Below are 56,529 nucleotides of genomic sequence, written 5' to 3'. Positions count from 1 at the left end.
ACCGAGGATCTCCTTGACGCCGTGCAGGATCCGGATTTTCTGTTCTGACCGCTCGTCGTCGAGAGGCCGTACGGCCGGGTAGCCGTTCAGCCGGTAGCTCCGTGACCCGCAGTTGACCAACGTGATGCTGAGGACCCGGAGCCCCATCGCGGCGTCCCCCTCGCCCACCTGGAACCGGACACCCTCGGGCGGGCACGTCACCGGGGTCGCCGACGGGGTCGCCAACCCGGACGGGAAGGGCATCGGGTCGGGGAAGGCGGACGGGTCTGTCGGCCGGGCGCAGCCGACGAGCAGCGCCGCACAGGCCAGCGGAACGATGACGAGGTGGCCCCGGATCGTGATCACCCGAACCATTCTGGCCGTCCCTGACAACTCGTGCCTTTGACCAGTGAGACCTGCCGGTGGGAACCGATGATGCTCCGCGTGCGCCTGATCGCCTGGATCGTCAACTCGACCCTAGGGAGGGGCAATGCGCAGCCTGGTCAGGTTGGTCACGATGGTGACGGCAGCGGGCCTGGTGGCTGCGTGCGCCCGCCCGGCGGACCCTGTTCCGGCGGCATCCACGCCGGCGCACCTGGCAGCGCCGACGGCACCGGCCGGCTGGCGTTGGGAGTCGTTCGGCGGCGTCCAGGTCGGCGTGCCCGGTGACTGGGGATGGGACAACCAGGCGCTCCGCTTGGACGCGTGGTGCATCAAACCCGGCAACCATCCGCCCGCGGTCTCCCGGCCCGGCGCTCCGACCCCGGCCATCGCTTGTGGCACTGATCGCAAAGGTCCGCCGGGCGAGTTCCTGATCGCGAACACCGGCTGGACGGTCGGCTTCAACCGTACGGATGAAGCCGACGGCACCGACCACGAGGGCGACCGCACGACAGTGCGACGGGACGGTGTCGAGGTGATCATCCAGGCGCCGAAGGAGTGGCGGGACCGGATCGCCGCCACCGTGCATCGGGTCAGTGTCGACCACGCCGGCTGCCCGACCAGCCACCGGATCAGTACCGGACCGGACCTGCGCCCCACCCCGCCGGGAGACATCGCGACCATGCGGGGCGTGACCTCGATATCGGTCTGCAAGTATCCCGTACCGGAGGTGAGCTCTGCGCGGCTGCCCTCGCCCCGTCTGCTGTCCAGCCTGCGCCTGGACGGCGCGGCGGCCGCGAACGAGATCCGGCAGATCGCCGCAGCACCGGCCGGCGGCGGCCCGGACAACCCCGTGGACTGCGCACCGGAGGTGGCGCACGGCGACGAGATCATCGTGCTGCTGGTGCGATCCGCGACCGGCACGGCGGAGGTCACGATGCGCTACGCCGGCTGCGTCCAGAACGGCTTCGACGACGGTACGACCGTCCGCAAGCTGACCGCGGCTGGGGTGGGCCCGCTTGTCGCCGGCCCGAACCGCGTGTACGGCGGCTTCTCCGGCCACCCGGAGAAGACCGACATGCTCCTGCCACACGACTGAGCTTCTCGATGCGGCTTGCGCTCGGTGCCCTCGGACATCCTCACCTGGGCGCCAGTTCAGCCGGATCCGGGCGGTGTTCTTCTCGTACTCGTTACCCTCCCCGGCGACCTTGCGGTAGAGCCTGTCGCGCTCTTCTCCCGTTGTCACGACGGCCTGCGCCGGAAAGCATCCTTCGCCAAGCTCCGCCGTCACCGACGCATAGGCCCGCACGTTGTGGAACCACGCCGGATGCCTGGGAGCGCCGGCCTTGAGACCATGCCGCCGCGCACTTTGTTCGAGACCATCGACTGCTCGATCGCCCGCACCATGGCCCTGCGACGGCCTTGTCGTACACCGGTGCCCGCACCGGGGCAGATGCGTGCACGCGCATCCTCGGGACGATCGACCAGGAGCGCTGGGTCAGCCGCGCTAGCCTACGCACCGCGCATGCAAAATCGACACTGTCGTCGGCACCGGCGACTCGAGGATCTACTCCGGGGGCTGCGCGTCTGCCTCGAGCGAGCCAGGGAGGAGGCTTACGACGTGACCGCCATCCCGTTGCAACTGGCCGCCCGGCAATGGGCCACGATCGACGCCGCCATGGACAACGCCGCCCATAGCGCCCGTGACTCTTTTGCGGATCCCGAGCCCGCCCACGCCATCCGCGAAGCGGGCTGGCAACAGGTGCCGTGGGTCGGCCAAGACCGCCAATGGCCGCCCATGGACCAAGTCCTCACCATCAGCCTTCGCCGTGACCAATGGCAGCTCGCCCTGGACGTGCTCGCCGCCGACGACCCGGTCTACGAAGACCTCGGCGACCTCGAAAGCCTCCACCTCGGCCGCGACGCCCGCGAAGCGATCAGCCGACAACTGCTGCCGTAACAGCAGGGCAGCGCCTCGCGGGGGTGGCTGCTCGCGCGCCTCGTCGCCCGCCACTGCGGCGGCCGGCGATGAGGGAGGGGTCGGCGGAGGGAGGTCCGCACGGTGTCGGTCATGCCGCGTTGCCTCGCTCGGGTGTGACGCTCTTGGCATCCGGATCTGCCGCTGATGACGGGCGGATCGACTCCACCTAGTTCGACCGGCGCTGTCTGCTGCGGCAGAACACTTCAGTTGGTGTTTGCCGGGCGAGGACAACCAAGCCGCGATGACATTGCTCGGCTATACCCAGCCCGCCAACGATGGAGCCTGACCGCCGACGGCGGTATTCACGGAACTCGGCATGAGCCTGCGTCCTAGCCAGGCCGGCGCCGATCACACCGCGTGACCGCGCTCGGTAGCCAGCGCGTACGATCCGTGGCAGATGTGCGCACCCGCGGACGGCGTCCCGCCGGTTGTCAGCGGCACTCTGCGTCAGTCGCGGGTCTGGAGCTGGCGGGCCGCCGCGATCCGGTCGAACGGTAGCTGCCCGGCGCCCAAAGCGTGTTCGATGAGTCCGTTCCGATAGCCCGCATGGGGGACCTGCGGTGCCAGCTCCAGCAGGAGGTCCAGGTCGGCGACCGAGCCTGCGGCCCGGGTCCGGTACGCAGCGCCGGCCGCCCGCAGCGTGATCTCCTGCGGCTCGTGCTCGAGCGCCTGGCCGACCAAGCCGGCGGCCGCGGCGAAGTCGCCGCGCTCCGCCTCCAGATCAGCCAGATCAAGGTAGAGCGACCAGTTGCCCGGATCGAGCCGCAGCGCCCGCTCGAAAGCAGCCGCTGCCTGCCCCCGGTCGCCGAGAAAGCGCCACGTCCCCGCGCGGACAACCTCGGTGAGCATCACCCGCTCCACCGAGTCCGCACGGTCGCACAGGGCCAACGACTCATCCGTACGCCCACAGAAGCGCAACAGGATCGCCATGCGCGCCATCGCTTCGGCCCCCGGCTCCCGGTCACACACCAGGTTGATCGCCCGCAGCCACGGCCGCAGATGCTCGCGAACCACGTCGTTGTCGAGGTCGGCGCCGTAGTCGGTGATGTTCAGGCAGGCATCGGAGAGGCCGGTTGCCGTCACCGTTGCGAGGAAGCGCTCATCGCCGAACCAGGGCGCCGACGCCCACGCAACGCCGGGACGACAGCCGATCACCGAGCCCAACCGCCCGGCCGCGGAATCCATGTCGCCGTCAAGAAAACGCACGTACGCATCGACCACGAACTGCCAGAGATCGCGCGGCGCCGCGACAGCCGCCGCCACTTCGCCGGGAAACTCCCGACGCAGTCCGGCGAGAAACTCGTACGGCTCCGGGTCACTGGGGTTCTCCGCGATCGCCCCAGCGGAATACGCCACCGCCTCGGCCGGCGAGCCACCGCAATGCGCCAGGACCCGAGCAAGGGCAAGCGATACAGACTTCGACACGAAGCGGCACACTACCCGATCGAGAACCAGGTCACCGCCGCCGAGAAGGCCCTGCCGCTGCACGCTGACCGGGCTGGACGGTGGTCTCCGTGCAGCAGCTGACATGCGGTCAGCGGCAGATCCAGATGCCATGGCGGCGGCCGACGAGGCATCATGACGTCATGTCGACCGAGCATCGCGTGGCCGAGGGCGAGCACGGGCCTGCCAACGGTGGCCGGCCAGATCGATGGATCGTCTGGCGGCAGGATGACAACGGCAACCAGTTCGAGGTCGCGCGTAAGAACTCGCGCGTGGACGCTGAACAGCTCGCGGCGGTGATGGAAGCGCGGGGCCACAAGCAGTTGTACTGGGTTGTCAGAGCGCCTGGGTAGCCACACATGAGGCCCGCAGAGGCGCCCGTCCGCCAGCCGGGTACGGCAGACCGTCTGGATCTGGCGGCGACCCCGCCGGCTGTAGTGCCCTGTTGGCCGCAGATGAATGAACCGCCGGCCTTGTCTTGTCATGAGCTTTCATGCCGCGCCGGAGCCCCGTTGATCCTCACCGGTGCGGTCCGTTTCTCCGGACCCAGCCGGCGCGGCCGTATCAATGGGCTCTTTGCCGTTCTCCGGGAAATACTTGCCGAGGTCGGGAAAATCAAGCGGCTTCTCGCGCACGATGACCCGGAACAATGGTGTCCTGGCCATCTCCTCGGCGACCGAGGACCAGCCTCCGTGCCCGTCGTCAGGAAAACGATCACCGACCCGTAGTGCATGGTCGACGGCCCCAGCCATCTGGTCAGCCACGATGAGAGCGCGCTGAAGGTCGTCGCCGTCCAGGTCGAGGGGCTTCCGGCCGAAAACGTAGGCCCGGAGATCCGGTCTCTGGAACAGCATGGCCAGACCGGCATCATAACGTTCATTTGCGTGGTGCAGTGCGTCGTACCTGCTGTACAGATTCGAGATGTGCACCTGTTTCTGCAGTCTTCTCGTCTGCGCGGATGCGAAGTAGATCGCGAAAGCGACTCCGATGAGGCCGAGTGCCTGGAGAATGTTTCCGATCATTTCACTCCACCTGTCACAGCTTGGTTTCCGCCATAATATAGCTCACTGTCAATATCGCTTGAGTCGCGTGATGGCAGATTCTTCCGCAGCAATTGATGCGCACATCGGCTCCCTGGCAGACGTTTGTCCGCATCCAGCGCTTGTCCAGCGGGGCTGTGTCTTCCCGCGCAGCCCACGAGCGGGAATCTGCGCAGCTCGGCCCCTCAGCGGGTCCAGGCCGCGGTCGCGGCGCAACAGCTTCCACCTGTAGAGGTCGGTGGCCACAACGAGCAGGTCCGTCAGCGCCTCACGGTCCGCGGGCGGCCGGGCCTCGAGCTGCGGACCGAACCGCTTCGACCGAGCCCTCGACGTCGCCGGGCGCGGCCTCGCGTTCCTGCTCGACCTCGGCGAAAGCGACCTTGACCGCCTCGTCGAGCAGTCCGTCGCGGCTGCCGAAGTGTCGAAGCATCGTCTGCACAGTTGTGCCGGCACGCGAGGCGACCTCATCGAGGGTGATCTCGACGGTCATTTTTCCTCGCTCAGCTCGCGGGCCGCCCGGACGACCCGCAGCCGGTTGTCAGGACGTTTCTGGCGTGGCGCCGGAATCGTCGCGGAAAGCCAGCCCGGCCGCCTCCATCGCCGTTCGCAGCCGGCCGAGGGCGTAAGGCCCGACCCCGTGCAGTGCCTGCACCTCGCCCTCACTGAGTTCGGCGACCTGTTCGAGCCGGACCACGCCGTGCGCGGTAAGCGCACGTGTCGCGGGAGCGCCGATGTGTGGGAGCGGAATGCCCGGCTCCGGCTCCGGCCGGTCCGGGGCCGACCGGGGATGACCCTCGTGGTCCAGGACGGCGGCGCCGCGCGCCGAGAGCCGGTACCCGATGTCGAGCGATTCGGTCAGCCCGCGCTCCTTCAGCTTGCGCACGTTCTGTTTGAACGACGGAGTGTCCCGTCCCATCCGTTGCGCGAGGTCGGGTGCCCGGGTGGCCGGCAGTTCGTCGATCAGCAGCAGCGTCGCCCGCGTCCACGGCCCGGTCGGCGAGGCGCGGTCGAGCCGGTCGAGCCACGCGACGATCGCGTCGATCTCCGCGGCGTCGGGTACCGCCTCCCGCAGCGCCTGCCGCGGGTCGGCGCCCGCGTACCGCAGCCCGATCCGATACACCGGCCGGTCGCGATGCACGCGGTCCAACCCAAGACGGAGCGCGGCCAGCGACGCGGCGCCGGCGCGGCGGGCGTCCGCGGCGGTCAACGACGTCACCGGTACGCGGTCGACGGAGGTGACCTCGACCAGTCCGACGGCGGTCCGCATCCGGGTACCGACCTTGAGCCGAGGCCGTTCCCATCGACGGAACGCCACATCGACATCGCCGGCCCGGATCGCCGCCAGTTCCGCAGGACGCATCAACACCCACCCAGTTCAGCACACGCCACGAATTCATCCGACAGCCCGTGCATTTTCGTGGGCACACCGCCGCGGATGTGCGGGTTGGGCTTCCCCGGGACGTGGACGCCAGACTATGCCGCGACCTGATGCAGCGTGGTCGGTGTGAGGGTCTGTTTGTAGTCGGCGTGCCGCCGCTGGGCGCGTCGAACCCGGATCCGGTGCCGCGGTCGTGCGGGGGCGTCGGCTCTCTTGACCGCCGACTCACTGCTTTACTACTGTACTAGTAAAGCAGTAAGGGGTTACCTTGTTCGTCTTCCGGCTCGACACCCACTCCGGCGTGCCGCCGTACCTGCAACTCGTTCAGCAGGTCCGCCAGGCGGTGCTGCTGGGCTTTCTCCAACCCGGTGATCGCCTCCCGCTCATCCGCGAGGTGGTCGAGGACCTGGCGATCAATCCGAACACCGTCGCCAAGGCGTACCGGCAGATGGAGCAGGAGGACCTGGTCACCGGCCGGCCCGGCCAGGGCACGTTCGTCAATGAACAGCAGTCGGCTCCGATGTCGGCATCGACGTACACGTCGCTGCGCCGCGGCCTGGCGACCTGGTTGCGCCGCGCCCACGCGGCCGGCCTCGACGAGCAGGCGGTCAACGCGCTTTTTGCTTCCGTCCACCAGCAGACGCGGAATGAGGACGTGGCGTGACGGCGACCGAGTTCGCGCTGCGCACCGACGGTGTGGGCAAGCGGTACCGGAAGGGCTGGGCGCTGCGCGACTGCACGCTGGCCCTGCCGGCGGGCGGCGTGATCGCCCTGGTCGGGCCGAACGGCGCGGGCAAGACCACGCTGCTGCGCCTGGTCGTCGGGTTGCTGGCACCCAGCACCGGCACGGTGGAGGTCCTCGGCCACGACGTCACCGCCAGCACCCCGCAAACCCTGTCCCGGGTCGGGTTCCTGGCCCAGGACCACCCGCTGTACAAGCGCTTCACCGTCGCCGAGATGCTCCGCTTCGGCCGGGCCTGCAACCTGCGGTTCGACCAGGGGCTGGCCGAGCGCCGGTTGGCGAAGCTGGGCATCCCGCTCGACCGCAGGGCCGGCACGCTCTCCGGCGGCCAGCAGGCCCAGGTCGCGTTGGCTCTGGCCCTGGCGAAACGGCCGGATCTGCTCGTCCTCGACGAGCCGGTGGCCAGCCTCGACCCGCTGGCCCGGCACGAGTTCCTGCAGGTCCTCATGGGCGCGGTGGCCGAAGGCGGGGTGACCGTCCTGTTCTCCTCCCACGTCGTGCACGAGCTGGAGCGCGTCTGCGACCACCTGGTCGTGCTCAACAACGGCCGGGTCACGCTCACCGGTGACATCGATACCCTCCTCACCGAGCACCGGCTGCTGGTCGGCCCGCGTACGGCCACCGACGTCGACCGGGCGGGCACCGTCGTGGAGGCCGTCCACAGCGACCGGCACACGACCCTGCTGGTACGCGACGGCGCGATCCCGGCCGCGCCCGGGTGGCAGGCCCAGCCGGTCGCGCTGGAGGACCTGGTGCTGGCGTACCTGCGCCGGCCGTCCGAGCCGAGCGTCGCGGTCACGTCGGGGGTGGCGTCGTGACGTGGTTGATCTGGCGGCAGCACCGGACCGAGGTCTGCGTCCTAGGTCTGGTTGTCGGCATGTTCGGCATTGTCCTGCTCGTGCTCGGGATGCAGGCGCACGACCTGTTCCCCGGCGGTCCCGCCCGGTGTGCGGGAGAGGCCGGTATCAACCAGGCCTGCACGGCCTCTTTCCGCCGGCTCGACGAGGAGTACGGGTACGTCGAGAACCTTCTGGCGGCCTTCTACCTGGTCCCCGTCGTCATCGGTGCGTTCCTCGGTGCGCCGCTGCTCGCGCGCGAACTGGAGGACGGCACCTGGCAGCTCGCCTGGACGCAGGCCGTGCCCCGGATGCGCTGGCTGGCGGCCAAGCTCGCGGCACTGGCCGGCGTCACCGTCACGCTCACCGGGATGTTCACCGCGGTGCTCGTCTGGTTCCGTCAGCCATTCGACGCGTGGGAGGGGCGGTTCCAGTACGACGCCTTCGACCTGGAGGGGCTTGTTCCGGTGGCGTACGCGCTGTTCGCGTTCGGCGTCGCCACCATCGCGGGGGCGATCCTGCGGCGCAGCCTGCCCGCGTTCGGCGTCGCGTTCGCGGCATTCCTCGGCGCCCGGATGGCGGTGGCGCTGTTGGCCCGTCCCGCGTACGCCACGCCGCTCACCACCATGGAGCCGGTCCCCGTCGGCGGCTCGAACGACCGGGTTGGGCACCGGCCCGTGCCGAGCTTCGCTGACTGGACGATCGAGAACGGCTACGCGGACGCCACCGGACGCAGACTGAGCTCAACCGAGTACTACGAACTGGAGGACGCCGCCAACCAGGCCGGCACCAACCTCAACCAGTTCCTGCACGCGCGGGGCATCCAGCAGTTCGGGGTCTACCATCCGGCCGACCGGTTCTGGACGTTCCAGATCATCGAGGCGACCCTGTTCATCGCCGTCACGGCGGTCCTGATCGGCGTGGTGGTGTGGCGGGTCCGACGCCGCATGATTTAGCGCCCCGACCACGGCTGGCGGCCGGGCGGCGTGTCGACGTTCACGCTGTGTGGTCGACGGTTCGTTCGTACTCGGCGGGGCTGCGGTAGCCGAGGGGCAGAGTGGCGACGGCGGCAGCAGCTGCGGATGCCGCTCGCGTCCGTGTGCTGTTCGAGCGGGATGACGCGGAAGTCGGTGGAGAAGCCGGCGATCCGCCCGTCATCGGTCCTGAATCAGCGACCGAGGCCCGCAGGTGGTAACGGCCCGGCGCCACCACGTCGACCAACGGCGTGGCCTGCGGGACGAGCGGGTCGCACCCACGACCTTGCCAGTGGGCAGCATCATGAAGGTGTGGACTGGGGCGGCTCCGCAGGCCTGGCCTTCTGCGGGTATGGCGTCTCGTGCCGAGCCAGCATCGCTACGACCTCGCGGATCTTTCGCTCGCGCGTCTCAGCCCGTTTGACGCCGTTGACCCGGTGGATGAGGGCGAAGCGGTTGGTCTTGGTGAGCACGTCGAACATGCGCTGGGCATCAGGGACAGCGGCGATCGCGGCGATGAGGTCAGCCGGCACCTCAGCTTCCGAGGGCGGGGCGTACGCGGCCGCCCATCGCCCGTCCGCTTTCGCGGCTTCCACCGCGGCGCGGCCCAGGGGCTGCATCCGCCCCTGCGCCTCCAGCCGGGCCACATGGGCGACGTTGCGTTGCGACCAGGAACTGCGGGCAGTGCGCGGGGTGAACCGGATCCACGAGATGTCCTGATTTCCCTTGCGGGCCTGACCATCGATCCAACCGACGCACAAGGCCTCGTCAACCGCCTGCTGCCAGGTCAGCGTCGTGACCGTGCCGCCCTTCCGGCCCAGGGCCAGCCAAACGCCTGCCGACGTGGCGTGGTTGCTCGACAACCACACTCGCAGCGCCTCGGCGTCCGCGACGATCAACTCATCAAGTTCGGCTTTTGCCACAACGGCAGGCTAACCGTTCACCGCGGCAGCAACCTGCGCCCGTCGGGTTCATGGCCCTCGCCGGCTCATCGGCCGGCCTGATCGGCCAGTCGGCAGCAACGACGCCGGCGATTCGTTCAGGGCCGGGGCGTCAAGGCGGTGTCGGCGTGGAGGCATCCGCCGGACCTGCCGACGGCGTGCAGCCCGGCCAGGTCGCCGGCGCCCCAGGTGGCGGCGTCGGCCGTCGGGCGCGCGTACATGATCTCGTGGGGGTCGTTGATGAGCGGGTGGGCCAGGCCCACGGCGTGCCCGAGTTCGTGCAGCAGCAGTTGGCCTCGTGTCATGGTCGAGGACCGGGTGGCGTCGAGAAGGACCATGCCCCTGTCGATGATCAGGGCGTTGTCCCCGGTCTCGGTGAAGCCCGGTATGTACGAGGCGCCGCCGACGCCGGCGATGTCGGCGTGTGCGGCAAGCGGCGTGGTGTCCTGGCCCGGTACGGCCCAGGCGATGATGAGGTGCGTACCGGCCGGGTAGTTGCCAGGGTCGGAGCCGGGCACGACCTGGGTGGTACCTGCGTAGGCAAACGTCAAGCCGCTGGCGCGGGCGATGCGGGCAACGGCGGTCTTGACCGCGCTCAGTGAACCCTGGGGTGCGTGGGTCAGGTTGACGCGGTAGTTGATGGTCTCGCAGGGGTTCCAGCGTGCGATGAGCTCGTGGCCGCTACGCCGGCTGAGGAACGCATACGCGTCGGCGTCGCCGGCGGCCGACGACGGACCGAATTGCCACAGCAGGGGGAAGCTGACGGCGGCGGCCATCAGCCAGCGCAGGGTACGGGCGAGCACAACGATCCGATCTCCGGGGGGCGAGTGCTCTGTCCTTCGGCACGGCACAGCTCGACATGAGCACTACCTGTGGGCCGAACCGAATGGTGAGCGAGCCGGGCGGGCGCGAGACCATGTCCTGGCAAGCGGAAAAGGTCCACCACAGAGGAGGCGGCATGACGAGAATTCCCACGGGCGAGGAAGACGACCTTCCCGACTTCGGTCCTGACTCGCCCGCCGTCGACGCGGAGTCACGTCAGGCCCATATCGAGAACCTGCTCGTCGTCGCCTGATGTCCACCGTTGCAGTTGCTGCCGTGGCCTTCGCCGCCAAGGAACTCGCTCGTCCGCTCAGCAACGAACCCGTCATCTTGAAGCTGCGGACGCGCGCGGCGCACAACGCATCTGGGCCGGCAAGCAGGATGAGGGAATGACCGAGTTCATTGTTGGCCAGGATGACCCCGAGCTGGAGAGGCTTCTCTCCGACGAACTGGACGCCGTCAACCACGCAGCGATCGCCTCCGACGACGAAACGCCGTTCTCCATCCGGGTCACGGCCGCAGACGGAGCCCTGGTCGGCGGCATCACCGGATGGACCTGGGGCGGCTGCGGCGGAATCACCTCACTGTGGTTGCACCCGCAGCTCCGCGGCCAATACCCCGGTGCCCGCCTCCTGGCCGCAGCCGAGAACGAGATTCAGCGCCGCGGATGCGATCGGGTCGTCGTCGCCACCATGTCCTTCCAAGCACCGGAGTTCTACCGGCGTCACGGATACGAGCAGGTCGGCCTGACCCCAGACATGCCGGACGGCACCGCCAAGCACCACTTCCGCAAACGGCTACCCACCACCGAAACAACCACCACCGAAACCCCCGCAAATCCCTGACCGGAACCGGCGAGGTACGTCCGCAAGACCCACCACCCACCCCGGCCTGCCCGACAAAATCCCCTACAAAGACCAGATCGCGGAAGCCAGACCAGGAACAGCAAGGGGCAACCAAGCACCCGGCCGGAAGCGAAAACCATGCAAGGTTGGGGGCCCCAACCGTCCACCCGCAAGAAAACCAAGAATCCTAAGAACCAGAAGACAGGCGATCCCGAATCTCCCCTTTGAGAATTTTCCCGACCCGAGACCGAGGAAGCTCCGCCCAGACCTCGATCTGTTTGGGCGCCTTGACACCCCCCAGCCGCTCCCTGACAAAGGCCGTGACCTCCGCCGGGTCGACCGAGAACCCGGGGGAGGGCTGCACCACAGCGGTAACCCGCTCACCCCACTTGTCATCCGGCAACCCGATCACCGCGGCCTCGTACACCGCGGGATGGTGCATCAGAGCCTGCTCCACCTCGGCCGAGTACACGTTGTACCCGCCCGTGATGATCATGTCCTTGGCCCGGTCCACGATGAACAGATAATTGTCCGCGTCGAGGTAACCGATGTCCCCGGTATGGTGCCAGCCGTACGCGCCGGCCTCAGCGGTAGCCGCCGGGTTCTTGTAGTAGCCGCGCATCACCAGCGAACCCCGGACCACGATCTCGCCGCGTTCGCCGGGCGGCAACAGAGTGCCCGTACCGTCCATGATGGCCACCGTGACCAGCGGCGACGGGTGCCCGGCCGAGCCGAGCCGGTCCACCGCCAGGCCGCCGCCCGGGTGCAGGTGCTCGGCCGGGGCCATCGTCGAGATCATCATCGGGGCTTCGGACTGGCCGAAGAGCTGGCCCATGACCGGGCCGAACACCTCGATCGCCTCGGTCAGCCGGGCCGTCGACATCGGCGCCGCCCCGTACCAGAAGCATTGCAGGCTTCTCAGGTCCTTCTTGCGCACGTCGGGGTGGGCCAGGGCCAGGTAGATCACCGTCGGTGGCAGGAACGTGTGGGTCACCCGTTGCGCCTCGATCAGGTGCAGGAACTCGCCGACGTCCGGGCGGGCCATGATGACGATGCGGCCGCCCAGGGCCATGATCGGGAAGCAGAGCACCCCGGCTGCGTGGGTCAGCGGGGCCAGGGCCAGGTACGTCGGGCGGCCGCTGAACGGGTAGCTCATCAGCGTGATCGCCGACATCGCCTCCAGGTTGCGGTCGGTGAGCATGACGCCCTTGGGCGTGCCGGTGGTTCCCCCGGTGCCGACCAGCATCACGGTGTCGGGCTGCGAGGGCGAGGGAAGAGCAGTGACCGGGGGACCAGCGGTCCAGTCGGCGAAGGTCACGCCCAGGGGAGTGGGCCCGTCGAGGCAGACGTAGACGCGAACCTTCGGCAGCAGCGGCGCGATCTTCTCGACCAGCGGGGCGTACGCGGCCTGGAAGATCAGGCAGGTGCAGTCGAAGAGGTCGAGCAGCGCCCTGTTCTCCGCGGCTTCGTTGCGCGGGTTGACCGGGCACCACACCGCCCCCAGCCGGGAGATGCCGAAGACGGCCGAGAACGCCACCGGGTCGTTGGCGGACAGGATCGCCACGGACTCGCCGGCGCGCACCCCGCTGCGGTGCAGGGCGCCGGCGACCCGGTGGCTCAGTTGCTGAACCTCGGCGTAGGTCATCGACTCGGTCCCGGCGAGCAGGCACGGCGCGCCGGGGCCGAGCGAGGCCCCCTTGTCCAGGTAGTCGACGAGAGCCATCGCGGGGCTCAGCGTGCCACGGTGACGACGGGTTCGAGGACCAGTCCGAACGTGCGCAGCACGCCGAGCAGCTCGCGGTGCCCGAACGCCTGGCAGGCCGAGGCCAGCCCGGTCCGCCGGGGCGCCTGCTGGACCAGTGACTGCGCGGCCCAGGCCTGCAGCAGGCCGGTCTGCTTGTAGTTGGAGTTGCCGTGGATGACGCAGTGCGCGCGGCCCAGCGGGCCGGAGGCGTACACGGAGTCGACCGAGGTGTTGAGGCGTGGGTTCTCCCTCGGCGGCATGCCGGTCTGCCACTGCTCGGCGATCGCGGCGAGGGCGGGCCCCTGCTGCTCGGCCGGCAGGGTCTTGATCTCGGCTTCCACCATCATGGTGGTGGCCGCGACCGCCTCCATGACGTCGCGGTTCATGACCCCGCCGATCGCCCGGCAGGTGGACACGCGCGGGTCGTCGGCGAACCAGACCGGGTGGCACATGCCGCCCCAGGGCAACGCCAGGGAGGTGGCGTGCCGGCCCGGTACGGTGACCTCGAAGCGGGCCGTCGGGTCCCACTGCACGTACTTGTTCTCGGCCAGGTGGAACCAGTCGGCGGCCAGGATCGCGAAGATGGTCTGCGTCGAGGCGATCGTGGGTGCGCCCTCCCACAGCACCAGGATGTCCAGCGTGTCCATGCCGGGGTGTTCGAGGCACAGGTTCGCGGCGATCTCGCCGGTCGTGTACATCTGCGCGACCCCGGGGGAGATCAGCAGGCCCGCGTCGGCGTACGGCCGGCCCCACTTCTCCTTCGCGTGCAGCAGCCAGTCCTGCTCGCCGGTGGTGTCCAGGTAGTGGCAGCCCGCGGCCAGCGCCGCCTCGGCCACCGGGTCGCCGAGCGTGATGAACGGGCCGACCGTGTTGCACACGACGCTCGCGCCGCGGAACAGCTCGGTCAGGGCATCGGTCTCGTGCTCGACCTCCACCACTTCGTAGTCGGCGGTCTCGATCCCCGGCACCCGGTCCAGCACCTCCCGGAGCCGGTCCTTGTCGCGGCCGGCGGCGATGAAGGGCAGGTTGAGCTCGCGCAGATATTCGCAGATGAGTCGTCCGGTGTAGCCGGAGGCGCCGTAGACCACGACGGGGCGCATGTCACATTCCCATTCCGCCGTCGACCGGCACGCCGGCGCCGGTGATGAACCGGGCCGCGTCGGAGGCGAGGAAGACCACCACGTCACCCATCTCGCGGGCCTCGCCGAGCCGGCCCATCGGGGTCTGGTCGACGACCGCGGCGATCGCGTGGTCGGTGCTGGCGAACAGTCCGAGCGCCGTCACGTCGACGGCGAGTTTCACCCCCATCTCGGTCGGGACCAGACCGGGATAGACGCAGTTCACCCGTACGCCGTAACCGAGCTTGCCGGACTCCATGGCCGCCACCCGGGTCAGCCGGTCGACGGCCGACTTGGACGCCGAGTAGCCGGCGATGCCGGGAAAGGCGATGGTCGCCGCGACCGACGAGATGTTGACGATCGAGCCGCCCCGGCCGGCCGTTCCGCCGGGCCGCATGCTGCGGAAGGCGTGCTTGATGCCCAGGGCCGTGCCGACGACGTTGACCTCGAGCATCCGGGACAGCTCGGCCGGGTCGAAGTCGGCCAGCAACGCGGTGACCTCGACGCCGGCGTTGTTGACCAGGATGTCGAAACCGCCCAACCCGGCCACCGTGGTGGCGCTCGCCGCCTCCCAGGACGCCTCGTCGGTGATGTCGAGCCGGGTGAAGGCCGCGGTCGCGCCGGTCTTGGCGATCAGCTCGGCGGTCTCGCGGCCGAGGTCCTCCAGGATGTCGCCGATCATGACCGCCGCGCCGGCCTCGGCCAGGGACTGGGCGATGGCCGCCCCGAATCCCCGGGCGCCGCCGGTCACGAGCGCCCGCTTCCCGCTCAGATCGATTGAGGTCATGCCTGCCTCCGCTTCTGGTCACGTCGCTGTGCACCGCGGCTCGTGATGCAGGTCACAACGTACGAAGAAAACTGGACGGGTGTCAAGAAATCTCTGGACACCTGTCCAGAAGTGGGGGGCCGGCGTATCGTCCATGGTCAACGGGTCGCGCTCGGGGCTGCGGCCGGGGAGGATGGGCGGGTGACCAACGCGCTGAACACCGACCGGCCGGCCGGGACGGCGACCCCGTCCGGGTCACCGAACGCGGATCGGGTCTCCCGGCGCCAGGTCGACAAGTTCGCCCAGCGTCGCGACCAGCTGGCCGCGGCGGCGCTGCAGACCCTCGCTGAGCTGGGCTACGCACGCACCAGCCTGCGCGAGATCGCCCAGAACACGGACTTCTCGCACGGCGTGCTGCACTACTACTTCGCCGACAAGGTGGATCTGATCATCCACTGCGTCAAGCACTACAAGGCGCTCTGTGTGCAGCGCTACGACGAGATCCTGGCCGCCTCGGCCACCGCCGACGAGCTGGCCGCGGGCTTCGCCGCGGCACTGGCGGTCACGGCCGGCGAGGACGCGACCCTGCACCGGCTCTGGTATGACATGCGCTCGCAGTCGCTGTTCGAGCCGGCGTTCCGTGCCGACGTGCTGGAGATCGACGACAGCTTGCAGCGGATGATCTGGCGGGTGGTGAGCCGCTACGCCGAGCTCAGCGAGCAGGTGCCCACCGTCGTGCCGGCGACGGCGTACGCGATGTTCGACGGCCTCTTCCAGCACGCGCTGCTGCGCCACCTGGCCGGCGCCCCGGACGCCCTGGAGACCTTGCGGACCGAGGCGCTGGCGCTGCTGCCCCGCCTGACCCGGGACTGAGCGCACACTCCAGCGTCCGACGATGTGTGAGTCGTGGCCATGTCACAGGTCTGTCATGCGGCCGTAACGTCGGCGACATCGACCACCATCGAAGAGTGGAGGCTCTGATGGGTCCGCGCCGCCGTCTCCGCCGATTCAGTCGCAGTTTGGTCACTGTCCTGCTCGTTGCCGTCGCGGGGCTGGCCGCCCCCGCCCCGGCCCTGGCCGCCGGCCTGGAACCGGTCACCTCGTTCGGCTCCAACCCCGGCAACCTGGCCATGTACGTCTACCGGCCCGACGCCCTGCCGGCCGGTTCCCCCGCGGTCGTCCTGCTGCACGGCTGCACCCAGAACGCCGCCGGGTACTTCGCCAACTCCGGCTGGCGCAAGTTCGCCGACCAGGCCAGGTTCGCGCTGGTGCTGCCCGAGCAGCGCACCGCCAACAACTCCAGCTCCTGCTTCAACTGGTTCGCCGCCGCCGACACCGCGCGCGACCAGGGCGAGGCTCTGTCCGTACGGCAGATGGTCGACCGGGCGGTGACCGCCTACGGCCTGGACCGGGGGCGGGTCTTCGTCTCCGGGCTGTCCGCGGGCGGGGCGATGAGCGCTGTCATGCTCGCCACCTTTCCCGACGTGTTCGCCGCCGGTTCGGTGGTCGCCGGGCTGCCGTACCGGTGTGCCACCTCGCTGAGCCAGGCCAGCGGGTGCCAGTACACGCCGCCGGACCGGACGCCCGCGCAGTGGGGTGACCTCGTCCGCGGGGCCTATCCGGGTTACGCCGGGCCGCGGCCGAGGGTGGCGATCTGGCAGGGACAGGCCGACTACACCGTGGTGCCCGCCAACGGGGTGGAGCTGCGCGACCAGTTCACGAACGTGCTGGGCGTTCCGGTGCAGCCCACCTCGACCAGCTCGTTGCCGGCCGGCACCACGCTGGAGGTGTACGGCGCCGACCAGGTCCGGCTGTACCGGGTGGCCGGCATGGGCCACGGCACTCCGGTCGATCCCGGGTCGGCGGCCGAGCAATGTGGCACGGCCGCGGCGTACTTCCTGGACACCATCTGTTCGGCGTACCGGGACGCGGTGTTCTTCGGCCTCGTCGCCGGCGGGGGCGGGCCCGGCGAGCCGGAGCCGCCGGTCCCGGCCTGCGTGACCGCGACCAACTACGCGCACGTGCAGGCCGGCCGGGCCTACGTCAGCGGCGGGTACGCCTACGCGCAGGGCTCGGGCCAGCGGATGGGCCTCTACAACGTCTTCACCTCGACCGAGCTGTGCGAGCAGCGCCCGGGTCACTGGGTGATCGGCTGATCGACCAGCAGGTGCGCGTCCGTGGCGGCGCGCACCTGCGGCAGCGTGACCCCGGGCGCCAGCTCGCGCAGTGCGAAGCCCGCCGGGGTCACGTCGAGCACCGCCAGATCGGTGATCACGCGGTGCACGACGCCGCGGCCGGTGAGCGGCAGGGTGCAGCGTTCGACGAGCTTGGCGGCGCCGTCGCGGCTGCGGTGCTCCATCAGCACGATGATCCGGCCCGCCCCGTGCACCAGGTCCATCGCCCCGCCCATGCCCTTGACCAGCTTGCCGGGCACCGTCCAGTTGGCCAGGTCGCCGCCGGCCGAGACCTGCATGCCGCCCAGGATCGCCACGTCCAGGTGCCCGCCGCGGATCATCGCGAACGACAGCGCCGAGTCGAAGTACGCGGCCCCGGCAAGCACGGTGACCGTCTCCTTGCCCGCGTTGATCAGGTCGGGGTCCTCCTGCCCTTTGTACGGGTAGGGCCCGGTGCCCAGGATGCCGTTCTCGGAATGCAGCACGATGTGCACCCCGGCGGGTACGTGCGCCGGCACCAGGGTGGGCAGTCCGATGCCGAGGTTCACGTACTGGCCGTCGGCCAGCTCCCGCGCCGCGCGCCCGGCCATCTCGTCCCGCGTCCAGGCCATCACCGGCCTCCCGGGCGGGTCGTACGCCGCTCGATCCGCTTGTCGCCGGGATCGCGGACCGCGACGACCCGTTGCACGAAGATCCCCGGCAGGTCGACCCGCCCCGGGTCCAGCTCGCCCGGCTCGATCAGCCGCTCCACCTCGGCCACCGTGATCCGCCCGGCCATGGCACACAGCGGGTTGAAGTTGCGGGCCGCCGCGTGGAAGACCAGGTTGCCGTGGCGGTCGCCCACCGCCGCCCGGACCAGCGCGAAGTCGCAGACGATGGCTTCCTCCAGCAGGTACGGGCGCCCGCCGAACTCGCGTACCTCGCGCGGGGGAGAGGCCAGGGCGACCGAGCCGTCACCGCGGTAGTGCCAGGGCAGGCCGCCCTCGGCGAGCAGGGTCCCGGTACCGGCCGGGGTGTAGAAGGCCGGGATGCCGCTGCCCCCGGCGCGGAGCCGTTCGGCCAGGGTGCCCTGGGCGACGAGCTCCACCTCCAGCTCGCCTGCGAGGTAGCGCCGGGCGAACTCCTTGTTCCCGCCGACGTACGAGCTGGTCATCCGGGCGATGCGGCCGGCGCTGAGCAGCCGGCCCAGGCCCGCGTCGTCTACGCCGCAGTTGTTGGAGACCACCCGCAGGTCAGTGGCCGGCCCCGCGAGCAGGGCGTCGATCAGATCCGCCGGTACGCCGCAGAGCCCGAACCCGCCCACGGCCAGGCTCGCGCCGGACGGCACGTCGGCGAGCGCACGGGCGGCACTGGTGACTGTCTTGTCCACGATTCCTCCTCGCGAGGCACCGTAAGCGCGCAAGTGATCTCCAGCTATGTGCGCCGGAACCACAAATAGGCGGCGCTGTCTGTGCCTGCCCCGGAACGGCTGGTGACGCCACATGGCGGAAGTCACCAGCGAACGGCGGTTGATTGTGTGCAGAGCCCACATAGCTGGCCATGAATCCGGCCCATAGTGTCTTGCGTCACAGGGCACCGCCGATCCGCGGTCGTCACCCCCACTCAGAGGAGGTCAGGATGCCCCCGCCGATCCTCCAGGCCCGCGGGCTCGGCAAGCAGTTCCGCGGGTTCCGGGCCGTCGACGGTGTCGACCTCGACATCGCCCCGGACAGCGTGCACGCCCTCGTCGGCCCCAACGGCGCCGGCAAGTCCACGTTGTTCAACCTGCTCACCGGCTTCCTGCGGCCCAGCACCGGCCGGATCACCCTGGACGGCGCCGACGTCACGGGGCTGCCGCCCGAGCGGGTGGCCCGCCTCGGGGTGGCCCGCTCGTTCCAGATCACCACCCTGTTCCCGCAGGTCACCGCCCGCGAGCACGTGGAGCTGGCGCTGCAGGCCCGCACCGGGCTGGGCTGGCGGTTCTGGCGCTCGGAACGGCAGCTCGGCCGGTTCCGGGACCGGGCGATGGAACTGCTCGACGACGTGGGCCTGACGGACGCCGCCGAGGTGTCCGCCGCCGCGCTGGCGTACGGGCGCAAGCGGGCCCTGGAACTGGCCGTCGCGCTGGCGCTGGACCCGCGGGTGCTGTTGCTGGACGAGCCCACCGCGGGCATGGGCGCCGAGGACATCGACCGCACCATCGCGCTGATCCGCCGGGTCCGCCCGGGCCGCACCGTCGTCCTGGTCGAGCACAACATGAGCGTGGTCCGGAACCTGGCCGACCGGGTCACCGTGCTGCAGCGCGGCACCGTGCTGGTCGAGGGCGGCTACGCCGAGGTTCGCGCCGACCCCCGCGTCATCACCGCCTACCTGGGAGAGTCGCATGCTGACCGTTGAGGGCCTCGACGCCTGGTACGGCGAGGCGCAGGTGCTGCGCGACGTGAACCTGGTCGTCGCCGAGGGCGAGATCGTGACGCTGGTCGGGCGCAACGGCGCCGGCAAGACCACCCTGCTGCGCTGCGTCATGGGCCTGCACCCGCAGTGCACCGGACGCATCAGCCTGAACGGCGACGCCGCCTTCGGCACCCGGCCCGCGCACCGGCGGGCCCGGGCCGGCATCGGCTACGTGCCGGACGACCGCGGCATCTACGCGACCCTCACTGTCGAGGAGAACCTGCTGCTGCCCCCGGTCGTCGGCCCGGATCCGTGGTCGCTGGGCCGGATCTACGAGACGTTCCCGGTGCTGCGGGAACGCCGCCGCTTCGCGGGCACCCAGCTCTCCGGCGGCGAGCAGCAGATGCTCGCGCTGGCCCGGGTGCTGCGCAGCGGCGCCCGGATGCTGCTCTGCGACGAGCCCACCGAAGGCCTGTCGCCGCTGCTGGTGCAGCAGATCGGCGACATCCTTCGCGAGATCAAGGCGGCCGGCGTCACCGTGCTGCTGATCGAGCAGAACCTGCACTTCGCGACCACCGTGGCCGACCGCCACCACCTGCTGGCCGAGGGCCGGGTGGTCGAGACCCTCGACAACGGCGCGGTCCGCGAGCGCGAACACGAACTTCTCGCCTACCTCGGCATCTAAGGAGACCCCCCATGAGAACGATCCGGGCGCTGACCGCCGTCCTCGCCACCGGCACGCTGCTCGTCGCCGGCTGCGGTCGCGGCGGCCCGAGCGGTGGCAGCGACGACAAGGTCAGCGGCGGCAAGATCGTGCTGGCCGTCCTCAACGACCAGTCCGGCGTCTACGCCGACCTCTCCGGCCGTAACAGCGTCGAGGCGGTCCGGATGGCCGTCGCCGACTTCCAGGCCAAGTACGGCGACCGGGCGCTGACCAAGGACATCGAGGTCGTCACCGCGGACCACCAGAACAAGCCGGACATCGCCAACTCCAAGGCCCAGGAGCTCTACGACCGGCAGCAGGCCGACATCATCCTCGACGTGCCCACCTCGTCGGCGGCGCTCGCGGTGGCCAACGTGGCCAAGGCGAAGAAGAAGCTCTATTTCAACATCGGCGCCGCCACCACCGAGCTGACCGGCAAGCAGTGCAACATGTACACCTTCCACTACGCGTACGACACGTTCATGCTCGCCTACGGCACCGGCTCGGCGGTGACCAAGGAGGGTGGCAAGAACTGGTACATCGTGTACCCGGACTACGCCTTCGGGCAGGACATGGAGAAGTCGTTCTCCGCCGCCATCACCGCGGCCGGGGGCAAGGTGCTGACCAAGGACCCGACGCCGTTCCCGAACGACAACTTCTCCACCTTCCTGCTCAAGGCGCCCGGGATGAACCCCAGGCCGGACGTGCTGGGCACCATGCAGGCCGGTGGTGACCTGGTCAACCTGGTCAAGCAGTACAACGAGTTCAAGCTGCGGGAGAAAGGCATCAAGCTGTCGGTCGGCCTGATGTTCATCACCGACATCCACTCGCTGGGCCCGGACGCGTTCGCCGGCACCACCTTCACCGACGCCTGGTACTGGAACTTCGACGACCGCAACCGGCAGTGGGCCGACAAGTTCACCGCGAAGACCCAGACCCGGCCGTCGTTCGCGCACGCCGCCAACTACTCGGCTGCGCTGCAATACCTCGAGGCGGTTCAGCGGGCCGGGACCGACGCGTCGGACGCCGTCGTGGGCAAGCTTGAGGGCTACCAGTACGACGACGTGTTCGCTCGCAACGCCACCGTGCGCGCCGAGGACCACCGGGTCATCCACGACGTCTACCTGGCCGAGGTGAAGCCGAAGAGCGAGGTCAAGACCGACTGGGACTACGAGAAGATCCTGCGCACCATCCCGGCCGCGGAGGCGTTCCGGCCGGCCGGGGCGGGCGGCTGCACGCTGTGAGCGGCTTCCTCCAGCAGTGCTTCAACGGGCTGGTCAGCGGCGGCTTCTACGCGCTGCTGGCGCTGGGGCTGGCGGTGATCTTCGGGATGCTGGGCGTGGTCAACTTCGCCCACGGCGCGTTCTTCATGCTGGGCGCGTTCGGGGCCTACATCGCCCTGGCCGAGTTCGGCGTGCCGTTCTGGGTGGCGCTGTTTTTGATCCCGGCGGTGCTGTTCCTGCTCGGCGCGCTGCTGGAACGCACGCTCATCCGGCGGCTGGTCCCGTTCGACCCGCTCTACAACTTCCTGCTGACCTTCGGGCTGACCCTGGTCCTGCAGGACGCGGTCAAGCGCGAGTACGGCGTGCAGTCCCAGCCGTACCCGCGCCCCGCGGAGCTGTCCGGCTCGCTGAACCTGGGGCTGTTCGACTACCCGGCGTACCAGGTCTTCGTGCTCGCCGCGGCCGTCCTGCTCTGCGTCGCGGTCTGGCTGATCCTGACCCGGACCCGGGTCGGCATGGTGGTGCGGGCCGCCACCGAGCGCCCGGAGCTGACCCGGGCGCTCGGGGTGAACGTGGGCCGCTGGGTCACCCCGGTCTTCGCCTTCGGGGTGGCCCTGGCCGGCCTGGCCGGCGTGTTGGCCGCGCCCATGCGGGCGGTCAACCCGCTGATGGGCGCCGACCTGATCATCGCGGTCTTCGCCGTGGTGGTGATCGGCGGGCTGGGCTCGGTCTTCGGCTCGGTGCTGGCCGGCTTCGGCATCGGCCTGGTGCAGTCGCTGGGCAACCTCTACGTCCCCGCGCTGTCCCAGACGCTGATCTTCATCATCATGGCCGGGGTGCTGCTCTGGCGCCCGGCCGGGCTGTTCGGCCGCGAGGAGGCCCGCACGTGATCCGGATGTTCCTGCGTCACACCGAACCGGCCGCCCGCCGCCCGCTGCGCTATCTGCTGCTCGCCGCCGGTCTGCTGGTGGCGCTGGCCCTGCCCTGGCTGATCTATCCGCCGGTGGCCATGGACATCGCCTGCTGGGCCCTGTTCGCCGCGGCCCTGGACCTGCTGCTCGGCTACACCGGCCTGCTCTCCTTCGGCCACGCCGCGTTCTGGGGCACCTCGGCCTACGCCGCCGGCCTGATCGCGATCCACAGCGGACTCCCGTTCCCGGCGGCCGTGCTGGGCGGCGCGGTGCTGGCCGCGGCGCTGGCGGTGCCGATCGGCTACCTGTGCGTGCGCAACAGCGGCATCTACTTCGCGATGGTCACCCTGGCCTTCGCCCAGATGGTCTACTTCGTGGCCAACCAGTGGCGCTCGGTCACCGGTGGTGAGAACGGGTTGCAGGGCATCCCGCGCGAACTGCTCGGCCTGGATCTGAGCGACCCGTTCGTCTTCTACTACGCCGGGCTGCCCATCGTGCTGCTGGCGCTGTGGGGACTGTGGCGCATCGTGCACTCGCCGTTCGGGCACGTGCTGGTGGCCATCCGGGACAACCCGGCCCGGGCCAGGGCCATCGGCTACCCGGTGGAGCGGTACAAGCTGCTGGCCTTCGTGCTCTCCGCGGCGCTGTCCGGGCTGGCCGGCGGCCTGTTCGCGATCAGCCACGGCTTCGCCTCGCTGCAGGAGGTCAACTGGACCACCTCCGGCAAGGCCGTGATGATGGTCGTGCTCGGCGGCATCGGCTCGCTGTGGGGCAGCACCCTGGGGGCCGCGCTGGTGGTGCAGCTCGAGGACTATCTGTCCACCTCCGGCTTCGACGGCATCGGCATCGTCACCGGCACGGTGTTCGTCCTGGTGGTGCTCCTCTTCCGGCAGGGCCTGTGGGGCGGCGCCCGGCAGCTGGGTGCGGCCGCCGACCGGGCCCGGCGCCGCCGGGGAAAGCCGCCCGAGCCCGACTCCGCCGAGGCGGTACCCGTCCCGTCCACGACCACCCGCGAAGAGGAATCATGGACACCATCACCCAGGGGCTGAGCGTCCCACACGAGGTCCTGGCCGGGCGCACCGCCGTGGTCACCGGCGGAGCCGGTGGCATCGGCCGGGCCTGCGCCGAACGGCTGGCCCGGGCCGGCGCCCGGGTGATCGTGCTGGACCGCGACGGCGACGCGGCCGCCCGGGTCGCCGCGGAGATCGGCGGCAGTGCCGAGACCGTGGACCTGTCCGACCTGGCCGCCGTCGACCGGCTGGACCCGGCCGTCGACATCGTGATCAACAACGCCGGGCTGCAGCACGTCGCGCCGCTGCACGAGTTCCCGACGGAGACCTTCTCGCTGATCCTGCGGCTCATGCTGGAGGCGCCCTTCCGGCTGGTGCGCCGCTGCCTGCCGCACATGTACGCGCAGGGCTGGGGCCGCATCGTCAACGTGTCCTCGGTGCACGGGCTGCGCGCCTCGCCGTACAAGGCGGCGTACGTGTCGGCCAAGCACGGGCTGGAGGGCCTGTCCAAGGTGATCGCGCTGGAGGGGGCACCGCACGGGGTCACCTCCAACTGCGTCAACCCCTCGTACGTGCGCACGCCGCTGGTCGAGGCGCAGATCGCCGCGCAGGCTGCCAGCCACGGCATGAACGAGACCCAGGTGGTCGAGGAGGTCATGCTGGCACCGGTCGCTCTCAAGCGGCTGGTCGAGCCCGAGGAGGTCGCCGAGCTGGTGGCGTACCTGTGCTCGCCGCCGGCGTCCTTCATCACCGGCGCCTCGATGGTCCTGGACGGCGGATGGACAGCGCATTGAGCAGCGCGTTCCTGGAGCTGCTGCTGCGGGAGGCGGCGGCCGTCGAGTTCGAACGGCCGCTGCTGGAGGCCCGCGCCCAGGGCCGCCCGGCCCGGGAACTGGCCGAGCTCGACGAGCTCAAGGCGCTCGCCCTGCAGGTCCGGGCCCTGCTGGAACGGCGGCGCCGGCGCGAGGCCGAGCTCAGCGCGCTGGTCGACACCGTCGGTGACCTGGCCACACTGCGCGAGATCGACGCGGTGCTGGAGGCCATCGTGCGGCGGGCCCGCGAGCTGCTGGACGCCGACGTCGCCTACATGACCCTCAACGACGAGGAGCGGGGCGACACGTACATGCGGGTCACCTACGGCTCGGTGTCGGCCCGCTTCCAGCAGCTGCGGCTGCCGCTCGGGGCCGGGCTCGGCGGCCTGGTCGCGCAGACCGCCGCGCCGTACGTCACCGCCGACTACAGCGCCGACGCCCGCTTCCAGCACCTCGACGAGATCGACGGCGGGGTCAGCGAGGAGGGCCTGGTCGCGATCCTCGGGGTGCCGATGCGGCTGGGCACCCGGGTGCTGGGGGTGCTGTTCGCGGCCAACCGCAGCGCGCGCCCGTTCACCCGCCAGGAGGTGACGCTGCTGGGCTCGCTGGCCGCGCACGCCTCGGTGGCCCTGGACAACACCCGCCTGCTCGGCGAGACCCGGGCCGCCCTGGAGGAGCTGGGCGCGGTCAACACCGTCGTCCGGCGGCACAGCGACTCGCTGGAACGCGCGGCCGAGGCGCACGACCGGATGACCGAGGTGATCCTGCGCGGCGGCGACCTGGACGACCTGGCCGGCGTGGTGGCCGAGGTGCTCGGCGGCGAGCTGGCCATCCTGGATGCCGACGGGCACTGCCTGGCCGCCGTCGGGGCCATCGCCGAGGTCGCCTCGCTCGCCGGTACGGCCGTGGCCGGCAACGGGCTCGGCCGGGCCACCCGGCACGGTGAGCACTGGGTGCTGGCCGCCGGCGCCGGCAGCGAGGCCCTGTGCACCCTGGTGCTGCACGCTCCCGGGGAGCTCAGCGAGACCGACACCCGGATCCTGGAACGCGCGGGCGTGGTGACCTCGCTGCTGCTGCTGTTCCGGCGCAGCCTCGCGCAGGCCGAGGGCCGGGTCCGCGGCGAACTCCTCGAGGACCTGCTCAGCCGCGGCGTCGAGGACCCGGTGACGGTCCGGCAACGGGCCCGAAGGCTGGGCGTCGACCTGGACGCCGCGCACGTGCTTGTGGTGCTGACCTGCCCGCCGCGCCAGCGGGAACGCGCCGCCCAGTGGAGCTCCGCGCACGCGGCGGCCTGCGGCGGGCTGGCCGCGCAGCGCGAGGACAACGTGACCCTGCTGGTCGGGGGCGACCACCCCGGCGACGCGGCCCGGCGGATGGCCCGTGAGCTGGGTGCCTATCTGGGCGTACCGGTGACCGGGGGAGGGGCGGGACCGGTTGACGGGCCGCAGCGCGTCCCCGAGGCCTACGCCGAGGCGCAGCGCTGCGCCTCGGCGTTGCTGGCGCTGGGCCGCGCCGGCGACGGCGCCAGCGCCGCCGAGCTGGGTTTCGTCGGGCTGCTGGTCGGCGCGGACCGCGACGTCGGCTCCTTCGTCACCGACACCATCGGCGCGCTGCTGGAGTACGACCGCCGGCGCGGCACCGCCCTGGTCCAGACCCTGGAGTCCTACTTCGACGCCGGGGCCAACGCCGTGCGGGCGGCCGAGGTGCTGCACGTGCACGTCAACACGGTGACCCAGCGGATCGCCCGGATCGCCCAGGTGCTCGGCGCGGAATGGCAGCGCCCCGACCGCAGCCTGGAACTGCAACTCGCGCTGCGCCTGCACCGGCTGGGCAGCGGCGGTCCCGGCACCCACAACCGGCCGGCGAACAGTGTGGTCCGAGCCCATGGTCCCGGCAACGGGCGCGTCGGAGCATGACGGGCATGCTCCCTTCAATTCTGGCCGCCGTACTCGTGATGGCCCTGTCCCCGGCCCCCGCCGCCGGGGCGGCCTGCGCCGCACCCACCGTGCCCGGCGCGGAACGTCAGCAGGCCGCGTGCCTGAGCGATCTCACCACCGCTGGCACCGTGGCCTCCGGCCACACCGACCCGGCCGACTGGGCCGGGCTGACCCCGGCCGGGGCCCGCAACCCCAGCGGCGTGCCCGGTGTCCAGATCGACGGCTACTTCCCGGACACCTCGACCGGCAACACGACCCGCGGCTGGAACCACGACGCGCAGTTCGTGCTCCGGCTGCCGGAACGCTGGAACGGCGGGCTCGTCGTGGCCGGCTCACCCGGGGTACGCGAGCAGTACGCCAACGACTTCGCGATCAGCGACTGGGTGCTGGCCCAGGGCTACGCGTTCGCCGCCACCGACAAGGGCAACGTCGGGGCCACGTTCCACCGCGACGGCGTGCGGCCAGGCGACGCCATCGTGGAATGGAACCAGCGGGTGACCCAGCTGACCCGGGCCGCCCGGGCCGCGGTCAAGCAGCGGTACGGCCACCAGCCCCGGCGCACCTACGCGGCGGGCCTGTCCAACGGTGGCTACCTCGTGCGCTGGCAACTGGAGAACCACCCCGAGCTGTTCGACGGCGGCGTCGACTGGGAGGGCACGCTGTGGCACCCGGCCAAGCCCAGCCTGCTGACGTTCCTGCCGCCGGCGCTGCGGGCGTGCCCCCGGCAGGCGGAGGCCGAGATCCTGGCCGCCGGTTTCGCACCGGGCTCGGAGTTCCTCTGGGACTACCACTACCGGGTCTACTGGGACCTGACCCAGCGCATCTACCGCGAGGAGCTCGACCCCGGCTACGACGGCCCGGCCGAGGCGGGCACGCCGTTCTGCGCCTCGGGGACGCCGGCCTGCGACGCCGACTACGACTACGCGACCCGGCCCGCGGGGGTGCGCGCGGCGATCGCCCGGATCGCCCTGACCGGGCGGATCCAGCGCCCGCTGATCACCCTGCACGGCACCCTGGACACGCTGCTGCCGATCACACAGGACTCCGACGTGTACGCCGCCATGGTCCGCGACCGGCACCGCGACCGGATGTTCCGCTACTACCGCATCGAGGGCGGCAACCACGTCGACGGCCTGTACGACGCCTATCCCGACCGGCTGAGCCCGATCCTGCCGTGCTTCCGTACCGCCTTCACGGCGCTGACCGGCTGGACCGAGCACCGGACCGTCCCCGCGCCCAGCCACACGGTGGCCCGCCCGGAATCGGGCGACCTGGCCAACACGTGCTCGCTCAGCGGTTGAGTGAGGCGGGGCCCGGGACGACGGGCAGGCTCTGCAATCCGCGCATGATGAGACCCGGGCGCCAGGTCAGCTCGCCGGCCGGCACCGCCAGTCGCAGCCGCGGGAAGCGGGCCAGCAGCTTGCCGAAGGCGACCTGGGCCTCCAGCCGGGCCAGTGGTGCCCCGAGGCAGTAGTGGATGCCGTGGCCGAAGGCGAGGTGCGGATTCTGGGCGCGGTCCAGCCGCAGCTCGTCGGGCTCCGGGAACCGCCCCTCGTCGCGGTCGGCCGCGAGCAGCGCCACCAGCACCGCGTCGCCGGCGTGGACGGTGGTGCCGCCGATCTCCAGGTCCTCGGTCGCGACGCGGAAGGTGGCGGTCTCGACCGGCCCCTCGAAGCGCAGGAACTCCTCGATCGCGCCGGGCAGCAACGCCGGTTCGGCGCGCAGCCGGTCCCACCGCTCGCGCCGGTCGAGCAGCAGCCAGGCGCCGTTGCCGATCAGGTTGACCGTGGTCTCGTGACCGGCGATGAGCAGCAGGAAGACCATCGAGGACAGCTCGTCCTCGGACAGCCGGTCCTGCTCGTCGCGGACGCCGATCAGGCCGGACAGCAGGTCGTCGCCGGGATGCGCGCGCCGCTCGGCGATCAGCCGGCGGATGTAGGCGACCATCGCCTGCATCGCGCCGGGCAGCTGCTCACGGCTCGCCGAGCCGGCCACGATGGTGTTCGACCAGGTGCGGAACGAGTCGCGGTCGGCCACCGGCACCCCGAGCAGCTCGCAGATGACCTGGATCGGCAACGGGAACGCGAACGCGTCGATCAGGTCGACCCGCTCCCGGCCGGTCATCGCCGCCAGCAGCTCCTCGGTGATCTCCTCGATCCGCGGCCGGAGTGCCTCGATGCGCCGGGCGGTGAAGGCCCCGGCGACCAGGCGGCGCAACCGGGTGTGGTCGGGCGGATCGGCCGAGAGCATGTGCCGGGATACGGCGGCGTTGATCAACGGTGGCAGGGCGCGGTCGGTGGCCAGTCCGACCGGGCGGGCCTTGGACAGCCGTGGGTCGGTGAGGGCCTGGCGGGCGTCGTCGTACCGGGTAACCAGCCAGGCGGTCACTCCGCTGGGGAGCCGGACGCGGCGGACCGGAGTGGTCGCGCGCCACCGGGCGTACACCGGGTGGGGATCGGCCTGGAACGCCGGATCGGCGAAGTCCTCCTGGAGTTCCTGCGTCATCGCGCCACTCCGTCCTATCGGCAACCGTCTATGACGGTACCGCGCCGGTGCCCCGCTACGGGGCCGGCACCGCACGCCGTGGCAGGGTGCCGGTATGCGACTTTCGATCTGGCCCGGCGCCGGGCAGCCCTACGGTGAGGTCTTCCGGAGCTGCTGGCCCGGGACATCGCCGGCTACCGCGAGCTCGGCCTGGACGAGCTGATCGTGCCGGACGGCCTGCTCGGCGCGGGCGCGGACCGCCGCAAGGCCAGGGACACGATTCTCGCCCTCGTCCGTGGCTGAGGCGCGGGCCCGGGGCGTTTACCCCGGAACGCTCCGGGTAGCCGGGCCACGGGAGGTACAAGATGCGAGCAATGGTCTATCGCGGTCCATACCGGGTACGGGTCGAGGAGAAGGACCGCCCGGTGATCGAGCATCCCAACGATGCGATCGTGCGGGTCACCCGGGCCGCGATCTGCGGCTCCGACCTGCACCTTTATCACGGGATGATGCCCGACACCCGGGTCGGTTCGACCTTCGGGCACGAGTTCATCGGCGTCGTCGACGAGGTGGGCTCGTCGGTGCGCAACCTCAAGCCGGGTGACCGGGTCATGGTCCCCTTCAACATCTTCTGCGGCACGTGCTTCTTCTGCGCCCGCGGCCTGTACTCGAACTGCCACAACGTGAACCCCAACGCCACCGCGGTCGGCGGGATCTACGGCTACTCGCACACCACCGGCGGCTACGACGGTGGCCAGTCGGAGTTCGTGCGGGTGCCCTTCGCCGACGTCGGGCCCACGATCATCCCGGACTGGATGGACGAGGACGACGCGGTGCTGCTGACCGACGCCACCGCCACCGGCTACTTCGGCGCCCAGCTGGGCGACATCGTCGAGGGTGACGTGGTGGTGGTCTTCGGGGCCGGCCCGGTCGGGCTGATCGCGGCCAAGTCGGCGTGGCTGATGGGCGCCGGCCGGGTGATCGTCATCGACCACCTGGAGTACCGGCTGGAGAAGGCGCGGACCTTCGCGCACGCCGAGACGTACAACTTCACCGAGTACGACGACATCGTCGTGCACATGAAGAAGATCACCGACCACCTGGGCGCCGACGTGGCGATCGACGCCGTGGGCGCGGAGGCGGACGGCAACTTCCTCCAGCACGTGACGACCACCAAGCTCAAGCTGCAGGGCGGGTCGCCGATCGCGCTGAACTGGGCGATCGACTCGGTGCGCAAGGGCGGGACGATCTCGGTGATGGGGGCCTACGGGCCGATGTTCAGCGCGATCAAGTTCGGTGACGCCCTGAACAAGGGCCTCACCCTGCGGATGAACCAGTGCCCGGTGAAGCGGCAGTGGCCCCGGCTGTTCGAGCACGTGAAGAACGGCTACCTCAAGCCCAGCGACATCGTCACGCACCGGATCCCCCTGGAGCACATCGCCGAGGGCTACCACATCTTCTCGGCGAAGCTCGACAACTGCATCAAGCCGATCATCGTCCCGAACCCCGTCTGAGCCCAGGGAGACAGAAATGCCCTACACACCGGAAAAGCCGAAGCTGGCCGAGTCGAGCGACCAGCTCCGCGCCCGGATCCCCGGCTGGGGCGTGGATCTGGACCCCAAGGACCGGCCGTCGGTGCCCAGGGAGCAGTTCGATCCGACCTTCAGCGGCGCGCACTGGGAGTTCCCGGAACGCCAGCCGGAGAAGTTCCCCCGGGAACGCTCGATCGAGCACAAGTTCCTCACCCCGGTCTTCGGCACGTCCTGCCCGCCCAAGGGCCTGTCCGGGGTGATCCGCCGGTACGCCTACAAGGAGTACAGCGAGGCCCGGGCCGCGCACTGGCTGCTCCTGCTGGCCGCCGACCGGGTGGACACCGTGGAGAGCACGCTGCGCTCGTTCGCGAGCCTCCACCCGGACAATCCGATCACCGAGACCGGGGTGCTCAGCGAGTTCAGCCACCACGGCATCACGTCGCGATTCGGCCGCAAGCGCGCCGACGTCAAGCACCAGTGGATCGACCCGATCATCGTCGGGGCGCCGTGGGTGCTGGGCGGGGTGCTGGCGTACCGGATCGCCAAGCGGGTGGCCGGCCGCTAGGACCGCGTTCGCGCAGGTGGGCTACCGTGGGCGGCCATGTCCGAGCAGCCGCCCCCCGCCTGGATCCACTGGCCGATCCGGGTCCTCGCCGTGGTCTTCGTCCTGCCGTTCCGGCTGCTGTGGGAGCTGTCCCGGCTGATCGGCCGGTTCCTGGCCCGCTACGTCGGCCGGCCCCTGGCCTGGCTGTGGCACTACGCGGTGGCGGTGCCGGCCGCGTTCCTGTGGCATTACCTGGTCGCGGTGCCGGCCGCGTTCCTGTGGCATTACCTGGTCGCGGTGCCGGCCGCCTTCCTGTGGCACTACCTGGTTGCCGTCCCGGCGGCCTGGCTGTGGCAGCGGGCATTGCGGCCGGCGCTGGAGTGGCTGGCGCGGTGGTTGATCGTCGTGCCGGCGCAGTGGCTGTGGCGGCAGCGGCGGCAGTTGCTACGGCCCTTCGCGCTGGTGCTGCACTACCTGCTCGTCGTGCCCCTTGTTTGGCTATGGGCGGTGACCGCGCCGGTGTGGCGGGGGGCGTGGTGGGTGCTGGCCGGACTGGGCCGGGGCATCGCCGCGATTCTGGCCGCCGGGTGGCGCGGTGCCGGCTGGCTGCTGCGCCAGGTCTACCGCTGGGTGCTGCGACCGGCCGGACTGGCGATCGCCTGGTGCTGGCGGTGGACCGTCGTGCCGGTGTGGCGCGCCGTCGCCGCCGCCGGGCGGTGGGTGCACTCGTCGATCCTGCACCCGGGTGCCGACGCGGCCCGGGCCGTGCTGGTCGCGGTGGGCATGCGGCGCTGAGCGTCGCGGCGTTGTTGACACGACGGAAACCTGCGGGCAATCTGTGTTAACGGTCACATAGATCGTCACCGATTGGAAGCAGGTCGTGATGCTGCTCGGACGCCGCGCGCGGGCCCTCGTCGCCGCTCTTGCCGGGACCACCACGGTCCTCGCCCTCACCGGGGCGCCGGTGCTCGCGGCGCCGGTGACGGTGGCCAACGGGACCCAGTTCACCGACACCTCCGGGGCTGTGGTGCACGCGCACGGCGGCGGCGTGCTCAAGGTGGGTGCGTACTACTACTGGTTCGGCGAGAACCGCAACGCCGACAACACCTTCCGGTACGTCTCGGCGTACCGCTCGACCGACCTCAGGACCTGGGAGTTCCGCAACCACGTGCTCACCCAGTCGTCGGCCGCCGAGCTGGCCAGCGCCAACATCGAGCGGCCCAAGGTGATGTACAACGCGAGCACCCGGCAGTTCGTCATGTGGATGCACAAGGAGACCGCGACGGACTACGCCCAGGCGCGGGCCGCGGTCGCCGTGTCCAGCACTGTGGACGGCGCCTACACGTACCGGGGCAGCTTCCGGCCGCTGGGCACCCACATGTCGCGGGACATCACCACGTTCGTCGACGACGACGGCGCCGGCTACATGGTGTCCTCGGCCAACGAGAACCGCGACCTCAACGTCTACCGGCTCACCAGTGACTACACCGGCGTCGCCGCGCTGGTCCGCAGCTGGCCCGGCGACGTCCGCGAGGCGCCGGCGCTGTTCAGGCGCAACGGCGTCTACTTCATGCTCACCTCCGGGGCCACCGGCTGGAACCCCAACCAGCAGAAGTACTCGTCGGCCACCAGCATCACCGGCCCGTGGAGCGCCTGGGCCAACGCGGGGGACGCGACGGCGTACGGCTCGCAGACCGCGTACGTCCTGCCGGTCGCGGGCACCGCCGGGACCGCGTACCTGTACCTGGGCGACCGCTGGGGCAACTCGCTGGGCGGCACGGTCAACGACTCCCGCTACGTCTGGGCGCCGCTGCGCTTCCCGAGCGCCACCACGCTGGCCCTGGACTACTTCCCGTCGCTGGTCATCGACACCGCCGCCGGCACGGTCGCCGGGTCGGCGGGCTCCTGGAGCACCGTGGTCGCGCGGCACTCCGGCAAGTGCGTCGACGTGGTCGGCGGCTCGACCGCTGATCTCGCCGAGGCGATCCAGTACACCTGCGGCACCGGCCTCAACCAGCAGTGGCACCGCCGCGACCTGGGCAACGGCTACGTGCAGCTGGAGGCCCGGCACAGCGGCAAGTGCCTGGACGTGGCGGACGCGTCGACAGCCGACAACGCCCGGGTCGTGCAGTACACCTGCGGGACGGGCACCAACCAGCAGTGGCAGGTGCAGGACGCCGGCGGCGGTTACCACCGGCTCGTGGCCCGGCACAGCGGCCGGTGCCTCGACGTCATCAGCGGCGGGACCGCGGACGGCGTACGGCTCATCCAGTACGCCTGCGGCGCGGGCGCCAACCAGCAGTGGCTCAACCGGGCCGCCTGACATCGCGGTGAGCGTGGCGCTCAGATCCGGACGGGTGCGGCCGATGGGCAGCAAGGAGGGTGCACACCGCCCCGGTCGCTGAGAAGGGCAAAACGTGTCTGGACGTCGAGCGCCACAGGTGGCCGCGGCCCCGGCCGGTTCACTGCCGTCCGGGATCGACGCCGCCGTGCTCGCCGCGGCGCTGCCGCACGCCATCTGGGTGCTCACCGGGGCGGGCGAGATCGAGTACGCCAACCGTGGCCCCGGGAGCCCGGGCGAGCCGTGGAGTTCCCTGGTACATCCGGAGGACCTCGCGGCCGTGGAGTCCACGGCCCGGGCGGCGAGCGCGACGCCGTACGAGCTGGAGTGCCGGCTCAAGCGGGTGGACGGCTCGTACGGCCGGCACAGTATGTGCTTCACCCCCGTGGACGGCCGGCCCGGCGCGTGGATCGCGACGGGCACGGACGTCGAGGAGCGCGCGGCGCTGCGCGAGGAGCTCGCCGGCACCCGGCGCCGCGTCACCGAGACCCTCTCCCTGCTGGAGGCTCTCGAGGCGGCCGCACCGGCCGGGTTCGGCTTCGTGGACAGCGGCTCCCGGCTGATCCGGGTCAACGAGACGCTGGCCGCCATGGGCAGCGTCCCGCGCGCCGAGCAGCTCGGGCGGCCGGTCCACGAGGTGCTGCCGGGCGTGTGGCCGCAGATCGAGGCGAACTACCACCGCGCGTGGCAGACGGAGACGGCGATCGTCGGCACGGTGGTCACCGCTCCGTCGCCGGGGGAGGCCGACGGTCCCCGTTCGTGGCTCGCCGGCTGCTACCCGGTGCGGGTGGAGGACCGGATGATGGGCGTCGGCCTGGTGCTGGTCGACGTCACCGAACGCGAGCAGGCCCAGGCGTTCCGCTCCGTGATCATGGACGACATGGCCGAGGGGCTCTACACGGTCGACGGCGACGGCAAGCTGACCTCGATGAACCGGGCAGCCTCGGAGATGCTCGGCTGGGCGGAGAAGGACCTGCTCGGCCTCTCCGTGCACGCCACGGTGCACGCGGTGCCGTGGCACGGGACGCCGCAACCGGAGAGCGAGTGCCCGCTGCGCCGCATCCGCACGGCCGGGCAGTCCGTGCAGACGGTCGACGAGACCTTCGTACGCCGCGACGGCACCACCTTCGGCGTGGCGTGCTCGGTCGCAGCGCTGGAGACCGGCGGTGGGCAGCCCGGCGCGGTGGTCACCTTCCGCGACATGACCGAGGTCCGTCGCGCCGAGCTGGAGGCGCGGCACGACCAGAAGCTGGAGTCACTGGGCCGGCTCTCGGCCGGGCTGGCCCACGAGATCAACACGCCGATCCAGTTCGTCGGGGACAACACCCGGTTCCTGGCCGACGCGTACCAGGACATGCTCGACCTGCTGCTGGTCTACCGGGAGTGCATGACGCCGGCGCTGGGGGAGCTGCAGTGGAGCGAGCGCACCGAGCGCGCCCAGCGGGCCGAGGCCAAGGCCGACGTCGAGTACCTCGCCGCGGAGATCCCGGCCGCGGTCAGCCAGAGCCTCGAGGGCGTCGAGCGGGTGGCCTCGCTGGTCCGGGCGATGAAGTCGTTCAGCTACAAGGACTCCACCGAGCAGTCGTACGCCGACCTCAACGAGGCCGTCCGGACCACCCTCACGGTGGCCCGCAACGAGGTCAAGTACGTCGCTGACGTGGTCCTGGACCTCGGTGAGCTGCCCGACGTGCTGTGCCACCTGGGCGACCTCAACCAGGTCTTCCTCAATCTGCTGGTCAACGCGGCCGACGCGCTCAAGGACAAGGCCGAGCGGGGCGAGATCCGGATCAGCTCCCGCACGGACGGCCCCACCGCGGTGCTCACCTTCGCCGACAACGGCACCGGCATCCCGGCGGACATCCAGCAGTCGATCTTCGAGCCGTTCTTCACCACCAAGGAGGTCGGCAAGGGCACCGGGCAGGGCCTGGCGCTGGCCCGGGCGGTGCTGGAGAAGCACGGCGGCAGCATCGAGGTGCGGTCCGTGGTGGGTGAGGGGACCGAGTTCATCCTGCGGCTGCCCATCGCCGGCAAGCCGGACGCCTCATGAGCAAGGCCCGCGCCCTGTTCGTCGACGACGAACCGCGCATCCTCGACGGGCTGCGCCGCTCGCTGCGGGGCAAGCGGGGCGAGTGGGAGATGGCGTTCGTCTCCGACGGCGCCGAGGCTCTGGAGCTGCTCGCCCAGCAGCCGTACGACGTGGTGGTCTCCGACATGCGGATGCCCGGGATGGACGGCGCCGAGCTGCTCACCAACGTCAGCCGGCGGCACCCCGAGGTGGCCCGGGTGGTGCTGTCCGGGCACATCGAGCCGGAGGCGGCGATCCAGGTGGCCGTGGCCGGGCACCGCTTCCTCACCAAGCCGTCCGACGCCGAGAGCCTGATCGCCGTGATCGAGCAGCTGCTGATCCGGACCTCCAGCGCCCATCAGGACGAGGCGCGGCGGATCGCCGGCGGGGTCCGGGCCATCCCGACCCTGCCCGAGCACACCGACGGGATCATCGGCCTGCTCGCCCCGGACGCCAACCTGTCGTACGCGGTGCAGATGGCCATGCACGACGTCGGGCTGACCGCCAAGCTGCTCCAGCTGTCGAACTCGCGGTTCTTCGGCTCGCGCCCGCGCAACTCCTCGGTCGAGTCGATCGTCAACGCGATGGGCGTGCCCATGGTGCAGGCGGTGGCCGGCGCGGGACACGTGCTGCGCCCGACCTCGGCCTGGGACCCGGCGATCGAGCAGCATCTGCGCACCGCCTGGCGGCACGCGGTGGCCACTGCCTGCCTGGTGGACTTCGTGGCCTCCCCGGCGAACCGGCCGCACGCGCAGGCCGCGGCGCTGCTGCAGGACGTCGGTCGGCTGGTCTGCCTGGCCGCGGTGGGGGACAAGGAGGGGTCCGCGGTCGATCTGGACGCGGAGACCCGTGACGGGGTCCCGTTCCGTGACGTCGGGGTGGAGCTGCTGCACCTGTGGGGGCTGCCGCCGCCGATCGTCACCGCCGTCGCCCAGCGCGACGCCGAGCAGGCGCCGGACCTCTCCGGGCTCGGCGTGGCCGCGGCGGTGCGGACGGCCCACCTGCTGATCCAGGGCACCGGGTCCGCCTGCCCGGCCGCCGGCCGGCACGAGGACGAGCTGGCTCAGCTGCTGTCGCACCCCCAGTTGAAGGCCCAGGACGTGGACTGGCGCCGCGCCGCCGACGAGGCGTCGCGCCAGGCCGGGCTCTGGCACAGCCACAGCAGGCACTGAGGCGGGAAAGGGAGCCCATGGCACGCATCCTGGTGGTCGACGACGACCCGGCGATCCGGCAGCTGCTCACCGACGTCCTGGAAATGGACGGCTACGAGGTGAGCGTCGCGGTGGACGGGCTCGCTGCCGTCCGGGAGGTGCAGGCGGCCGCGCCCGACTTCGTGATCCTGGACGTGATGATGCCGGGCCTGGACGGTTTCGGGGTGCTCAGCACCATCCGCGACCAGCCCGGCGAACCGGTGCCGGTGCTCATGCTGACCGCGGCGGCCGAGTCCGACGCCAACGCCCGGGCCTGGGCCTGCGGCGTCGACTACTACCTGGCCAAACCGTTCACGGCGGACGCGGTGCTCGACCTGGTCGACGGCGTGCTGGCCGGGCAGGTGGGTGCCGCCGATTCCTGAGACGTCTTGCTCAAGATGACGCCGGCGTGGCCGATGTTCACGCCACGGACGGAGGCGGCCCCCGCTGCTGACGGCGTCATATAGCTACTCAGAGTGAGAAGGAGTGCGCAGGCCGTGAAAATCACCAGCCTGGCGGGACCGGCCGGCGCCGCCGCCACCAACCGCCGACGCGTCGCGGCAATCGTCGCCGCCGCCCTCGCGGTCGTCAGCCTCCCGGCTCCGTCCGCCGCGCGGGCCACCGCCGCGCAGTGGCACGACGTCGTCGTCACCGGCGCGGACGCCGAGGGCGCGGCCCGCGCGGTCCGGGCGGCCGGTGGCCGGGTCGTGACCCTGCTGCCCGTCGTCCGCGGCGTCGCGGCGCAACTGCCGCAGGGCAGCACCCTCGACCCGGCCTGGTCCGTGGCCCCCCAGCGGGAGATCACCGTCGCCGACGCCGACACACCGGCCGGGACGACGGGTGCGGCGACCGTACGCGAGATGGTCGGCCTGCCCGCCGACGGCGACGAGGGCCGCGGCGTCACGGTGGCCGTGGTCGACACCGGCATCGCCGACGTCCCCGACCTCGCCGGGCAGTTGGCCGGCCGGGTCGACCTGACCGGCACCGGCACCGGCGCCGGCGACGGGTACGGCCACGGCACGTTCATGGCCGGCCTGATCGCCGCCACCGGCGAGGCGTCGGACGGCCGGTACCGGGGCGTGGCGCCCGCGGCGAAGCTCATCGACGTCAAGGTGGCCGACGCGGACGGGCGTACCGACCTGACCACGGTGCTGCGCGGCCTGCAGTGGGTCAGCGACCACCGCCGCGACGTGCAGGTGGTCAACCTGTCGCTGTCCTCGAACAGCCCGTTGCCGTACCAGATCGATCCGTTGACCCAGGCCCTCGAGTCGTTGTGGCACCAGGGCGTCACGGTGGTCGTACCGTCGGGCAACGACGGCCCCGGCACCGGCTCGGTGACCTCGCCCGGCAACGACCCCCTCCTGCTCACCACGGGCGGGCTGGACGCCGCCGGCACGGCCGGCCGCGCCGACGACGTGGTCGGCGCCTGGTCCGGCCGGGGACCGACCTGGCAGGGCGACGCCAAGCCGGACCTGGTGGCGGCCGGTGGCCACGTGGTGAGCCTGCGCTCGCCGGGCAGCGTGGTCGACCGGGGCAGCCCGCAGGCCCGCGTCGGTGACGGCTACTTCCGCGGCTCCGGCACGTCGATGGCCGCCGCGGTCACCTCCGGGGTCATCGCGGACACCCTCGCTGTGCAGCCGAAGCTGCGGCCCGACGCGATCAAGAACCTGCTCGTGAGCACCGCGTACCCGAGTGCCGGGCTGAGCCGCGCGTCCGGTGGCGGCGCCGGCGGCCTGGACGCCGCCCGCGTGCTCGCCGCCGCGCCCCGCTGGAACGCGGGCAAGGCACAGCAGCAGTACGACGCCGACACCACCACGGTCGGACGCGACGCCAAGCGCTGGGCCGCCTTCTCCGAGGCTCTGGTCGACGGCGACCAGCCGGCCGCCGACAAGGCGTGGAAGAAGCTGACCCCGGCCTCCCGCGACTGGGCTGCCCGGGCCTGGGCCCAGCTCGACCCGGCCGCGCGGGCCTGGGCCGCCCGGGCCTGGGCCGGCTCGGACTTCACGGCCCGGGCCTGGGCCGACAGCGAGTGGGTGGCGCGGGCCTGGGCGGCCCGGGCCTGGGCCGCGCGGGCCTGGGCGTCCGACGACTGGGCCGCCCGCGCCTGGGCCGGCGAGGAGTGGGCCGCCCGCGCCTGGGCCGCCGACGACTGGGCCGCGCGGGCCTGGGCGGCGGACCGGTGGAGCGCCCGCGCCTGGGCGTGGATGCCCAGCTCGTGAGTTCAGCGCAGGCGGACGCCGACCGTCCGGGGATGCCCCGGGCGGTCGGCGCCCTGCGCGCTCAGCTGCGAGATCCGATCCAGCGCCGGGTCCTGGGCGTCGTCCTGGTGGGCGCCGCCCTGGCCGGCATCGTCGCGTTCGGCCTGGCCGGGCACGGCAGTGTGCTCCGCGGGCTCGGCGTGCCGGCCGCGGCGCTGCTGCCCGGGCTGACCGTGCTGAGCTGCCTGGCCGAGATGACCGTGGTGCGGTTGCGGCACGGCGAGGCCGTCGAGGAGCTGAGCCTCTACGAGGCGGCGCTCATCATCGACGTGCTGCTGCTGCCGCCCCGCGACGCCCTCATCGCCGCTGCGGCCGGACTGGTGCTGGCCAGTGCGCTGCAACGGCGACCGGTCGTCAAGGCCGTCTTCAACCTCGGCACCTACACGGCTGCCACCGCCGTGCTGATCCTGATCGTGCACCTGCTCGGTGGCCGGCCCGGCGAGCTGACCCTGGGCGTCCTGGTCGGCGTGGTGGTGGGCACGCTCGCCTTCACCGGCGTGAACCTGCTGTGCCTGGCGCAGATCCTGGGCGTGCTCAACAAGGTCGCGCCGTGGCGGATCGTGCGCTCGGAGGCCCGGCTGTCGGTGTACATGGCGGTCGGGACGATGGTGACCGGGCTGACCACCACCGAGATCGCGTTGCACTCGCCGTTGCTGCTGCCGTTCATGGCGATGCCCGCCCTGGCTGTCACCTACGCGTACCGGGCGGCGGCGCGGGAGGCCGACGAGCACGCCCGGTCCGCGTGCCTGCTCCAGCTGTCGCACGCCCTGGCCGAACGCGAGGACGTCGTGCGGCAGTTCCTGGTGCTGGTGCGGGAGGCGTTCGGCGCCGACCTGGCCGTCGTGGTGCTGGAGAGCGACGACGCGGCCCTGTCGGTGGAGGGCGCGGATCCCACCGCGCTGCGGCACGGGCCGATCCCGCGGCACCTCGCCGCCCTCGGCCGCATCGACGGCCCGGTCCACCTGGCCGAGGACCTGCCCGGCGGTCTGCGCCGCATGGTGGTCGTGCCGGTGCAGGGCGGCGGGCGCCGGTTCGGTACGGCGGCCTTCGCCACCCGCGACCGCAGCCGGGGCTGGATGACCACGGGTGACGTCACCCTGCTGGCCTCCCTGGCCAGCGCGCTCGCCGTGGCCATGCGCGGCGCCGAGCACCTGGACCGGCTGGTCGACGAGACCAGCAAGCTGCAGGCGGTCGTGGAGCAGTCGGCCGAGGGCATCATGGTGATCGACGGCGACGGCACGGTCCAGGTGTGGAGCCGGGCGCTGGCCGACATCACCGGTGTCGACGCCGCCGAGGCGACCGGCCGGCCGCTCGCCACGGTGCTCGACGTGCCGGTCGAGGACGAGCGCCGCCTGCTCATGCCGGTGTCGGTGGAGCAGCCCAAGGCCGTCACCGAGCTGACCGCCCGCCGCCGGGACGGCGACCAGCGCCGGCTGCGGCTCGCGCACTCGGCCGTCTTCACCGCCGGGCTGCTGGTCCGCGATGTGGTGGTGATCAGCGACCTGACCCGCGAGTACCGCACCGAGCGGCTCAAGTCGGACTTCATCGCCATGGTCTCGCACGAGCTGCGCACGCCGCTGACGCCGATCATCGGCTACGTCGACCTGCTGCGGTCGCGCGGGGAACGGATGACCCCGCAGAAGCGCCTGGACGCGCTCAACCTGATCGGCGACCGCGCCGGGCACCTGTCCCGGCTGGTGGAGGACCTGCTGCTCGCCTCACGCTTCGGCGACAACCCCGACGACGTCTCGCTGCAGGTCTCGGCGGGCACCCACGACCTGTGCGCGCTGGCCACCCAGGCGGCCCGGGACCTCGGCTCCGCGCGGGTCGTGCTCGACCTGCCGCCGGGCCCGGTCCCCGCGCACTGCGACGACGGCCGGGCCCTGCAGGTGCTCGCCAACCTGATCGGCAACGGCCTCAAGTACTCCGCCGAGGACACCGAGGTGGCGGTCGGCATGCGCCTGGACGGGGACCGGGTGCACGTGGACGTCCGCGACCACGGCCGCGGCATCCCGGCCGACCAGCTCGCCAAGGTCTTCGACAAGTTCCACCGGGTCGAGGACCCGATGACGATGAGCACCAGCGGCACCGGCCTGGGCCTGTTCATCGCCCGCCGGCTGGCCCGGGCGATGGGCGGCGACGTCACGGTGGTCTCCACGCTCAACAGCGGATCGGTCTTCACCCTCTCGCTGACCCGCGCGAACGCCGAACCACCCGCCGAATAGCCCCCTGATCGATATATTGGGGTAATTCGGACCAGGTTGATCGGACCAGCAGCAGGGAGCCCCGCATGACGACGCCGGTCGAGAAACCCCGGATCCTGCTGGTCGACGACGAGCCCAACCTTCTCGACGGCCTCCGGCGGCAGCTGCGCCGCGACTTCACCGTCGAGACCGCCGTCGGCGCCGCGAACGGCCTGTTCGCCCTCAAGCCGGACGACCCGTTCGCGGTGATCGTGTCCGACTTCCTGATGCCCGGCATCAACGGGGCCGAGTTCCTGGCCGCGGCGGCGAAGGCGGCCCCCACCAGTACGCGCATGCTGCTCACCGGCCACACCAGCCTCGCCGACGCCGCGGTCACCGTGAATCAGGGCCGGGTGTTCCGGATGCTGCTCAAGCCGGTCGACACCGAGACCATGACGGCCGCCCTGCGCGACTGCGTGACCCAGCACAAGCTGGTGGTCTCCGAACGCGAGCTGCTGGAACGCACCCTGCAGGGCAGCGTGAAGGCCCTGTCCGACGTGCTGTCGCTGGCCAGCCCGGCCGCGTTCGGCCGCGCCGCCCGGATGCGCCGGGTGGCCTCCGCGATCCTGGACCAGGTGCAGGTCGAGGACCGGTGGGCCGTCGAGCTCGCCGTCGAGATGGCGCAGCTGGGCATCGTCTCGTTGCCGCCGACCGTGGCCGCCAAACTGGACTCCGGCTCCGAGCTGGCCACCGCCGAGCAGCAGATGGTGGATCAGCTGCCCGCCGTAGCCGAGCAGCTCATCTCACCCATTCCCCGGATGGCCCCGGTGGCCGAGTGCATCCACTACTCACACAAGGGATTCGACGGATCCGGCACACCGGCGGACGGCGTCGCCGGCGACCGGATCCCGTTCGGCGGCCGGCTGCTGCGGCTGGTGCAGGACCACGACGCGCTGCTGCTGCAGGGGATGTCACCGACGGTCGCGCTGGCGACCCTGCGGACCCAGTCGCGCCTCTACGATCCAGCGCTGCTGGAGGCCTTCTCGTCCACCGCCGCGGCGGCCGCCGAGACCATCCGCGGGGTGATGCTGGCCGACCTGCAGGCCGGCATGGTGCTGGCCGCCGCCGTCCGCAACCGGTCGGACGTCCTGCTGGTCAACGCCGGTCAGGAGGTCACCGTCGGTCTCATCACCCGGCTGCGCAACTTCGCCGCGCTCGAGGACGGCGTCGCCGAGCCGCTGATGATCCTGGACGAGGCCGGGGTCAGCGCCGCGAGCGTTCCCGTCGCCATCGGGTGATCACCGCGAGGTCGCGCTCGTCGAGCTGATCCTCGGCCAGCGGAGTCGGGCCGAGCGGTCCGCACACCGGTCCCAGCTCCGCCTCGACCACCACGTGGGCCAGCGCGACGGCGGTGGACGCGTCGGCGACCCCGCCCGGCTGCACCGTCACGGCGTGGTTGGCCACCGCTTCGATCACCGGATCCGGCAGTCCCCAGAACCTGAGCAGGTCGGCGCCCGCATCGATGTGGGAGAAGCCGATGATCGACGACTCCGTCACGCACAGGAAGGCGGCGTCGGCCGGATCCGCGGCGCGCCACGCCTCCAGCGACCCGGCGAACTCCTGCGGTCGCATGGAGGCGAGGACCAGCTGCCCGACCTCGTGCAGCAGGCCCGCGGTGAAGGCGTTGCTCTCCCAGTCGGTGCCGTCGGCGAACATCCGGCACAGCCGCGACGTCTCGACCGAGTGCAGGGTCAGCGCCTCCAGCCACTCCACCGGCAGCCCGCCGCTGACGTCGAACGTGCGGATCAGGTCGTGCATGAGCACCAGGCCGCGTACCGTCTGCACACCCAGCAGGGCCGTGGCCTGGCCGACGTCGCTGATCTTGCGCCCCACCGTGTACGCCGACGAGTTGACCAGCTGCAGCACCTTGGCGGTGGCGGCGGGGTCCCGTTCGATGACGGTGCCGATCGAGTACGCCGAAGCGTCGTCGGAGTCCAGGGCCTCGATGAGCTCGACGAGAGTGTGCGGCGGGCTCGGCAGCGACTGCACGTCGGCGCGGTCGGGGCGGGCGCCCGTACCGGTGGGGGTCCGCACGTCGATCAGCCGCTCGACCGTGGCGACCAGTTGCTCCGGTGAGCTCGGTTTGGTCAGGAACTCGTGGGCCAGCACCATGATGCTGAGCAGGTTGTCCTCGTTGGTCTGGCCGGAGAGGATCACCCGGGCCGTGCCGGGGTATTCCAGGCGCACCCGTTCCAGCAGCTGCGCGCCGTTCATCCCGGGCATCCGGTAGTCGGAGACGATCACGTCGCACGGCCGGTCCCGCAGCGCGGCCAGGGCCGCCTCGGCCCCCTCGGCGAAGGACATGTCCCAGCGGTCCCGGTGGGTCCGCAGCATCCGGCGCAGGCCGCCGAGGATCCGGGGCTCGTCGTCGACGAAGAGGATGTGCGGCCGCGGGGTCACGGCGGGCGCCCCGGTCACAGCGACGCCTCGGCGAGCTCGTCGGCCGGCTGCGGCTCGTCGAGGCCGGCCACGGGCAGCCGTACGGTGAAGACCGTGCCGGCCCCGACCGTGCTGGTGAAGTCGATCGTCCCGCCGTGCCGGTCGGCCACCAGGGTACGGACCAGGGCGAGTCCCTGACCCGTGCCGGTGCCGACCTCCTTGGTGGTGAAGAACGGGTCGAACAGCTTGTCGGCGATCTCCGGGGGCACGCCGGTGCCGGTGTCGGCGACCTCGATGACGGCGTACCCGTCGTCCAGCCGGGTGCTGATCCGGATGGTGCCCCGGCCGCGGTCCGCCGCCCCGATCGCGTGCGCGGCGTTGACCACCAGGTTGAGCACGACCTGGTTGATGTCGCCGAGATGGCAGTGCACCAGCGGCAGGTCACCGAGGTCGGTCTCGACGTCGGCGGTGTACTTGATCTCGTTGTTGGCCACCACGATGGTGTTCTTGATGGCCTCGTTGAGGTCGGCCCGGCTCTTCTCCTCGGTGCCGGGGTGGCCGAAGGCCTTCATCGCGCGCACGATGTGGGCCACCCGGTTGATGCCCTCCAGGGTCTGCGAGATCGCCACCGGCACCTCCTCCATCACGAACTCGATGTCGACGTCGGTCGCCACCGTCTCCAGCTCGCGCAGCGCGGCCTCGATGTCACCCTGGGCCTGCGCCGTCGCCACCAGCTCCCGGTACGCCGCGAGCAGCCGGTCCAGGTCGGTGAACGCGGTCTCCAGGAAGCGCACGTTGTCCCCGACGAACTGGATCGGCGTGTTGATCTCGTGCGCGATGCCCGCGGCGAGCCGGCCGACCGACTCCAGCTTCTGCGCGTGCCGCAGCTCCAGCTCCAGCCGGTGCCGCTCGGAGACGTCGCGGGCGGTGAAGACGATGCTGCGGGAGCCGTCGTGCTCGCTCACGTACTCGAGCAGGGCCTCCACATCGGTCCACTCGGCGCTCTCGCGACCGCGGATCCGGCAGGGCACGGCGGTCGGCCGTTCGAACGACGACGTGACGTCACGCAGCGCGCCCACGTCGCTCTCGTGCACCAGCGACCAGATGTCGCTGCCGACCAGCTCCTCGCTGGGGCACGCCAGCATCATCTCCGCGGCCGGGTTCACGAAGCGGATCAGGCCCGCCTCGCCGGCCAGGATGAGGGCGTCGGCCGAGTGCTCGACCACGATGCTCAGCCGCGAGCGGCTCAGCAGCTGGTCGAGGGTGAGCGCCGCCTCGTCGGCCAGGGTCGTCATCGACGCCGACAGGTCGTCGGTCGGCCGCCGGTCCAGCGCCAGCACCAGCATGCCGAAGACGTCGCCGTGCGCGGCCATCGGCGCCAGCATGACCACGTCGTGCGGTGGCAGCCGGAGGACCTCGGTGACCTCGGTGGCGGCCTGGTCGCAGACCATGGCGTAGCCGCCCGGTCGCAGGGCCGCCCGGGTCTGCTCGGGCAGCTTGGCCAGCTCGGTCACCCAGCCGGAGGCCTCGCTGCCCACGTGCCCGGCCGCGGCGATGACGTGCAGGGCCGGTCCGGTGACCGTGAAGATGAGCGCGGCGCTCGCGGCCCGGTCCATGCTGAGCGCGGCGCCCAGGGTCACGTCCATCGCCTCGCCCCGGGTGGTGGAGGCGACGAGCCCGCCACCGGCCGACGCCAGGGTGCCCTCCCGGTCGGCCGAGCGGTCCCGGGCGCTGCTGCCGCGGGCCAGGACGTGGTTCACGCCGAGCGAGATCAGCGCGGTGCAGAACAGCGGGATCGCGGTGCCGGCCGGGATGTCGAACCGTAGGAAGCCGAACCCCATGATCGCGCAGATCACCAGGACCGCGACGATCTTCTCCCGCAGGCGCCCGTACAGCGACCGGAAGTTGACCCAGACGATGCACAGACCGATGGTGATGCCGAACTCCGAGCCCGCGGCCACCAGGCCGACGCAGGCGCCCTCGAAGATCCAGCTCCAGGCGGGGAACCGTTGCCGGCGGTACCCGGCGTAGAGCCACCCCACCACGACCAGCGCGGCCACCACGGCCGGAGCGGCCAGCGCGGACCGGTGCCCGCCTAGACCCCAGAGCCCGAACAGCGGCCAGACGAGCAGAATGCCCAGGAACAGAGTGCGGACCTGACCCAGCATCGTGTCCGTGCCACGAAGCCAGCGTCGTGCCCACAACGCCCCACCTGCCATGGCCGTCCCTCCAGCCAGACGGAGAACCACCAGTTACCGGACCGATGGCCTATATCGGTTCATAGTCTCAGAAACCATGGCCTCCGCGCAGGTCAGAGCGTCGAGTGACAGCCCGCGGCCCGGTATCCGGCGGCGGCCGCGGCCAGGTGGGCGGCCCGGTCGAGGCCCAGCGGCGACCGCTGTCCCGCGGCGAGGTGCCGGCCCAGCTCCTCGTGCGCCCGGGCCAGCTCGTACGGCATCCGCAGGTCCTCGGCCAGCCGCGCCGCCCGCGCCCACGCCCGCAGCGCGCGGCCGTGGTGACCGTTGAGCAGGGCCTGCCGGCCGGTGCAGAGCAGAGCCCGCGGCCGGGCCATCGGGAACCGGCTCGCGTAGCGGCGCAACCGGCGCACGGCGACCGCGGCCGTCGCGCGCAACTCCGCGGCGGCCGCAGTGGGGCCGGGGCCGGGATCGAGCAGGGCCAGGCACACCTCGGCGGGGCCGGCGTGCGCCTCCAGCGAGTACTGCTCGAGCGAAGGCTGCGGGCCCACCAGGTGGTCCGCCGTGCGGATCTCCTGCCAGGCCGCCGCCCGGTCACCGGCCATGAGGGCCAGCCGGGCCCGCACCACGTGCAGCCGGCCGGTGTCGACGCCGAGCACTTCCGGCAGCAGCCGCTCGGCCTCGGCCAGCCACCCGGGCAGGGCCGGATCCGCCGGGTCGGTACGCAGGGCCGTCTCGATCAGGACGAGCAGTCCCCACTTCTGCACGACCGGGTCCCGGCGGTCCCGGCCGGCGGTCATCGCCTCGGTGGCCACGGCGGCCGCCTGCTCGTACCGGGCCGTCAGGTAGTGCGCGACCGAGGTGATCAACAGCGCCTCGTCGGTCCACCGGTGCATGGGGGTGCGCCGGCCCAGCTCGCGGACCGAGCCGGTGACGGATTCGACCGCTGTCCAGTCGCCGGCCCCGAGCCAGTGCAGGCCGCCCACGATGCCGACCCAGCAGATGGTCACCGGGTCGGCGGTCCGCTCGACGGCCGCGGTGACGGCGTCCAGCTGCCGCCGGGCCAGTCGGTGCCGGCCGAGCGTGCCCAGCACCATGCCCAGCCCGGCCCGGCACCGCAGGACCAGGTCGAGGTCCCCGGCGCGCTCGGCGTCGGCGAGGGCCCGCAGCGAGGTCGGCAGGACCGGCATCCGGTCCTGCAACACCCAGTAGACCTCGATGATGGTGAACCCGGCGGCGGCCCGCTCGTGATCGATCTCCCGCAGGTCGTCGCGGTGCCGCGGGCGACCACCGTCCACGAGCCGGCGCAGCGTCTGCCCCGCGAGCACCCGCAGCCCGCCGGCGGCCGACACCGGAGCCGGCCGGCCCAGCAGTGCCAGTGCCTGCTCCAGGTGGTGCCGCGCCGCGTGCTCCGCGCCGAGCTGCTGGTGGGCCTCGCCGAGCAGGCGCTCCCAGCGGGCCCGGTGCACGAGGGTGATGTCGTCGCGCTGCAACGCCGTACCGAAGACGGTCCGCGCCTCGCGGAACGAGCCCGCCCGCCGGTACAGCAGCCAGAGGCGCAGCAGGTGCGCGTCCAGGGTGACCGGATCGGCGTGCGCGAGCAGCCAGTCCGTGGCCGCGCGCAGATTCTCCGCCTCGGTCCCCGCCTCGGCCGGTCCGCGCAGCCGGGCGGCGTAGTGCTCGGCGTGCCGGCGGCGGGTGCGCGCCTCCTGCGCCGGGTCGGCGGCGAGCTGCTCGGCGGCGTACTGCCGGAGCAGCTCGTGCATGCTGTAGCGGCCGTCCGGGCCGACCGTGACGAGCGAGTGGTCGACCAGGGCCGCGAGCAGCGGCAGGCCCGCGTCCGCGACGGCGGTGGCCGCGGCCAGGTCGAAGCCGCCGCGCAGTACCGACAGCCGGCGCAGCACGCCGCGTTCCTCGTCGGTGAGCAGCTCGCAGGACCAGTCGATGACCGTCCGCAGGCTGCGGTGCCGGGGCTCGACGTCGGCGGACGTGGTCTCCAGCAGGTCCGGGCCGGCCGCCAGCCGGTCGGCGATGGCCCGCGGCGCGGCGCCGCGGACCCAGCGGGCGGCCAGTTCGATGGCCAGCGGGACGCCGGCCACCAGCCGGCAGATCCGCGCCACGTCCTCGTCGCCGGAACCGGAGGCGTAACCCGGGCGCAGCAGCCGCGCGCGTTCGTCGAACAGCTGCACCGCCTCGTACCCGGCGGCCCGGGCCCCGGCTCCCGGCGGCGGGCACGGCAGGCCGGGCACCTCGACCAGCCACTCCGCGCCCAGCGCCAGCCGGCGGCGCGAGGTGACCAGGACCTGCGTCGCCGGCGCCCGGCGCAGCAGGCCGGCGATCGTCGCCGCGGCCGCGCTCAGGTGCTCGAGGTTGTCCAGCACGAGCAGCATCTCGCGCTCGGCCAGGTGCTCGGTGAGCACCTCCAGCGGGTCGCGGGGCACCGTGCCGGCTGTGCCCAGGGCCCGGGCCAGCGCGCTGACGACGACATCGGCGGTGTCCTCGGTGCCCACGAACGACACGAACACCGTGCCGTCGCGATGCCGCTCCCGCCGGGCGGTCGCGATCTCCACCGCCAGCCGGGTCTTGCCGATACCGCCCGGGCCGACCAGGGTGACCAGCCGGCACGCGGGGTCGTCGAGCAGCGCGTGCAGCCGGGCCAGCTCGCTCGTCCGCCCGATCAGCGACGTCAACGGGCGCGGCAGTTCGGGGACCGGCGGGGGACCGGGCAGCTCGGTGAAGCCGGCGGCCGCGGCGATCTTGTCGCGCAGGTCCGAGGTGGCCGCCGAGGGCTCCACCCCGAGCTCCTCGCGGAGCAGATAGCGGCAGGTCTCGTACTGGGCCAGGGCGGCGCTGCGCCGGCCCGCGGCGGCCAGGAACCACATCAGCGCCCGGTGCGCCTCCTCGGTCAGCTGGTCCAGCTCCAGCATCCGCCGCGCGATCTCGACGCCGGTGGCGGTGTCCCGCTGGTCGCGGGCGCAGCGCAGCGCGCGCTCCAGCACCGCGAGCATGTCCGCCCGTACGGCGGCCCGGCGCCCGGTCAGCCACTCGTCGAACACCGGTGCGCCGGGCACGGTGAACCCGTCCAGGAGATCGCCGCGGCAGAGCCGGACCGCCGCCGCCAGCTCCGGGCCGTCGTGCTCGGCGGTGGCGGCCCGGGCGACCTCGGCCGCGTCCACCCAGACCGGCTGATCCGTGGCGAGGGCGACCGTCTGCCGGGTCGCCACCACGTGCTCCGGCAGCGCCCGGCGCAGCTTGGTGAGCACCAGCCGCAGGTTGGCCCGCGCGGTCGGCTCGGGCAGCTCGCTCCAGAGCAGCCCGGCGAGCGCGGAGCGGGAGTGTTGGGTGCCGGTGACCGCGAGGTAGTACACGAGGGCCGCCGCCTTGACGGACGCCAGCTCCGCGAGTGGACGCCCACCCACGGTCAGCTCAGCCGAGCCGAGCACCCGGACCCGCAGCTCCTCATGCACCATCGCCACCGCCGTCGTCAGCTGGGACATTACCGCGAACCACGCTGCGCTGACGGTCGGGAAACGGACCGCACACGCTTGCTTCCTACGGTCGCGGTCATGACTCTTTCCAGCACCATCCGCAGTGTCCTGCCCGATGTGGAGACCGGCGGGAGCACCGTGCCCGCGCTCGTCCTCCGGCACGCCGCCCGGCTCGGCGACAAGCCGGCCCTGATCGACGGGGCCACCGGCCGCGCGATCACCTATCGCGATCTCGCCGGCGGCGTCGACCGGATGGCCGCCGGCCTGGTCGCCCGGGGCTTCGCGCCCGGCGACGTCCTGGCCGTGCATCTGCCCAACCTGCCGGAGTACGCCGTGATCGCCTACGGGGCGATGGCCGCCGGCGGGATCGTCACCGGCGCCAGCCCGGCGGCCACCGTCGAGGAGCTCACCGCCCAGCTCACCGCCGCGCGGGCCCGGCTGCTGGTCACCGTGCCGGCACTGGCGGGGCAGGCGGTGGCCGCGGCGGCCCGGGCCGGGGTCGAGGAGGTGTTCGTGCTCGGTACGGCCCCCGGAGCCACCCCGTTCAGCGAACTGGTCGGCCACTCGTACCCGCCGGTGCGCGTGCCGATCGACCCGGACCGCGACCTGGCCGCCCTGCCCTTCTCCAGCGGCACCTCCGGCCTGCCCAAAGGGGTCGAGCTGACGCACTCTGCCCTGGTCACCAACGTCCGGCAGGGCGAGGCCTCCCTGGCCTTCCAGGAGCAGGACGTGGTCGTCGCCGTGGCGCCGTTCTTCCACGCGCTCGGCCTCAACCTGGTGCTGCCGGGCAGCCTGGCCGCCGGTGCCACCGTCGTCACGATGGGCCGCTTCGACCTGGAGGCGTTCCTGAGCCTGATCCAGCAGCACCGGGCGACGCTGACCATCGTGGTCCCGCCGATCGCCCTGGCGCTGGCGTACCACCCGATGGTGGACGACTACGACCTGTCCTCGCTGCGGGCCATCGGGGTCGGTGCGGCACCGCTGGGCGCCGACCAGGAACAGCGGTGTGCCGAGCGGCTGGGTTGCGCCGTCGCGCAGGGCCTCGGCATGACCGAGACGTCAGCCTTCATCTCCGGCGGCCCGCTCGACGCGCCCCGGCGCGGCTCGGTCGGCCGGCTGGTGCCCGGCACCGAGGCGCGCATCGTCGACCCCGGCAGCCACACCGACCTGGCCGCCGGCCGCACCGGCGAGCTGTGGGTACGCGGCCCGCAGCTGATGCGCGGCTACCGCAACGACCCGGCCGCGACCGCCCGGACCATCGACGTGGACGGCTGGCTGCACACCGGCGACCTCTGCTACTTCGACCAGGACGGCTACCTGTACGTCGTCGACCGGCTCAAGGAGCTGATCAAGTACAAGGGCTACCAGGTGGCGCCGGCCGAACTGGAACACCTGCTGCTGACCCATCCGGCGGTCGCCGACGCGGCCGTGGTGGCGCGGCCCGACGCGGACGCCGGTGAGGTGCCGGTCGCGTACGTGATGCTGCGCGGTCCCGCCACGGCCGACGAGCTGCTCGCGTACGTCGCCGAGCGGGTCGCGCCGTACAAGCGGCTGCGGGAGGTGCGGATCACCGAGTCGGTGCCGCGTTCCCCGGCCGGCAAACTGCTGCGCCGCGTGCTCGTCGAGGCGGAACGGGCCCACCGTTCGTGACGACCTTGGTATTTCCGGCGGCCCGGCCGCACTCGGATATTCGGGTGCGGCCGGCGCCCGCGGCGGGAGGGGCGCCCATGGCACGCGGCGGACTGCTGAGCTGGGTCGTCAGTCTCGGCGCCACGGTGGCGTCGACGTACGCGCTGGACGCGTTCGCCGCCGTCGTGGGCACGGCCGCGGTCGCCTCGGGACTTCTCACCCCGGTCGGTACGCCGGGACTGGTGGCCCTGCTGCTGCTCAGCTACGCCGCCTGGGGCTGGGGCCTGCACGCCAACGTCCGGGCCAACTGGTCGCTGTTGATCACGACGGGCACGAGCACCAACATCCTGTCCAAGGTGGCGTACGAGGTCGCCCGGCGCCGGACCAGCGGTGCCCGCGCGCACCGCACCGCCGCCGCCACCGGGTACGTCGGCACGGAACTCGCCAAGGAGATCCCGTACTACCTCGGGGCCTTCGGGGCCGCGGCGCTCACCGACTCGATCACCTCCGGCCAGGCCCTGGTCTTCCTCATCGGCGCGAACCTCGGCGCCGCCCTGTACGAGTACCTGCTGGCCCGGGCCACCGGAGCCTTCGTCCGCCGCCGGCGGGCCGAGCCCTCCGCGCGCCGGCCGGTCGCCGCGGAGAGTGGGCACCGAGATGGCTGACGTGCGGATCGGCCCGCAGCCGGTGGCGACCGTGCTGGACCGGGAACCGGGGCGGCCGGCCCTGGTCGGGGAGGCGATCAAGGTTCCGCTCGTCGACGGGGGCGAGCGGCGCTACGTGAACCTCGACTACGCGGCCAGCGCCCCCTGCCTGGTCACGGTCCGGGAGGCGGTCAACGAGCTGCTGCCCTGGTACTCCAGCGTGCACCGCGGCGCCGGGTACAAGTCGCAGCTGACCACGGAGGCCTACGAGGACGCCCGGGAAGCGGTCCGCGACTTCGTCGGCGGACGCGGCGACGATGTCGTGGTGTTCACCCGCAACACCACCGACGCGACCAACCTGCTCGCCGCCGCGCTGCCGCCGGACACGGAGGTGATCGCCTTCGCCACCGAGCACCACGCGAACCTGCTGCCGTGGCGGCGCCGCGACCTCACCCTGCTGCCCGTGCCGGACAGCGCCGACGACGCCCTCGATCGTCTCGACCGGGCGCTGGCCCGGCCCACGGCCGGACGGAACCGGCTGGTCACCGTGACCGGGGCGTCCAACGTGACCGGGGAGATCTGGCCGTACCCGCGGATGGCCGGGCTCGCGCACCGGTACGGCGCCCGGATCATGCTGGACGCCGCGCAGCTCGCCCCGCACCGGCGCATCGACATGGCCGCCGACGACGTGGACTACCTGGCCCTGTCCGGGCACAAGCTGTACGCGCCGTTCGGGGCCGGCGTGCTGGTCGGCCGGCGGGACTGGCTCGGCGCCGGGGAGCCGTTCCTGGCCGGCGGGGGAGCGGTCCGTTACGTCGGCACGGACACCACGCTGTGGGCCGACCTGCCGGACCGCCAGGAGGCCGGCTCGCCGAACGTGCTCGGTGCGGTGGCGCTGGCGACGGCCTGCCGGACGTTGCAGGCGGCGGACCGGGACGGCCTCGAGGCCCACCAGACGACGGTGATCGAGCGGGCCCGGGAGCGGCTGCTGGCCGTGCCCGGGATCGAGATCTTCCGGCTCTGGCCGGCCGGCCACCCGCGCATCGGGGTGCTGCCGTTCGCCCTGCGCCACGTGCCCTACGCGCGGGTCGCCGCGATCCTCAGCGCCGAGTTCGCCATCGGGGTCAGACACGGCTGCTTCTGCGCGCACCCGCTGATGGCCGCCCTGTTGCACATCGACGCGGCCCAGGACGCCCGCCTGCGCGACGACCTGGCCCGGGGCGTGCCGACGGCGATCCCGGGCGCGGTCCGGGCCAGTACCGGCATCGGCACCACCGCGGCCGACGGCGAGCGGTTCACCGCCGCCGTCACCACCATCGCCACGGAGGGACCACGGTGGACCTACACCAGCACGCCGGACGGCACGGACTGCCGCCCCACCCCGGACCCTCGGCGGTTGTCGTTGCCGTACCGGGATCGCGGAGGACGCCGCTGATCAGCCCGCCGCGTCGACGAGTCGGGGCAGTAGCCGCGCGGCCGGGCCGTGCAGACTGACCGCGGCGATCGGGTCCAGCGGCGTCGGCATCGGGTTGAGCTGCACCACGGCGGCTCCGGCCCGGGCCGCCAGGTGCGGGATCTCCGCGGCCGGATACACCAGCCCGGAGGTCCCGATCGTCAGCAGCAGGTCACCGGCGGCCGCCGCCTCCGCCGCGGCACGCAGGGCCGCCTGCGGCAACGCCTCACCGAACCACACCACCCCCGGCCGGATCGGGCCTGAGCACGCGGTGCACCGTGGCGGCTCCAGGCGCCGGCCGTCCGGCGGCTCGTCGGCCGGCCCGGGCGGCGACGCCGGCTGTCCGCACTCGAAGCACCGCGGCGCGAACAGGCTGCCGTGCAGGTGCACCGGTGCCGCCGAGCCCGCCCGCTCGTGCAGGTCGTCCACATTCTGCGTGATGACCACAGTGCCCGGCCGGCGGGCCTCGATCGTCGCCACCGCGACGTGAGCCGGGTTCGGCCGGGCCCGGCGCACGGCGCTGCGCCGCCACTCGTACCAACCCCAGACCAGGGCCGGGTCGGCGCGGAAGGCTTCCGGGGTGGCCAGCGACTGGGCGTCGAACCGCTGCCAGAGTCCGGTGAGGGCGTCGCGGAAGGTCGGGATGCCGCTCTCCGCGGAGACCCCGGCCCCGGTGAAGACCACCACCCGCCGGGATTGGGCGAGCAAGGCGGCTGCTTCCCGTACGGCTGGGTCGTGATCCATTCGCACAGTATGCAATTGCCGTTCTGCCGGCGGCCGCGACGCGGTTTGCTTGCGGGATCGCGGGGGATCCCGCTGGCTCGCGGAAGTCGAAGCTCGGGGGAGCGACCATGCGCGGTGCGGCCATCGTGGCGCCGACGGCGTCAGTGGCCGACCCGCCACCTCCCGATGAGGCGCCGCCCACCAGCGAGGCCGGACCGCCGTGGCGGGACCGGCTGCTGCGGCTGGTGCCGAGCGTCGTGCCGGGCGCGCTGATGCTGGTCGTGGGGCTGGTCGGCGCGAACCGGCCGGTGCTCAGCTGGGACGAGGTGACCACGGCGGACGTCGCGGGGCGCTCACCGGCCGAGATCTGGCATCTCGGGCAGAACATCGACGCTGTCTTCGGCCCTTACTACTTCTTCATGCACGGCTGGACCCGGCTCGCCGGAACGTCGGAGCTGGACCTGCGGCTGCCGTCGATCGTGGCCATGGCGGCGGCGGTCGCGGCGGCCGGTCAGCTCGGCCGCCGCCTGTTCGACCCGGTGGTGGGCACGGTCACCGGCATCCTGCTCTGCGCGCTGCCCAACACTTCCCGGTACGCGGCCGAGGCGCGCCCGTACGCGTTCGCCTGCCTGATGTCGGTGCTGGCCCTGCTCGCCCTGGTCGGTGCGCTGGAACGCGGCCGGCCGGTGCGGTGGGCCGGGTACGGGGTCTGCGTCGTGCTGCTGGGGCTCGGTCACCTCGTCGCGCTCGCCACGCTGGCCGCCCACGCCGCGATGGTGCTGATCCGCGCACGCCGCGACCGGTCCTGGCGGGTGGTCGCCGTCTGGGGCGTGACGCTGGCGGCCGCGCTCGTGGTGCTGTCGCCGGTGGCCTGGCTGGGCGTACGGCAGCGGGACAGCCAGCTGGCCTGGGTGGATCCCCTGACGGTGGGCGCACTCGGCTCGGCGCCGGGGCAGATCGTCGGTTCGGTGCCGACGGCCTGGCTGCTGGTGGGGCTCGCACTGGTCGCGTACTGGCGTCCGGTCTCGGCGGTGGTGCCCGTCGCCCTGCTCGCGGCAGCCCCGGTGATCGTGGTGGCCGCCGTCTCGGTCCTGGTCTCTCCTATGTGGGTGGCCCGGTATCTGCTGGTCGTACTCGTGCCGCTGGCCATGCTGGCAGCGGTCACTGTGGTGGGACAGCTGCGGGTGGACCGCAAGCCGCGGGGCCGGGGCCCGGCGGCGCTGCGCCTGATCGCGGTCCTCGCCGTCGTGGCCGCCACGGCGTATCCCGGCCAGCGCGCGGTCCGGGGCCTCACCGCCAAGAACGGACCGGACTACCGCAGCATCGCGGCCCTCATCCAGCAGCACCAGCGACCCGGCGACGGTATGGTCTTCGAGATCCGGTCCCGGGCGATGCGCGCGGGCATGGACTACTACCTGCACCAGGACCGGATGTTCCCCCGTGACCTGCTGCAACGCCGCTCTGCGGCGGACGCGGGCCGGCTCATGGCCGAGGAGTATCCGGACGCCGCGGCCCGGGTGGCCGGGGTGCCGCGGGTGTGGCTGCTGGTGAGCGGTCCCCGCAAGGACCCGGCCACCGGCTATCCCGCCCTGCGGCCGCTGCTGCGCGACGACTACGAACGTGTCGGCATCTGGCAGGTGAACCGGGGCACGGTCGCCCTGTACCGCTATCGCCGCTGAGCGGGCCGCGGGTGGCCCGTTAGAAGGCGCCGACCAGGGGTAGGCCTGATCCACGCGCGACCTGGCGATCCGGCCGCGGCGGGACATCCGGCGGAAAGGGGCCCGGCGTGCTGGACATCGAGGCGGACGGCTCGGGAACCGTGGAGGTTCTCGTGCGCGGAGAACTGGAGATGCAGCATGCACCCCGGCTCCGGGAGTCCATCATGGCCCTGCTCGACCGCGGCGACGTGACCGGCGTCAACATCGACCTGGCCGCGGTGACCCTGCTCGACGCCACCGGCGCGGGCGCGATCATCGTTGTCCACCGCATCGCCACCCACCGCCGGGTGACCCTGCGCATCACCGGCGTCAGCCCGGCCGTCGTCCAGATCCTGACTCTGATCGGCGCCGGCGCCCTGCTGCCGTCCGGACAGCGCTCACCGCCAGGTGTCACCCGTACGCAGCGGGGTACTGCGGCGCGATGCGAGAGGTCAGGAAATGACGATGTCGGGGGTACGGGCCACGGCCGTGGCCAGGGCCGGCTGGGCGGGAGTGCTGCTGGTCGTACCGGAAGTGGTGTTGCGGGCCGGTGGCCCGGGGCCGGTCCCGGCGGCTGCCGTCACGGTGGCCCGGGTGCTCGCTGCCCGGCACCTCCTCCAGGCAGCCGCGAGCGCCCTGGCGCCGACCGGCCCGGTCGCGGGTCTCGGTGCCGTCGTCGACACGCTGCACACCGGCAGCTGCGTCGCGCTGGCCGCGATGTCGCCCCGATGGCGCCGCGCCGCGCTGCTGGACGCGGCGGTCGAGGCCGGCTTCGCAGCAGCGGGATGGGCCGGCAGTGGCCGGCCGCGGCGCGGATGAGGCGCCGGGAAGGGGGTACCCGCCACCATGTCCATCACTCCGCAGCCGCCCGGACGCCGGGGCACCGTCGGTAGGCCCTACAGCGCGCTGAACCTGCGGATGGTGCTGGCCCTGTTCGGTCTGATCACCTCGATCGTCTTCGCCGTCCTCCTGCTGCGTGCGGGTCTCGTGCTGTTCGGCGGTCTCTTCGTCCTGCTGGCTGTTGTCGCCGCCGTCGACCTAGTGGTGATCGTGCTGCGCCGCCGGGCCCGTCGCCGCGCCCAGGGCGGCGGCCGGTCCCTGTTCGAGTGATCACCGGGATGAGCGGTGGCGGGCTCAGCTTCTCGTGACTCCGTCGTGGGCTCCGATCAGCACGAGGACGACGAGCAGGCCCAGACCGGTGCCGGCGGCCAGGCCCCGCGCCCGCGGCCGGGTCTGCGTCCGGACGGCGCGGACCAGCGCCAGGACCAGCGCGCCCGGGATCAGGGGCAGCTCCAGCAGCGCGGCCATGGTGGCGAGAGCTTGTTCCTCATGGTTGCGCGCGGTGGCGTACGACAACACCATCAGCGCCACGATCCCCAGCTGCGGCGCCAGGCCGGCGATCAGCCCGCCCCGGAAGCCCCGCGCTGCCTCCGGGTCGGCGCGCCGGGCGCTGTGGGTCATCCTGACCCGGGTCACCCGCGACCGTACGCTCATCCCTGCTCGTCCGTTCCTCGACGTCATCCGCAGCGTG

General features: G+C 72.0%; 49 protein-coding genes and 4 pseudogenes (1 of these 53 running past the window's edge). 34 read left to right on the top strand and 19 right to left on the bottom strand.

Translation table 11 applies throughout. The features are described from left to right. On the bottom strand, positions 1-345 hold the 5' portion of the coding sequence (locus ACZ6S4_RS37650; RefSeq protein ID WP_465479486.1) for a DUF4232 domain-containing protein. Its footprint begins 327 nt before the window's first position; the window shows 345 of its 672 coding nt (coding positions 1-345); the start codon lies at positions 343-345; its stop codon lies beyond the left edge, outside the window. A gap of 124 nt (positions 346-469) precedes the next feature. Between ACZ6S4_RS37650 and ACZ6S4_RS37645 the strand changes: the two genes are divergently transcribed. Next, positions 470-1,459: a hypothetical protein gene (locus ACZ6S4_RS37645; RefSeq protein WP_465479485.1), complete on the top strand. Its 990-nt coding sequence runs from the start codon at positions 470-472 to the stop codon at positions 1,457-1,459. 84 nt (positions 1,460-1,543) lie between these two features. On the opposite strand, the pseudogene ACZ6S4_RS37640 reads toward ACZ6S4_RS37645, so the two are convergent. Beyond that, positions 1,544-1,813 (bottom strand): annotated as a pseudogene (locus ACZ6S4_RS37640) (nitroreductase/quinone reductase family protein); the annotation flags it as partial. Between the two features lie 168 nt (positions 1,814-1,981). On the opposite strand from ACZ6S4_RS37640, the gene ACZ6S4_RS37635 reads away from it, so the two are divergent. Continuing rightward, entirely contained in the window at positions 1,982-2,320 is a 339-nt protein-coding gene (locus ACZ6S4_RS37635) for a hypothetical protein (protein ID WP_465479484.1), read from the top strand. Between the two features lie 468 nt (positions 2,321-2,788). Here the strand turns inward: ACZ6S4_RS37635 and ACZ6S4_RS37630 are convergent, their stop codons facing one another. Next, entirely contained in the window at positions 2,789-3,829 is a 1,041-nt protein-coding gene (locus ACZ6S4_RS37630; protein ID WP_465479483.1) for a tetratricopeptide repeat protein, read from the bottom strand. Positions 3,830-3,927: 98 nt separating this feature from the next. Here ACZ6S4_RS37630 and ACZ6S4_RS37625 point away from each other — a divergent pair, with 98 nt between their 5' ends. Then, positions 3,928-4,137, top strand: coding sequence for a hypothetical protein (locus ACZ6S4_RS37625; protein WP_465479482.1), 210 nt, complete (start codon positions 3,928-3,930; stop codon positions 4,135-4,137). Positions 4,138-4,275: 138 nt separating this feature from the next. Here the strand turns inward: ACZ6S4_RS37625 and ACZ6S4_RS37620 are convergent, their stop codons facing one another. The 3 genes from ACZ6S4_RS37620 to ACZ6S4_RS37610 form a co-directional block, all read right to left on the bottom strand. After that, a complete protein-coding gene (locus tag ACZ6S4_RS37620; RefSeq protein WP_465479481.1) occupies positions 4,276-4,806 on the bottom strand; it encodes a hypothetical protein in 531 nt (176 codons plus the stop codon). Between the two features lie 286 nt (positions 4,807-5,092). Continuing rightward, entirely contained in the window at positions 5,093-5,314 is a 222-nt protein-coding gene (locus tag ACZ6S4_RS37615) for a TetR family transcriptional regulator (RefSeq protein WP_465479480.1), read from the bottom strand. Between the two features lie 48 nt (positions 5,315-5,362). Further along, positions 5,363-6,040: a helix-hairpin-helix domain-containing protein gene (locus ACZ6S4_RS37610; RefSeq protein ID WP_465479503.1), complete on the bottom strand. Its 678-nt coding sequence runs from the start codon at positions 6,038-6,040 to the stop codon at positions 5,363-5,365. Between the two features lie 430 nt (positions 6,041-6,470). On the opposite strand from ACZ6S4_RS37610, the gene ACZ6S4_RS37605 reads away from it, so the two are divergent. The 3 genes from ACZ6S4_RS37605 to ACZ6S4_RS37595 are packed head-to-tail and all read left to right on the top strand — an operon-like array spanning position 6,471 to position 8,736. Further along, a complete protein-coding gene (locus ACZ6S4_RS37605; protein ID WP_465479479.1) occupies positions 6,471-6,866 on the top strand; it encodes a GntR family transcriptional regulator in 396 nt (131 codons plus the stop codon). Then, positions 6,863-7,762 carry an ABC transporter ATP-binding protein gene (locus ACZ6S4_RS37600; RefSeq protein WP_465479478.1) on the top strand — a complete coding sequence of 300 codons (900 nt, stop codon included), beginning with the start codon at positions 6,863-6,865 and terminating at the stop codon, positions 7,760-7,762. Before ACZ6S4_RS37605 ends, ACZ6S4_RS37600 begins: the two co-directional genes overlap by 4 nt. Then, entirely contained in the window at positions 7,759-8,736 is a 978-nt protein-coding gene (locus ACZ6S4_RS37595) for an ABC transporter permease subunit (RefSeq protein WP_465479477.1), read from the top strand. Before ACZ6S4_RS37600 ends, ACZ6S4_RS37595 begins: the two co-directional genes overlap by 4 nt. Before the next feature lie 320 nt (positions 8,737-9,056). On the opposite strand, the gene ACZ6S4_RS37590 is transcribed toward ACZ6S4_RS37595, so the two are convergent. Both ACZ6S4_RS37590 and ACZ6S4_RS37585 read right to left on the bottom strand, forming a co-directional pair. Next, the gene (locus tag ACZ6S4_RS37590; RefSeq protein ID WP_465479476.1) at positions 9,057-9,677 is read right to left on the bottom strand and encodes a YdeI/OmpD-associated family protein; all 621 of its coding nucleotides are present in this window, start codon (positions 9,675-9,677) and stop codon (positions 9,057-9,059) included. A 116-nt stretch (positions 9,678-9,793) separates the two neighbouring features. Continuing rightward, positions 9,794-10,498: a zinc metalloprotease gene (locus tag ACZ6S4_RS37585; protein WP_465479475.1), complete on the bottom strand. Its 705-nt coding sequence runs from the start codon at positions 10,496-10,498 to the stop codon at positions 9,794-9,796. A gap of 408 nt (positions 10,499-10,906) precedes the next feature. Here ACZ6S4_RS37585 and ACZ6S4_RS37580 point away from each other — a divergent pair, with 408 nt between their 5' ends. Beyond that, positions 10,907-11,362 (top strand): GNAT family N-acetyltransferase, encoded by a 456-nt coding sequence (locus ACZ6S4_RS37580; RefSeq protein ID WP_465479474.1) that lies wholly within the window; start codon positions 10,907-10,909, stop codon positions 11,360-11,362. A gap of 187 nt (positions 11,363-11,549) precedes the next feature. On the opposite strand, the gene ACZ6S4_RS37575 is transcribed toward ACZ6S4_RS37580, so the two are convergent. The 3 genes from ACZ6S4_RS37575 to ACZ6S4_RS37565 are packed head-to-tail and all read right to left on the bottom strand — an operon-like array spanning position 11,550 to position 15,011. Further along, the gene (locus ACZ6S4_RS37575; protein WP_465479473.1) at positions 11,550-13,085 is read right to left on the bottom strand and encodes an AMP-binding protein; all 1,536 of its coding nucleotides are present in this window, start codon (positions 13,083-13,085) and stop codon (positions 11,550-11,552) included. Positions 13,086-13,093: 8 nt separating this feature from the next. After that, on the bottom strand, positions 13,094-14,206 hold the full coding sequence (locus ACZ6S4_RS37570; protein ID WP_465479472.1) for a DUF5938 domain-containing protein: 1,113 nt from the start codon (positions 14,204-14,206) through the stop codon (positions 13,094-13,096). Between the two features lies 1 nt (position 14,207). Continuing rightward, on the bottom strand, positions 14,208-15,011 hold the full coding sequence (locus tag ACZ6S4_RS37565; RefSeq protein ID WP_465479471.1) for an SDR family NAD(P)-dependent oxidoreductase: 804 nt from the start codon (positions 15,009-15,011) through the stop codon (positions 14,208-14,210). A 180-nt stretch (positions 15,012-15,191) separates the two neighbouring features. On the opposite strand from ACZ6S4_RS37565, the gene ACZ6S4_RS37560 reads away from it, so the two are divergent. After that, a complete protein-coding gene (locus ACZ6S4_RS37560) occupies positions 15,192-15,863 on the top strand; it encodes a TetR/AcrR family transcriptional regulator (protein WP_465479470.1) in 672 nt (223 codons plus the stop codon). 107 nt (positions 15,864-15,970) lie between these two features. Next, positions 15,971-17,146, top strand: a complete 1,176-nt coding sequence (locus ACZ6S4_RS37555; protein ID WP_465479502.1) for an extracellular catalytic domain type 1 short-chain-length polyhydroxyalkanoate depolymerase — start codon at positions 15,971-15,973, stop codon at positions 17,144-17,146. Here the strand turns inward: ACZ6S4_RS37555 and ACZ6S4_RS37550 are convergent. Next, a complete protein-coding gene (locus ACZ6S4_RS37550; protein ID WP_465479469.1) occupies positions 17,128-17,775 on the bottom strand; it encodes a CoA transferase subunit B in 648 nt (215 codons plus the stop codon). The two genes, ACZ6S4_RS37555 and ACZ6S4_RS37550, sit on opposite strands and share 19 nt — an antisense overlap. Then, positions 17,775-18,533: a CoA transferase subunit A gene (locus tag ACZ6S4_RS37545; protein ID WP_465479468.1), complete on the bottom strand. Its 759-nt coding sequence runs from the start codon at positions 18,531-18,533 to the stop codon at positions 17,775-17,777. Before ACZ6S4_RS37545 ends, ACZ6S4_RS37550 begins: the two co-directional genes overlap by 1 nt. A 248-nt stretch (positions 18,534-18,781) precedes the next feature. On the opposite strand from ACZ6S4_RS37545, the gene ACZ6S4_RS37540 reads away from it, so the two are divergent. From ACZ6S4_RS37540 to ACZ6S4_RS37505, 8 genes and pseudogenes are all read left to right on the top strand, one after another. Continuing rightward, positions 18,782-19,540 (top strand): ABC transporter ATP-binding protein, encoded by a 759-nt coding sequence (locus ACZ6S4_RS37540; RefSeq protein WP_465479467.1) that lies wholly within the window; start codon positions 18,782-18,784, stop codon positions 19,538-19,540. After that, the gene (locus tag ACZ6S4_RS37535) at positions 19,527-20,222 is read left to right on the top strand and encodes an ABC transporter ATP-binding protein (RefSeq protein ID WP_465479466.1); all 696 of its coding nucleotides are present in this window, start codon (positions 19,527-19,529) and stop codon (positions 20,220-20,222) included. The genes ACZ6S4_RS37540 and ACZ6S4_RS37535 overlap by 14 nt, the downstream gene beginning before the upstream one ends. An 11-nt stretch (positions 20,223-20,233) precedes the next feature. After that, the gene (locus ACZ6S4_RS37530) at positions 20,234-21,484 is read left to right on the top strand and encodes an ABC transporter substrate-binding protein (RefSeq protein WP_465479465.1); all 1,251 of its coding nucleotides are present in this window, start codon (positions 20,234-20,236) and stop codon (positions 21,482-21,484) included. Continuing rightward, the gene (locus ACZ6S4_RS37525) at positions 21,481-22,353 is read left to right on the top strand and encodes a branched-chain amino acid ABC transporter permease (protein ID WP_465479464.1); all 873 of its coding nucleotides are present in this window, start codon (positions 21,481-21,483) and stop codon (positions 22,351-22,353) included. The genes ACZ6S4_RS37530 and ACZ6S4_RS37525 overlap by 4 nt, the downstream gene beginning before the upstream one ends. A 5-nt stretch (positions 22,354-22,358) precedes the next feature. Further along, positions 22,359-23,294: pseudogene (locus tag ACZ6S4_RS37520) on the top strand (branched-chain amino acid ABC transporter permease); the annotation flags it as partial. 104 nt (positions 23,295-23,398) lie between these two features. Next, complete coding sequence (locus tag ACZ6S4_RS37515) at positions 23,399-24,178, top strand: 3-hydroxybutyrate dehydrogenase (RefSeq protein WP_465479463.1); 780 nt, start codon at positions 23,399-23,401, stop codon at positions 24,176-24,178. Then, positions 24,163-26,025 (top strand): annotated as a pseudogene (locus tag ACZ6S4_RS37510) (helix-turn-helix domain-containing protein); the annotation flags it as partial. The gene ACZ6S4_RS37515 and the pseudogene ACZ6S4_RS37510, both read left to right, overlap by 16 nt. A 92-nt stretch (positions 26,026-26,117) precedes the next feature. Then, positions 26,118-27,434, top strand: coding sequence for an alpha/beta hydrolase family protein (locus tag ACZ6S4_RS37505; RefSeq protein ID WP_465479462.1), 1,317 nt, complete (start codon positions 26,118-26,120; stop codon positions 27,432-27,434). On the opposite strand, the gene ACZ6S4_RS37500 is transcribed toward ACZ6S4_RS37505, so the two are convergent. Continuing rightward, positions 27,424-28,638 carry a cytochrome P450 family protein gene (locus tag ACZ6S4_RS37500; RefSeq protein WP_465479461.1) on the bottom strand — a complete coding sequence of 405 codons (1,215 nt, stop codon included), beginning with the start codon at positions 28,636-28,638 and terminating at the stop codon, positions 27,424-27,426. The two genes, ACZ6S4_RS37505 and ACZ6S4_RS37500, sit on opposite strands and share 11 nt — an antisense overlap. Positions 28,639-28,982: 344 nt before the next feature. Between ACZ6S4_RS37500 and ACZ6S4_RS37495 the strand changes: the two genes are divergently transcribed. From ACZ6S4_RS37495 to ACZ6S4_RS37450, 10 genes are all read left to right on the top strand, one after another. Beyond that, positions 28,983-30,131: a zinc-dependent alcohol dehydrogenase gene (locus ACZ6S4_RS37495; RefSeq protein ID WP_465479460.1), complete on the top strand. Its 1,149-nt coding sequence runs from the start codon at positions 28,983-28,985 to the stop codon at positions 30,129-30,131. A 16-nt stretch (positions 30,132-30,147) separates the two neighbouring features. Next, a complete protein-coding gene (locus ACZ6S4_RS37490; protein WP_465479459.1) occupies positions 30,148-30,714 on the top strand; it encodes a hypothetical protein in 567 nt (188 codons plus the stop codon). 36 nt (positions 30,715-30,750) lie between these two features. Then, the gene (locus tag ACZ6S4_RS37485; RefSeq protein WP_465479458.1) at positions 30,751-31,488 is read left to right on the top strand and encodes a hypothetical protein; all 738 of its coding nucleotides are present in this window, start codon (positions 30,751-30,753) and stop codon (positions 31,486-31,488) included. Positions 31,489-31,576: 88 nt separating this feature from the next. Continuing rightward, positions 31,577-33,016, top strand: coding sequence for an RICIN domain-containing protein (locus ACZ6S4_RS37480; protein ID WP_465479457.1), 1,440 nt, complete (start codon positions 31,577-31,579; stop codon positions 33,014-33,016). Positions 33,017-33,110: 94 nt separating this feature from the next. Then, positions 33,111-35,081 (top strand): PAS domain-containing protein, encoded by a 1,971-nt coding sequence (locus tag ACZ6S4_RS37475; RefSeq protein ID WP_465479456.1) that lies wholly within the window; start codon positions 33,111-33,113, stop codon positions 35,079-35,081. After that, a complete protein-coding gene (locus tag ACZ6S4_RS37470; protein WP_465479455.1) occupies positions 35,078-36,271 on the top strand; it encodes a response regulator in 1,194 nt (397 codons plus the stop codon). The genes ACZ6S4_RS37475 and ACZ6S4_RS37470 overlap by 4 nt, the downstream gene beginning before the upstream one ends. A gap of 17 nt (positions 36,272-36,288) precedes the next feature. Beyond that, positions 36,289-36,672 (top strand): response regulator transcription factor, encoded by a 384-nt coding sequence (locus ACZ6S4_RS37465; protein WP_451914686.1) that lies wholly within the window; start codon positions 36,289-36,291, stop codon positions 36,670-36,672. Between the two features lie 114 nt (positions 36,673-36,786). Further along, a complete protein-coding gene (locus ACZ6S4_RS37460; RefSeq protein WP_465479454.1) occupies positions 36,787-38,508 on the top strand; it encodes a S8 family peptidase in 1,722 nt (573 codons plus the stop codon). Continuing rightward, the gene (locus ACZ6S4_RS37455; protein ID WP_465479453.1) at positions 38,505-40,772 is read left to right on the top strand and encodes a sensor histidine kinase; all 2,268 of its coding nucleotides are present in this window, start codon (positions 38,505-38,507) and stop codon (positions 40,770-40,772) included. Before ACZ6S4_RS37460 ends, ACZ6S4_RS37455 begins: the two co-directional genes overlap by 4 nt. Positions 40,773-40,837: 65 nt before the next feature. Continuing rightward, entirely contained in the window at positions 40,838-42,028 is a 1,191-nt protein-coding gene (locus tag ACZ6S4_RS37450; protein WP_465479452.1) for an HD domain-containing phosphohydrolase, read from the top strand. On the opposite strand, the gene ACZ6S4_RS37445 is transcribed toward ACZ6S4_RS37450, so the two are convergent. The 3 genes from ACZ6S4_RS37445 to ACZ6S4_RS37435 all read right to left on the bottom strand — a co-directional run bounded on the left by ACZ6S4_RS37445 (position 41,994) and on the right by ACZ6S4_RS37435 (position 48,861). Continuing rightward, positions 41,994-43,208, bottom strand: coding sequence for an HDOD domain-containing protein (locus ACZ6S4_RS37445; protein WP_465479451.1), 1,215 nt, complete (start codon positions 43,206-43,208; stop codon positions 41,994-41,996). The two genes, ACZ6S4_RS37450 and ACZ6S4_RS37445, sit on opposite strands and share 35 nt — an antisense overlap. Further along, positions 43,205-45,373 (bottom strand): two-component system sensor histidine kinase NtrB, encoded by a 2,169-nt coding sequence (locus ACZ6S4_RS37440; RefSeq protein WP_465479450.1) that lies wholly within the window; start codon positions 45,371-45,373, stop codon positions 43,205-43,207. Before ACZ6S4_RS37440 ends, ACZ6S4_RS37445 begins: the two co-directional genes overlap by 4 nt. 107 nt (positions 45,374-45,480) lie before the next feature. After that, complete coding sequence (locus tag ACZ6S4_RS37435; RefSeq protein ID WP_465479449.1) at positions 45,481-48,861, bottom strand: ATP-binding protein; 3,381 nt, start codon at positions 48,859-48,861, stop codon at positions 45,481-45,483. 69 nt (positions 48,862-48,930) lie between these two features. On the opposite strand from ACZ6S4_RS37435, the gene ACZ6S4_RS37430 reads away from it, so the two are divergent. The 3 genes from ACZ6S4_RS37430 to ACZ6S4_RS37420 all read left to right on the top strand — a co-directional run bounded on the left by ACZ6S4_RS37430 (position 48,931) and on the right by ACZ6S4_RS37420 (position 52,560). After that, entirely contained in the window at positions 48,931-50,502 is a 1,572-nt protein-coding gene (locus tag ACZ6S4_RS37430) for an AMP-binding protein (protein ID WP_465479448.1), read from the top strand. Between the two features lie 77 nt (positions 50,503-50,579). Then, positions 50,580-51,146 carry a hypothetical protein gene (locus tag ACZ6S4_RS37425; RefSeq protein ID WP_465479447.1) on the top strand — a complete coding sequence of 189 codons (567 nt, stop codon included), beginning with the start codon at positions 50,580-50,582 and terminating at the stop codon, positions 51,144-51,146. Further along, positions 51,139-52,560, top strand: a complete 1,422-nt coding sequence (locus ACZ6S4_RS37420) for an aminotransferase class V-fold PLP-dependent enzyme (protein WP_465479446.1) — start codon at positions 51,139-51,141, stop codon at positions 52,558-52,560. Before ACZ6S4_RS37425 ends, ACZ6S4_RS37420 begins: the two co-directional genes overlap by 8 nt. On the opposite strand, the gene ACZ6S4_RS37415 is transcribed toward ACZ6S4_RS37420, so the two are convergent. After that, the gene (locus ACZ6S4_RS37415) at positions 52,561-53,322 is read right to left on the bottom strand and encodes an SIR2 family NAD-dependent protein deacylase (RefSeq protein WP_465479445.1); all 762 of its coding nucleotides are present in this window, start codon (positions 53,320-53,322) and stop codon (positions 52,561-52,563) included. A 107-nt stretch (positions 53,323-53,429) separates the two neighbouring features. Between ACZ6S4_RS37415 and ACZ6S4_RS37410 the strand changes: the two genes are divergently transcribed. From ACZ6S4_RS37410 to ACZ6S4_RS37395, 4 genes and pseudogenes are all read left to right on the top strand, one after another. Continuing rightward, positions 53,430-54,980, top strand: coding sequence for a glycosyltransferase family 39 protein (locus tag ACZ6S4_RS37410; protein ID WP_465479444.1), 1,551 nt, complete (start codon positions 53,430-53,432; stop codon positions 54,978-54,980). Between the two features lie 107 nt (positions 54,981-55,087). Continuing rightward, positions 55,088-55,357, top strand: a pseudogene (locus tag ACZ6S4_RS37405) (STAS domain-containing protein); the annotation flags it as partial. 100 nt (positions 55,358-55,457) lie between these two features. After that, a complete protein-coding gene (locus tag ACZ6S4_RS37400) occupies positions 55,458-55,817 on the top strand; it encodes a hypothetical protein (RefSeq protein ID WP_465479505.1) in 360 nt (119 codons plus the stop codon). 27 nt (positions 55,818-55,844) lie between these two features. Further along, complete coding sequence (locus ACZ6S4_RS37395; protein ID WP_465479443.1) at positions 55,845-56,108, top strand: DUF6343 family protein; 264 nt, start codon at positions 55,845-55,847, stop codon at positions 56,106-56,108. Positions 56,109-56,132: 24 nt separating this feature from the next. Here ACZ6S4_RS37395 and ACZ6S4_RS37390 read toward each other — a convergent pair whose 3' ends face one another. Then, entirely contained in the window at positions 56,133-56,492 is a 360-nt protein-coding gene (locus ACZ6S4_RS37390) for a hypothetical protein (protein WP_465479504.1), read from the bottom strand. Between the last annotated feature and the right edge of the window lie 37 nt (positions 56,493-56,529).

This window comes from Actinoplanes sp. NPDC051405 (assembly GCF_055586185.1).
The sequence above is the reverse complement of the archived record's forward strand: the minus strand, read 5'-3'. Positions and strand labels throughout refer to the sequence as shown.

Bases quoted from the DNA above. Each gene is read 5' to 3' on its own strand.
- ACZ6S4_RS37420 (WP_465479446.1), top strand. From the start codon at position 51,139: ATGGCTGACGTGCGGATCGGCCCGCAGCCGGTGGCGACCGTGCTGGAC.
- ACZ6S4_RS37570 (WP_465479472.1), bottom strand. From the start codon at position 14,206: ATGCGCCCCGTCGTGGTCTACGGCGCCTCCGGCTACACCGGACGACTC.
- ACZ6S4_RS37575 (WP_465479473.1), bottom strand. From the start codon at position 13,085: ATGGCTCTCGTCGACTACCTGGACAAGGGGGCCTCGCTCGGCCCCGGC.
- ACZ6S4_RS37400 (WP_465479505.1), top strand. From the start codon at position 55,458: ATGACGATGTCGGGGGTACGGGCCACGGCCGTGGCCAGGGCCGGCTGG.
- ACZ6S4_RS37505 (WP_465479462.1), top strand. From the start codon at position 26,118: ATGCTCCCTTCAATTCTGGCCGCCGTACTCGTGATGGCCCTGTCCCCG.
- ACZ6S4_RS37540 (WP_465479467.1), top strand. From the start codon at position 18,782: ATGCCCCCGCCGATCCTCCAGGCCCGCGGGCTCGGCAAGCAGTTCCGC.
- ACZ6S4_RS37530 (WP_465479465.1), top strand. From the start codon at position 20,234: ATGAGAACGATCCGGGCGCTGACCGCCGTCCTCGCCACCGGCACGCTG.
- ACZ6S4_RS37495 (WP_465479460.1), top strand. From the start codon at position 28,983: ATGCGAGCAATGGTCTATCGCGGTCCATACCGGGTACGGGTCGAGGAG.
- ACZ6S4_RS37565 (WP_465479471.1), bottom strand. From the start codon at position 15,011: ATGACCTCAATCGATCTGAGCGGGAAGCGGGCGCTCGTGACCGGCGGC.
- ACZ6S4_RS37550 (WP_465479469.1), bottom strand. From the start codon at position 17,775: ATGGCCTGGACGCGGGACGAGATGGCCGGGCGCGCGGCGCGGGAGCTG.
- ACZ6S4_RS37415 (WP_465479445.1), bottom strand. From the start codon at position 53,322: ATGGATCACGACCCAGCCGTACGGGAAGCAGCCGCCTTGCTCGCCCAA.
- ACZ6S4_RS37430 (WP_465479448.1), top strand. From the start codon at position 48,931: ATGACTCTTTCCAGCACCATCCGCAGTGTCCTGCCCGATGTGGAGACC.
- ACZ6S4_RS37470 (WP_465479455.1), top strand. From the start codon at position 35,078: ATGAGCAAGGCCCGCGCCCTGTTCGTCGACGACGAACCGCGCATCCTC.
- ACZ6S4_RS37485 (WP_465479458.1), top strand. From the start codon at position 30,751: ATGTCCGAGCAGCCGCCCCCCGCCTGGATCCACTGGCCGATCCGGGTC.
- ACZ6S4_RS37395 (WP_465479443.1), top strand. From the start codon at position 55,845: ATGTCCATCACTCCGCAGCCGCCCGGACGCCGGGGCACCGTCGGTAGG.
- ACZ6S4_RS37535 (WP_465479466.1), top strand. From the start codon at position 19,527: ATGCTGACCGTTGAGGGCCTCGACGCCTGGTACGGCGAGGCGCAGGTG.
- ACZ6S4_RS37450 (WP_465479452.1), top strand. From the start codon at position 40,838: ATGACGACGCCGGTCGAGAAACCCCGGATCCTGCTGGTCGACGACGAG.
- ACZ6S4_RS37615 (WP_465479480.1), bottom strand. From the start codon at position 5,314: ATGACCGTCGAGATCACCCTCGATGAGGTCGCCTCGCGTGCCGGCACA.
- ACZ6S4_RS37465 (WP_451914686.1), top strand. From the start codon at position 36,289: ATGGCACGCATCCTGGTGGTCGACGACGACCCGGCGATCCGGCAGCTG.
- ACZ6S4_RS37645 (WP_465479485.1), top strand. From the start codon at position 470: ATGCGCAGCCTGGTCAGGTTGGTCACGATGGTGACGGCAGCGGGCCTG.
- ACZ6S4_RS37390 (WP_465479504.1), bottom strand. From the start codon at position 56,492: ATGAGCGTACGGTCGCGGGTGACCCGGGTCAGGATGACCCACAGCGCC.
- ACZ6S4_RS37515 (WP_465479463.1), top strand. From the start codon at position 23,399: ATGGACACCATCACCCAGGGGCTGAGCGTCCCACACGAGGTCCTGGCC.
- ACZ6S4_RS37425 (WP_465479447.1), top strand. From the start codon at position 50,580: ATGGCACGCGGCGGACTGCTGAGCTGGGTCGTCAGTCTCGGCGCCACG.
- ACZ6S4_RS37580 (WP_465479474.1), top strand. From the start codon at position 10,907: ATGACCGAGTTCATTGTTGGCCAGGATGACCCCGAGCTGGAGAGGCTT.
- ACZ6S4_RS37625 (WP_465479482.1), top strand. From the start codon at position 3,928: ATGTCGACCGAGCATCGCGTGGCCGAGGGCGAGCACGGGCCTGCCAAC.
- ACZ6S4_RS37500 (WP_465479461.1), bottom strand. From the start codon at position 28,638: ATGACGCAGGAACTCCAGGAGGACTTCGCCGATCCGGCGTTCCAGGCC.
- ACZ6S4_RS37480 (WP_465479457.1), top strand. From the start codon at position 31,577: ATGCTGCTCGGACGCCGCGCGCGGGCCCTCGTCGCCGCTCTTGCCGGG.
- ACZ6S4_RS37490 (WP_465479459.1), top strand. From the start codon at position 30,148: ATGCCCTACACACCGGAAAAGCCGAAGCTGGCCGAGTCGAGCGACCAG.
- ACZ6S4_RS37555 (WP_465479502.1), top strand. From the start codon at position 15,971: ATGGGTCCGCGCCGCCGTCTCCGCCGATTCAGTCGCAGTTTGGTCACT.
- ACZ6S4_RS37410 (WP_465479444.1), top strand. From the start codon at position 53,430: ATGCGCGGTGCGGCCATCGTGGCGCCGACGGCGTCAGTGGCCGACCCG.
- ACZ6S4_RS37620 (WP_465479481.1), bottom strand. From the start codon at position 4,806: ATGATCGGAAACATTCTCCAGGCACTCGGCCTCATCGGAGTCGCTTTC.
- ACZ6S4_RS37435 (WP_465479449.1), bottom strand. From the start codon at position 48,861: ATGTCCCAGCTGACGACGGCGGTGGCGATGGTGCATGAGGAGCTGCGG.